This is a genomic window from Buchnera aphidicola str. APS (Acyrthosiphon pisum) (assembly GCF_000009605.1).
Classification (GTDB): domain Bacteria; phylum Pseudomonadota; class Gammaproteobacteria; order Enterobacterales; family Enterobacteriaceae; genus Buchnera; species Buchnera aphidicola_I.
In genome coordinates this window covers 576,713-634,383 of sequence record NC_002528.1, presented here as the reverse complement: position 1 = coordinate 634,383, position 57,671 = coordinate 576,713, and the positions used below count along the sequence as shown (strand labels likewise).

55 protein-coding genes, 7 tRNA genes and 1 pseudogene (2 of these 63 running past the window's edge) are annotated in these 57,671 nt (G+C 25.6%); 37 read left to right on the top strand and 26 right to left on the bottom strand.

The window, feature by feature from the left end; genetic code table 11:
- Positions 1–404 carry the beginning of an IscS subfamily cysteine desulfurase gene (locus BU_RS03125; RefSeq protein ID WP_009874549.1) on the bottom strand. Its footprint begins 811 nt before the window's first position, so 404 of the gene's 1,215 nt are visible here — the first part of the coding sequence; the start codon lies at positions 402–404; the stop codon falls past the left edge of the window.
- Between the two features lie 170 nt (positions 405–574).
- Between BU_RS03125 and BU_RS03120 the strand changes: the two genes are divergently transcribed.
- The 9 genes from BU_RS03120 (at position 575) to BU_RS03080 (ending at position 8,666) form a co-directional block, all read left to right on the top strand.
- Positions 575–648 (top strand) — tRNA-Trp (locus BU_RS03120).
- A 242-nt stretch (positions 649–890) separates the two neighbouring features.
- Positions 891–2,744: a dihydroxy-acid dehydratase gene (ilvD, locus tag BU_RS03115; RefSeq protein WP_009874548.1), complete on the top strand. Its 1,854-nt coding sequence runs from the start codon at positions 891–893 to the stop codon at positions 2,742–2,744.
- Between the two features lie 44 nt (positions 2,745–2,788).
- Positions 2,789–4,264 carry a ketol-acid reductoisomerase gene (ilvC, locus tag BU_RS03110; protein WP_029585629.1) on the top strand — a complete coding sequence of 492 codons (1,476 nt, stop codon included), beginning with the start codon at positions 2,789–2,791 and terminating at the stop codon, positions 4,262–4,264.
- Positions 4,265–4,333: 69 nt separating this feature from the next.
- Positions 4,334–6,271, top strand: a complete 1,938-nt coding sequence (gene rep, locus BU_RS03105; RefSeq protein WP_009874546.1) for a DNA helicase Rep — start codon at positions 4,334–4,336, stop codon at positions 6,269–6,271.
- Positions 6,272–6,472: 201 nt separating this feature from the next.
- Positions 6,473–6,799, top strand: a complete 327-nt coding sequence (gene trxA, locus BU_RS03100; protein WP_009874545.1) for a thioredoxin TrxA — start codon at positions 6,473–6,475, stop codon at positions 6,797–6,799.
- 129 nt (positions 6,800–6,928) lie between these two features.
- Positions 6,929–8,188: a transcription termination factor Rho gene (gene rho / locus BU_RS03095; protein ID WP_009874544.1), complete on the top strand. Its 1,260-nt coding sequence runs from the start codon at positions 6,929–6,931 to the stop codon at positions 8,186–8,188.
- Positions 8,189–8,374: 186 nt separating this feature from the next.
- Positions 8,375–8,448, top strand: a tRNA-Arg gene (locus tag BU_RS03090).
- A 29-nt stretch (positions 8,449–8,477) separates the two neighbouring features.
- A tRNA-His gene (locus BU_RS03085) sits at positions 8,478–8,553 on the top strand.
- A gap of 36 nt (positions 8,554–8,589) precedes the next feature.
- Positions 8,590–8,666: transfer RNA gene (locus BU_RS03080), tRNA-Pro, on the top strand.
- 5 nt (positions 8,667–8,671) lie between these two features.
- Here the strand turns inward: BU_RS03080 and BU_RS03075 are convergent.
- From BU_RS03075 to cyaY, 4 genes are all read right to left on the bottom strand, one after another.
- On the bottom strand, positions 8,672–9,085 hold the full coding sequence (locus BU_RS03075) for a uroporphyrinogen-III synthase (protein WP_014498803.1): 414 nt from the start codon (positions 9,083–9,085) through the stop codon (positions 8,672–8,674).
- Positions 9,082–9,429, bottom strand: a complete 348-nt coding sequence (locus tag BU_RS03070; protein ID WP_009874542.1) for a uroporphyrinogen-III synthase — start codon at positions 9,427–9,429, stop codon at positions 9,082–9,084. Before BU_RS03070 ends, BU_RS03075 begins: the two co-directional genes overlap by 4 nt.
- On the bottom strand, positions 9,426–10,370 hold the full coding sequence (gene hemC, locus BU_RS03065; protein WP_009874541.1) for a hydroxymethylbilane synthase: 945 nt from the start codon (positions 10,368–10,370) through the stop codon (positions 9,426–9,428). The genes BU_RS03070 and hemC overlap by 4 nt, the downstream gene beginning before the upstream one ends.
- Before the next feature lie 128 nt (positions 10,371–10,498).
- Positions 10,499–10,849, bottom strand: a complete 351-nt coding sequence (gene cyaY, locus BU_RS03060) for an iron donor protein CyaY (protein ID WP_010896181.1) — start codon at positions 10,847–10,849, stop codon at positions 10,499–10,501.
- A 217-nt stretch (positions 10,850–11,066) separates the two neighbouring features.
- Here cyaY and dapF point away from each other — a divergent pair, with 217 nt between their 5' ends.
- The 3 genes from dapF to BU_RS03045 all read left to right on the top strand — a co-directional run bounded on the left by dapF (position 11,067) and on the right by BU_RS03045 (position 14,780).
- On the top strand, positions 11,067–11,891 hold the full coding sequence (gene dapF / locus BU_RS03055; protein ID WP_197524185.1) for a diaminopimelate epimerase: 825 nt from the start codon (positions 11,067–11,069) through the stop codon (positions 11,889–11,891).
- A gap of 33 nt (positions 11,892–11,924) precedes the next feature.
- Entirely contained in the window at positions 11,925–13,157 is a 1,233-nt protein-coding gene (locus BU_RS03050) for an MFS transporter (protein WP_010896179.1), read from the top strand.
- A 150-nt stretch (positions 13,158–13,307) separates the two neighbouring features.
- On the top strand, positions 13,308–14,780 hold the full coding sequence (locus BU_RS03045) for an inorganic phosphate transporter (RefSeq protein WP_010896178.1): 1,473 nt from the start codon (positions 13,308–13,310) through the stop codon (positions 14,778–14,780).
- Positions 14,781–14,862: 82 nt separating this feature from the next.
- Here the strand turns inward: BU_RS03045 and BU_RS03040 are convergent, their stop codons facing one another.
- Positions 14,863–15,603, bottom strand: a complete 741-nt coding sequence (locus tag BU_RS03040; protein WP_010896177.1) for a class I SAM-dependent methyltransferase — start codon at positions 15,601–15,603, stop codon at positions 14,863–14,865.
- A 154-nt stretch (positions 15,604–15,757) separates the two neighbouring features.
- On the opposite strand from BU_RS03040, the gene BU_RS03035 reads away from it, so the two are divergent.
- Both BU_RS03035 and BU_RS03175 read left to right on the top strand, forming a co-directional pair.
- The gene (locus BU_RS03035; RefSeq protein WP_010896176.1) at positions 15,758–16,096 is read left to right on the top strand and encodes a hypothetical protein; all 339 of its coding nucleotides are present in this window, start codon (positions 15,758–15,760) and stop codon (positions 16,094–16,096) included.
- The gene (locus BU_RS03175) at positions 16,089–17,192 is read left to right on the top strand and encodes a hypothetical protein (protein WP_010896175.1); all 1,104 of its coding nucleotides are present in this window, start codon (positions 16,089–16,091) and stop codon (positions 17,190–17,192) included. Before BU_RS03035 ends, BU_RS03175 begins: the two co-directional genes overlap by 8 nt.
- An 86-nt stretch (positions 17,193–17,278) precedes the next feature.
- On the opposite strand, the gene coaD is transcribed toward BU_RS03175, so the two are convergent.
- Positions 17,279–17,776 carry a pantetheine-phosphate adenylyltransferase gene (coaD, locus tag BU_RS03025; RefSeq protein ID WP_010896174.1) on the bottom strand — a complete coding sequence of 166 codons (498 nt, stop codon included), beginning with the start codon at positions 17,774–17,776 and terminating at the stop codon, positions 17,279–17,281.
- A gap of 71 nt (positions 17,777–17,847) precedes the next feature.
- Between coaD and epmA the strand changes: the two genes are divergently transcribed.
- Positions 17,848–18,822 carry an elongation factor P--(R)-beta-lysine ligase gene (gene epmA / locus BU_RS03020; protein WP_010896173.1) on the top strand — a complete coding sequence of 325 codons (975 nt, stop codon included), beginning with the start codon at positions 17,848–17,850 and terminating at the stop codon, positions 18,820–18,822.
- Between the two features lie 17 nt (positions 18,823–18,839).
- Here the strand turns inward: epmA and BU_RS03015 are convergent, their stop codons facing one another.
- From BU_RS03015 to BU_RS03165, 5 genes are all read right to left on the bottom strand, one after another.
- Entirely contained in the window at positions 18,840–19,598 is a 759-nt protein-coding gene (locus tag BU_RS03015) for a ferredoxin--NADP(+) reductase (RefSeq protein WP_009874531.1), read from the bottom strand.
- A 76-nt stretch (positions 19,599–19,674) separates the two neighbouring features.
- Entirely contained in the window at positions 19,675–20,148 is a 474-nt protein-coding gene (locus BU_RS03010) for an Hsp20 family protein (RefSeq protein ID WP_009874530.1), read from the bottom strand.
- Positions 20,149–20,354: 206 nt separating this feature from the next.
- Positions 20,355–21,686, bottom strand: a complete 1,332-nt coding sequence (gene hslU / locus BU_RS03005) for an HslU--HslV peptidase ATPase subunit (RefSeq protein WP_010896172.1) — start codon at positions 21,684–21,686, stop codon at positions 20,355–20,357.
- A 12-nt stretch (positions 21,687–21,698) separates the two neighbouring features.
- The gene (gene hslV / locus BU_RS03000; RefSeq protein WP_010896171.1) at positions 21,699–22,229 is read right to left on the bottom strand and encodes an ATP-dependent protease subunit HslV; all 531 of its coding nucleotides are present in this window, start codon (positions 22,227–22,229) and stop codon (positions 21,699–21,701) included.
- A gap of 218 nt (positions 22,230–22,447) precedes the next feature.
- Positions 22,448–22,606, bottom strand: a complete 159-nt coding sequence (locus BU_RS03165) for a hypothetical protein (protein ID WP_009874527.1) — start codon at positions 22,604–22,606, stop codon at positions 22,448–22,450.
- A gap of 210 nt (positions 22,607–22,816) precedes the next feature.
- Between BU_RS03165 and rpmE the strand changes: the two genes are divergently transcribed.
- Positions 22,817–23,035, top strand: a complete 219-nt coding sequence (gene rpmE, locus BU_RS02995) for a 50S ribosomal protein L31 (RefSeq protein ID WP_009874525.1) — start codon at positions 22,817–22,819, stop codon at positions 23,033–23,035.
- Positions 23,036–23,142: 107 nt separating this feature from the next.
- Here rpmE and BU_RS02990 read toward each other — a convergent pair whose 3' ends face one another.
- From BU_RS02990 to orn, 3 genes are all read right to left on the bottom strand, one after another.
- Positions 23,143–23,856 carry an N-acetylmuramoyl-L-alanine amidase gene (locus BU_RS02990; protein ID WP_009874524.1) on the bottom strand — a complete coding sequence of 238 codons (714 nt, stop codon included), beginning with the start codon at positions 23,854–23,856 and terminating at the stop codon, positions 23,143–23,145.
- A 288-nt stretch (positions 23,857–24,144) separates the two neighbouring features.
- Positions 24,145–24,220: transfer RNA gene (locus BU_RS02985), tRNA-Gly, on the bottom strand.
- A gap of 87 nt (positions 24,221–24,307) precedes the next feature.
- Positions 24,308–24,862: an oligoribonuclease gene (gene orn / locus BU_RS02980; RefSeq protein ID WP_010896170.1), complete on the bottom strand. Its 555-nt coding sequence runs from the start codon at positions 24,860–24,862 to the stop codon at positions 24,308–24,310.
- Between the two features lie 313 nt (positions 24,863–25,175).
- Here orn and pgi point away from each other — a divergent pair, with 313 nt between their 5' ends.
- From pgi to dut, 14 genes are all read left to right on the top strand, one after another.
- Positions 25,176–26,825, top strand: coding sequence for a glucose-6-phosphate isomerase (gene pgi, locus BU_RS02975; protein WP_010896169.1), 1,650 nt, complete (start codon positions 25,176–25,178; stop codon positions 26,823–26,825).
- Between the two features lie 174 nt (positions 26,826–26,999).
- Complete coding sequence (locus BU_RS02970; RefSeq protein ID WP_009874520.1) at positions 27,000–28,898, top strand: PTS mannitol transporter subunit IICBA; 1,899 nt, start codon at positions 27,000–27,002, stop codon at positions 28,896–28,898.
- Positions 28,899–28,939: 41 nt separating this feature from the next.
- The gene (locus tag BU_RS02965; protein ID WP_010896168.1) at positions 28,940–30,097 is read left to right on the top strand and encodes a mannitol-1-phosphate 5-dehydrogenase; all 1,158 of its coding nucleotides are present in this window, start codon (positions 28,940–28,942) and stop codon (positions 30,095–30,097) included.
- A gap of 99 nt (positions 30,098–30,196) precedes the next feature.
- On the top strand, positions 30,197–31,951 hold the full coding sequence (mutL, locus tag BU_RS02960; RefSeq protein WP_010896167.1) for a DNA mismatch repair endonuclease MutL: 1,755 nt from the start codon (positions 30,197–30,199) through the stop codon (positions 31,949–31,951).
- Positions 31,952–31,988: 37 nt separating this feature from the next.
- Positions 31,989–32,897 (top strand): tRNA (adenosine(37)-N6)-dimethylallyltransferase MiaA, encoded by a 909-nt coding sequence (gene miaA, locus BU_RS02955; RefSeq protein WP_010896166.1) that lies wholly within the window; start codon positions 31,989–31,991, stop codon positions 32,895–32,897.
- A gap of 156 nt (positions 32,898–33,053) precedes the next feature.
- Positions 33,054–34,274, top strand: coding sequence for an FtsH protease activity modulator HflK (hflK, locus tag BU_RS02950; RefSeq protein ID WP_010896165.1), 1,221 nt, complete (start codon positions 33,054–33,056; stop codon positions 34,272–34,274).
- Between the two features lie 2 nt (positions 34,275–34,276).
- Positions 34,277–35,209: a protease modulator HflC gene (gene hflC, locus BU_RS02945; RefSeq protein WP_010896164.1), complete on the top strand. Its 933-nt coding sequence runs from the start codon at positions 34,277–34,279 to the stop codon at positions 35,207–35,209.
- Positions 35,210–35,258: 49 nt separating this feature from the next.
- Complete coding sequence (locus BU_RS02940; protein ID WP_009874514.1) at positions 35,259–36,560, top strand: adenylosuccinate synthase; 1,302 nt, start codon at positions 35,259–35,261, stop codon at positions 36,558–36,560.
- Between the two features lie 129 nt (positions 36,561–36,689).
- The gene (gene rnr, locus BU_RS02935) at positions 36,690–38,885 is read left to right on the top strand and encodes a ribonuclease R (RefSeq protein ID WP_014498791.1); all 2,196 of its coding nucleotides are present in this window, start codon (positions 36,690–36,692) and stop codon (positions 38,883–38,885) included.
- Between the two features lie 165 nt (positions 38,886–39,050).
- Complete coding sequence (rpsF, locus tag BU_RS02930) at positions 39,051–39,392, top strand: 30S ribosomal protein S6 (RefSeq protein WP_009874512.1); 342 nt, start codon at positions 39,051–39,053, stop codon at positions 39,390–39,392.
- A 125-nt stretch (positions 39,393–39,517) separates the two neighbouring features.
- Positions 39,518–39,745: a 30S ribosomal protein S18 gene (gene rpsR / locus BU_RS02925; RefSeq protein WP_009874511.1), complete on the top strand. Its 228-nt coding sequence runs from the start codon at positions 39,518–39,520 to the stop codon at positions 39,743–39,745.
- A gap of 48 nt (positions 39,746–39,793) precedes the next feature.
- On the top strand, positions 39,794–40,246 hold the full coding sequence (gene rplI / locus BU_RS02920) for a 50S ribosomal protein L9 (RefSeq protein WP_009874510.1): 453 nt from the start codon (positions 39,794–39,796) through the stop codon (positions 40,244–40,246).
- A 34-nt stretch (positions 40,247–40,280) separates the two neighbouring features.
- Positions 40,281–41,030: a 3'(2'),5'-bisphosphate nucleotidase CysQ gene (gene cysQ, locus BU_RS02915; protein ID WP_029585623.1), complete on the top strand. Its 750-nt coding sequence runs from the start codon at positions 40,281–40,283 to the stop codon at positions 41,028–41,030.
- Positions 41,031–41,073: 43 nt separating this feature from the next.
- Positions 41,074–41,538, top strand: coding sequence for a dUTP diphosphatase (dut, locus tag BU_RS02910; RefSeq protein WP_009874508.1), 465 nt, complete (start codon positions 41,074–41,076; stop codon positions 41,536–41,538).
- 11 nt (positions 41,539–41,549) lie between these two features.
- On the opposite strand, the gene pyrE is transcribed toward dut, so the two are convergent.
- Complete coding sequence (gene pyrE / locus BU_RS02905) at positions 41,550–42,191, bottom strand: orotate phosphoribosyltransferase (RefSeq protein ID WP_009874507.1); 642 nt, start codon at positions 42,189–42,191, stop codon at positions 41,550–41,552.
- 93 nt (positions 42,192–42,284) lie between these two features.
- Positions 42,285–42,357, bottom strand: a tRNA-Ile gene (locus BU_RS02900).
- Positions 42,358–42,491: 134 nt separating this feature from the next.
- On the opposite strand from BU_RS02900, the gene BU_RS02895 reads away from it, so the two are divergent.
- Positions 42,492–42,564, top strand: a tRNA-Asn gene (locus BU_RS02895).
- Positions 42,565–42,572: 8 nt separating this feature from the next.
- On the opposite strand, the gene BU_RS02890 is transcribed toward BU_RS02895, so the two are convergent.
- Positions 42,573–42,881, bottom strand: a complete 309-nt coding sequence (locus BU_RS02890; RefSeq protein WP_009874506.1) for a DUF496 family protein — start codon at positions 42,879–42,881, stop codon at positions 42,573–42,575.
- Here BU_RS02890 and sbcB point away from each other — a divergent pair.
- Positions 42,880–44,396, top strand: a pseudogene (gene sbcB, locus BU_RS02885) (exodeoxyribonuclease I). The gene BU_RS02890 and the pseudogene sbcB overlap by 2 nt on opposite strands.
- On the opposite strand, the gene murI reads toward sbcB, so the two are convergent.
- The 3 genes from murI to mutY form a co-directional block, all read right to left on the bottom strand.
- Entirely contained in the window at positions 44,393–45,181 is a 789-nt protein-coding gene (gene murI, locus BU_RS02880) for a glutamate racemase (protein WP_010896161.1), read from the bottom strand. The pseudogene sbcB and the gene murI overlap by 4 nt on opposite strands.
- 93 nt (positions 45,182–45,274) lie before the next feature.
- On the bottom strand, positions 45,275–45,508 hold the full coding sequence (locus BU_RS02875) for an oxidative damage protection protein (protein ID WP_029585621.1): 234 nt from the start codon (positions 45,506–45,508) through the stop codon (positions 45,275–45,277).
- A 19-nt stretch (positions 45,509–45,527) separates the two neighbouring features.
- The gene (gene mutY, locus BU_RS02870; RefSeq protein ID WP_010896160.1) at positions 45,528–46,580 is read right to left on the bottom strand and encodes an A/G-specific adenine glycosylase; all 1,053 of its coding nucleotides are present in this window, start codon (positions 46,578–46,580) and stop codon (positions 45,528–45,530) included.
- Between the two features lie 97 nt (positions 46,581–46,677).
- Between mutY and trmB the strand changes: the two genes are divergently transcribed.
- Positions 46,678–47,397, top strand: a complete 720-nt coding sequence (trmB, locus tag BU_RS02865; protein WP_009874501.1) for a tRNA (guanosine(46)-N7)-methyltransferase TrmB — start codon at positions 46,678–46,680, stop codon at positions 47,395–47,397.
- Between the two features lie 6 nt (positions 47,398–47,403).
- On the opposite strand, the gene hemW is transcribed toward trmB, so the two are convergent.
- The 5 genes from hemW to dnaB all read right to left on the bottom strand — a co-directional run bounded on the left by hemW (position 47,404) and on the right by dnaB (position 52,321).
- On the bottom strand, positions 47,404–48,534 hold the full coding sequence (gene hemW, locus BU_RS02860; protein WP_009874500.1) for a radical SAM family heme chaperone HemW: 1,131 nt from the start codon (positions 48,532–48,534) through the stop codon (positions 47,404–47,406).
- Positions 48,535–48,576: 42 nt separating this feature from the next.
- Positions 48,577–49,179 (bottom strand): YggS family pyridoxal phosphate-dependent enzyme, encoded by a 603-nt coding sequence (locus BU_RS02855; RefSeq protein ID WP_009874499.1) that lies wholly within the window; start codon positions 49,177–49,179, stop codon positions 48,577–48,579.
- Between the two features lie 117 nt (positions 49,180–49,296).
- Complete coding sequence (gene ruvX / locus BU_RS02850; protein WP_010896159.1) at positions 49,297–49,704, bottom strand: Holliday junction resolvase RuvX; 408 nt, start codon at positions 49,702–49,704, stop codon at positions 49,297–49,299.
- Between the two features lie 10 nt (positions 49,705–49,714).
- Positions 49,715–50,677 carry a glutathione synthase gene (gshB, locus tag BU_RS02845; RefSeq protein ID WP_010896158.1) on the bottom strand — a complete coding sequence of 321 codons (963 nt, stop codon included), beginning with the start codon at positions 50,675–50,677 and terminating at the stop codon, positions 49,715–49,717.
- Between the two features lie 246 nt (positions 50,678–50,923).
- Positions 50,924–52,321, bottom strand: a complete 1,398-nt coding sequence (gene dnaB / locus BU_RS02840) for a replicative DNA helicase (RefSeq protein ID WP_009874496.1) — start codon at positions 52,319–52,321, stop codon at positions 50,924–50,926.
- A gap of 669 nt (positions 52,322–52,990) precedes the next feature.
- Here dnaB and BU_RS02835 point away from each other — a divergent pair.
- The 4 genes from BU_RS02835 to BU_RS02820 all read left to right on the top strand — a co-directional run.
- On the top strand, positions 52,991–53,506 hold the full coding sequence (locus tag BU_RS02835; protein WP_009874495.1) for a single-stranded DNA-binding protein: 516 nt from the start codon (positions 52,991–52,993) through the stop codon (positions 53,504–53,506).
- A gap of 612 nt (positions 53,507–54,118) precedes the next feature.
- On the top strand, positions 54,119–54,697 hold the full coding sequence (locus BU_RS02830) for an NfuA family Fe-S biogenesis protein (RefSeq protein WP_010896157.1): 579 nt from the start codon (positions 54,119–54,121) through the stop codon (positions 54,695–54,697).
- A 1,110-nt stretch (positions 54,698–55,807) separates the two neighbouring features.
- Positions 55,808–57,388, top strand: a complete 1,581-nt coding sequence (locus BU_RS02825; RefSeq protein WP_010896156.1) for a peptide chain release factor 3 — start codon at positions 55,808–55,810, stop codon at positions 57,386–57,388.
- 57 nt (positions 57,389–57,445) lie between these two features.
- Positions 57,446–57,671 carry the start of a phosphopentomutase gene (locus BU_RS02820; protein ID WP_010896155.1) on the top strand. The gene runs 998 nt beyond the window's last position, so 226 of the gene's 1,224 nt are visible here — the first part of the coding sequence; its start codon is at positions 57,446–57,448; the stop codon falls past the right edge of the window.

Below are 57,671 nucleotides of genomic sequence, written 5' to 3'. Positions count from 1 at the left end.
TTTAAATCAATAATACCATTATTTTTGGGTGTAAGATAAGTTACAGTAAATCCTTTATTTTCCAAATACCTGCAGGTATCTAAAACAGATTTATGTTCTGTTTTACTAGTAACAATATGCTTTCCTTTATTCTGGTGAAAGCTAGCTATACCTTTTATAGCTAAATTATTAGATTCAGTGGCACCGGAAGTAAAAACAATTTCACGTGAATCTGCTCCAATTAATTCAGATATTTGATTGCGTGCAATATCAACAACTTCTTCCGCCTTCCAACCAAATTTATGAGAACGTGATGCTGAATTTCCAAATACTCCATCGATTGTTAAATAATTCATCATCTTTTTTGCAACTTCAAACTCTACTGGTGTAGTTGCTGCGTAATCTAAATAAATAGGAGTTTTCATAATAAAAATTTACCTTTCAATAATATTTTAAAAGATATATTCTAACATTTTAATAAAATTTTAGTTCTAAAAATTACTAAAATTTAATTTTTTTAGAAATTTTAAAATACACACTAGACTTTTATTTATATTAATAATATAATCATAATTGATAATAATTTATAATTATTAGGGGTGTAGTTCAATTTGGTAGAGCATCGGTCTCCAAAACCGAAAGTTGTAGGTTCAAATCCTTCCACCCCTGAAAAAATTCACCAATTGAAAATTTTTTAATAATCATTATTATTACAAAATAAATCAATATCACTATTATATAAATAATATAATTCCTACTTCTTCTTAATGCTAATTTCTAAAAAAATATATATTTCCAATAAAAATTTTCTATTACAATAAAAATAAAAAATTTATTCAAATACAAACTTTTTATAATATCATTCATATTAAATAGTTTTTGTAAAATTTTTATTTTTGGAGTTCTCTAAAATGCCTAAATATCGTTCTTTCACAACTACTCAGGGTAGAAATATGTCTGGAGCAAGATCACTATGGCGTGCTACAGGTATGACTGAGAAAGATTTTACAAAACCAATTATTGCAGTAGTAAATTCGTTTTCTCAATTTGTTCCAGGACATATTCACTTACAGGAAGTTGGTAAACTTATTTGCGGGGAAATTCAAAAATCAGGCGGAGTTGCAAAAGAATTTAATACTATTGCAATAGATGATGGAATAGCTATGGGACACTCTGGAATGTTATATTCCTTGCCATCACGTGAATTAATTGCTGATTCTATAGAATATGTAGTTAATGCACATTGTGCTGATGCAATGATTTGTATTTCAAATTGTGATAAAATAACACCCGGGATGCTAATGGCGTCTTTGCGTTTAAATATACCATCAGTTTTTATTTCTGGTGGACCAATGGAAGCTGGTAAAATACAAAAAAATAATAAAACAATAAAAATTGATTTAGTTGATGCTATTATTAATGGAGGAAAATCTCATATATCAGATGATTTTATCAAAGATATTGAGGCTTCAGCTTGTCCTACATGCGGATCGTGTTCAGGTATGTTCACAGCTAATTCTATGAATTGCTTAACAGAAGCAATAGGTTTGGCTCTACCTGGAAACGGCACACTATTAGCTACTCATATTGATCGCAAAAATTTATTTATCAAATCAGCTCAAATTATAGTAAAAATTACCGAAGATTACTATAAAAAAAATAATACAAATGTTTTACCAAGAAATATTGCTAATAAAGAGTCTTTCGAAAATGCAATGATGTTGGACATTGCAATGGGAGGTTCAACTAACACTATTCTTCATTTATTAGCAGCAGCTCAAGAAGCAAAAGTTGACTTTAAAATGTCTAATATCAATAAGTTATCTAAAAAGATACCTCATATCTGTAAAGTTGCACCAAGTACTTCACTTTATCATGTAGAAGATGTTCATCGTGCAGGAGGTGTTATGGGTATTCTAGGAGAATTGAATCGTTTTAATTTGCTTCATAAAAATACAAGAAACATACTACAATTAAATTTAGAAGAAACATTAGATGAATACGATATTTTTTCTACAAATAATCCTGATGTTATAAATATGTTTCAAGCAGGACCTGGTGGTATTCGTACAACAAAAGCATATTCTCAGAATTTTAGATGGACAAGATTAGATTATGATCGAAAAAACGGTTGTATTCGATCTTGTAAACATGCTTACAGTCAAGATGGAGGGTTAGCTATTTTATATGGAAATTTAGCGAAAAATGGCTGTATAATTAAAACTGCTGGAATAGATGCAAAGAATTATATTTTTTCTGGAGTTGCTAAAGTATATGAAAGTCAAGAAGAAGCAGCCAGTAGTATTTTAAATGGTGAAATAATTTCAGGTGATATTATTGTCATTCGTTACGAAGGTCCGAAAGGGGGACCAGGAATGCAAGAAATGTTATATCCAACTACATATTTAAAATCTATGAATTTAGATAAAACATGTGCATTAATTACTGATGGTAGATTTTCCGGAGGTACATCAGGTATTTCTATAGGACACATTTCACCTGAAGCTGCAAATAAAGGAATAATTGCCTTGGTAAAAAATGGTGATATTATTAATATAAATATTCCTGAAAGAACCATCCATTTAAACATAACAGAAAAAGAACTCTCTCATCGTATTCTTCAAGAAGAATCAAAGGGACCTTTATCTTATAAACCCCATAGTCGTAAAAGATATATTTCTTCTGCTTTAAAAGCATATGCTTTCTTTTCAACTAGTGCTGATCAAGGAGCAGTTAGAGATTACAAAAAAATATCTAATATTTAATATATTACTAGTTTAAAATATATTTTTAAAACATAGGAATTTTTATTATGAATTATTTTAATACACTAAATTTTACTCAAAAAATTAATCAAATAAATAAATGTCGTTTCATGAAAAAAGAAGAATTTAACAAAAAAAATGATATATTAAAAAATAAGAATATAGTTATTGTTGGTTGTGGTGCTCAAGGTTTAAATCAAGGACTAAATATGAGAGACGCTGGATTAAATATTTCCTATGCGTTAAAAAAAAATAGTATTGCCAATAAAAATCAATCTTGGATTAATGCTATTGAGAATAATTTTAAAGTAGACGACTATGATGCATTAATACCCGATGCTGATTTAGTAATTAATTTAACTCCGGATAAACAACATCATAGTGTCATTAAAAAATTACAAAAATTAATGAAAAAAAACGCTGTTTTAGGATATTCTCATGGTTTTAATATTGTAGAATTTGGAGAAAAAATACGAAAAGATATCACTGTTATTATGGTAGCGCCAAAATGTCCAGGAACAGAAGTACGAGAAGAATATAAAAGAGGATTTGGAGTACCCACATTAATTGCCGTTCACCATGAAAACGATATTAATAAAATAGGATTAGAAGTTGCAAAAGCTTGGGCTTTTTCTACTGGAGGGCATCGCGCAGGTGTGCTCGAATCGTCATTTATAGCTGAAGTAAAATCAGATTTAATGGGTGAACAAACAATTTTATGTGGTATGCTTCAAACAGCATCATTATTATGCTATGAAAAGTTGATTACAGAAAAATGTAATCCAGCATATTCGGCAAAATTAATACAAAATGGATGGGAAACTATTACGGAGTCTCTTAAACATGGAGGTATCACCTTAATGATGGATAGATTATCTAATTCCTCAAAAATAAGAGCCTATAAACTTTCTAAAGAAATTAAAAAAATACTATCTCCACTCTTTCAAAAACACATGGATGATATTATTTCTGGAGAATTTTCTAATGAAATGATGAAAGATTGGGAAAATCAGGATTTAAAGTTATTGAATTGGCGATATAAAACTAAAAATACATCTTTTGAAACTGCTCCTGTTTATAATGAAAAAATACCAGAACAAGAATATTATGATCACGGTATACTCATGATCGCAATATTAAAATCTGGTATCGAATTATCTTTTGAAAAAATGATTGAAACGGGTATCAAAGAAGAATCAGCTTATTATGAATCCTTACATGAACTTCCATTGATTGCCAATACTATTGCAAGAAAAAAATTATATGAGATGAATAAAGTTATTTCAGATACTGCTGAATATGGTAGCTATCTTTTTTCTGAATCTGCATATCCTATTTTAAAAGAATTTATATCTACTCTCAACAAAAGTGATCTTGGTTGCGCATTATCTCATCAATCAGTAAATAATATTGAACTTTATAGGATAAATCAAAAAATACAGAATCATCCTATAGAAATTATCGGATGCACATTAAGAAACTATATGAAAAAAATGAAAGCAATAACAGTTGCAAAATAAAAATTAAAATATATAAGTTTCTATTTATAAATTAAACAATACAATTCATCTATTAAATATTAATATTTTATGTCTCTAAATTTTTCTCAAAAAAATGCTGTTGAACTCACTAATGGGCCCTGTCTAATACTAGCAGGGGCCGGTTCTGGAAAAACAAAAGTTATTATTAATAAAATTATTTATTTAATTAATCATTGCCAATATGAACCTGATAATATTGCCGCAGTAACTTTTACTAATAAAGCTGCCTATGAAATGAGAATACGTCTTTCGAAATATTTAAATATTCCAGAAATAAAAAAAATAATTATTTCTACTTTTCACTCATTAGGACTTGAAATTATTAAAAAAGAAATTGATGCGTTAGAATTAAACAACAATTTCACTTTATTAGATGAAAAAGATCAAATACTTTTATTAAAAAAAATATGTAAAAAAGAAATCAAAAACAATATTCAATTATTAAAAAAATTAAATTTTATGATTTCTTATTGGAAAAATAAATTTCTTACTCCTTTACAAGTTCAATTATTAGCAAAATCTAGTCAAGAAAAAGATTTTGCATATGTTTATGAACAATATACTAATTATCTTTATAAAGCTAATATATTAGATTTCGATGATTTGATTTGCATGCCAACATTATTATTAAAAAACAACAAAAAAATAAAAATACGTTGGCAAAAAAAGATCTCTTATTTATTAGTGGATGAATATCAAGACACAAACAATAGTCAATACGAACTTATTAAAATGCTTGCTAATAAAAATTCTGATTTTACTTTAGTCGGTGATGATGATCAGTCTATTTATTCATGGAGAGGAGCAAATCCTCAAAATATTTTTTTATTAAAAAAAGATTTTCCTAATTTAAAAATTATCAAAATGGAACATAATTATCGATCTTCAGGAAGAATATTAAAAGCTGCGAATAGTCTTATTGCAAATAATATACATTATTTAGAAAAAAAACTATTTTCACAACTTAAATATGGAAATTTAATAAAAGTATTAATAGGTAAAAATGAAGAAAATGAAGCTCAAAAAATAGTTAAAAAAATTATATCTCAATATGCTAAAAAAAAAATAAAATACCGAGATTTTGCTATTTTATATCGTGGAAATTATCAATCTAGAATTCTTGAAAAAGCTTTAATAAAAGAAAATATACCATATAATATTTCTGAAAAATCCTCATTTTTTTCACGTCCTGAAATCAAAGATTTATTAAGTTATCTTCGTGTTGTTATTAATCGAGACGACAATCACGCATTTATGAGAATTGTAAATATCCCTTCACGTCAAATAGGAAAAACAACATTAAAAAAATTAGAAGAATGGGCTAATAAAAAACATGTAAGTCTTTTTCAAGCTAGTAATAATATAGAAATAAAAAAATTTTTAAATGAAAATACTATAAAAAAAATTAAAAATTTTATCTCTAAAATAGAAAAATTCACTGCGTGGTCTTGTTTGAAACCATCTAATATTATAGATGATATTGTTGATGATCTTGAGTATGAAAAATGGTTATCTAAATTTTTAAAAGATCCTAATAAAATTAAAAATAGTATAAATAATGTTCATACATTATCACAATGGTTTAAAAATATGATTAAAGGAGATGATTTTGAAAAACCAATGACTTTATTTCAAATTGTTACACGGATGACAATCCGTGATATTTTAGATGATAATATTATAAAAGAACAACAAGATCGAGTACAATTAATGACTTTACATGCTTCTAAAGGATTGGAATTTCCTGCAGTATTTATCATTGGCATGTGTGAGGGAATTTTACCTAATCAAAAAAGTATCGATAATGATAATATCGAAGAAGAACGAAGATTAACTTATGTTGGAATTACTCGAGCAAAAAAACAATTGTTTTTTACTTATTGTTACAAACGCACTCAATATGGTCAAATTTTAGATATGCTTCCTAGTAGATTTTTATTTGAACTACCTCAAGAAGATTTAAAATGGGAGAAAAAAATTTTTTAGATTCATCTAAAAAAAAGAAGATATAAAATTGAAAATATATAATTTAAAACAAATATTAAAAAAATAATTTTAAATAAAATTTTTTTAAATTTAGTTTTAAAAAATTATTAAAAATGATATTATCTTGGAATACACTTTTAAATTACAAAAATTTAAATTTTATTTATTTAACATTTCTTACGATCGAGCAAATACATTAAAATGAATAAAATAATCGAACTAACTGACCAAAATTTTGAAGAACAAGTTTTAAACTCAAAAAGTTTTTTTTTAGTTGATTTTTGGGCTCAATGGTGCAATCCTTGTAAAATTTTAGCGCCTATTTTAGAAGAAATATCAAAAGAATATTCTAATAAAGTTATTGTTGGAAAATTAAATATTGAAGAGAATCCAAATACTGCTCCAGTATATTCTATTAGAAGTATCCCCACACTATTGTTATTTAATAATAGCGAAGTACTTGCAACTAAAGTAGGTGCAGTTTCCAAACTAGAACTTAAAGAATTTTTAGATGAAAATATTAACTGAAAATCATTGAAATCAGTTAATTAGATACATCAAAAATTTCATTTTATTTAAAATTTTTCAATAAATTTTAAAATTATATCATAATTTTTATTTTGAGATATACCCCGATTTTACTAAGAACCCACCATTATGAATCTTACCGCACTTAAAAATATGCCAGTGTCTGAATTAATTACTCTTGGTGAAAAAATGGGGTTGGAAAATTTAGCGCGTATGCGTAAACAAGATATTATTTTTGCCATCCTTAAACAACATGCAAAAAGTGGAGAAGATATATTTGGCGACGGTGTTTTAGAAATACTACAAGATGGATTTGGCTTTCTACGTTCTGCAGATAGCTCTTATTTAGCTGGTCCTGATGATATTTATGTTTCACCGAGTCAGATTCGTAGATTTAATCTACGTACAGGTGATACTATTGCTGGAAAAATAAGACCCCCTAAAGAAGGCGAAAGATATTTTGCTCTACTTAAAGTAAACGAAGTAAATTATGATAAACCTGAAAATGCAAGAAGCAAAATATTATTTGAAAATTTAACACCATTACATGCCAATTCTAGACTACGAATGGAACGTGGAAACGGATCAACCGAAGATTTAACCGCAAGAGTATTAGATTTAGCATCACCAATCGGACGTGGACAAAGAGGATTAATTGTAGCTCCGCCAAAGGCAGGAAAAACAATATTACTGCAAAATATAGCACAAAGTATTGCTTATAATCATCCAGATTGCGTTTTAATGGTATTATTGATTGATGAAAGACCAGAAGAAGTTACTGAAATGCAAAGATTAGTTAAAGGAGAAGTAGTTGCCTCTACTTTTGACGAACCTGCATCAAGACATGTTCAAGTGGCTGAAATGGTTATTGAAAAAGCAAAAAGATTAGTAGAACATAAAAAAGATGTAATAATTTTACTTGATTCTATTACTCGTTTAGCAAGAGCCTATAATACAGTAGTACCTGCATCAGGAAAAGTATTAACTGGAGGAGTAGATGCAAATGCTTTACATAGACCCAAGCGATTTTTTGGTGCTGCGCGTAATGTGGAAGAAGGAGGAAGTTTGACAATCATTGCAACTGCATTAGTTGATACTGGTTCTAAAATGGATGAGGTAATATACGAAGAGTTTAAAGGAACAGGCAATATGGAGCTTCCATTATCTAGGAAAATTGCAGAAAAGCGTGTTTTTCCAGCTATTGATTATAATCGATCTGGTACTAGAAAAGAAGAATTATTAACTTTGCCAGATGAACTACAAAAAATGTGGATTTTAAGAAAAATTATTCATCCTATGAGTGAAATAGATGCAATGGAATTTTTGCTTAATAAACTTGCAATGACCAAAACAAATGATGAATTTTTTGATATGATGAAACGCTCTTAAATTTTAAAAAATTTTCATATTTATATCTAATAAAAAATAATTTATTTTTTTAAGAAATATTTTATTTTAAAAAAATAAAGTGTTTCATAATAAAATGATGAATAATATTTATTATATATAAATTTCCTAAAAAAAGCTGGACAATTAGGATTATTAATTTTAAAATCTAATTTGTTTCATATTGATGCGCTCGTAGCTCAGTTGGATAGAGCGCTACCCTCCGAAGGTAGAGGTATCAGGTTCAAATCCTGTCGAGCGCATTTTTTATAAAAAAATTTTTAAATTATTGGTGGCTATAGCTCAGTTGGTAGAGTGCTGGATTGTGATTCCAGTGGTCATGGGTTCAAGTCCCATTAGCCACCCCAAAAAAAATAAGAAAATTATATTTTTTTATTTGAAAACGGCGAATAGCGCAGCTTGGTAGCGCAACTGGTTTGGGACCAGTAGGTCAGAGGTTCAAATCCTCTTTCGCCGACCAAAAAATTAATTTTTAAAATTCGTTTCTTTTATTTTTTTGATAAAAGAATCATTATTAGCATATTTTGAAACTATTACATCATTCCATCCTAATTTTTTTGCTATACGAAACAATCTTTTACCGACAACAAAAATCCTGCATCCGAATAACCATTGAATCTGATTAGTACTAGAAATAATATTTTTTAACTGATGTAAAGATTCGCTATTTGTTACTACTAAAGTATCTATTTTATATGAACGCCATTTTTTTACCTCCATATTAGTATCTAAAATTTTGAAGACTCTTTTATAACATTCAATTAGACAAATTTTAAATCCTTCTTTTTCTAATCTTCTTTTTATTAATTTTCGTCCATTTTCCCCTTGTAATAAAATTATTCTATTATTTTTTATTTTGTCTTTATTGATTATTTTCAATAAATTCTCACTGTTTTCTTTTTTTTTAGGAAAAATAATTTTTTTTTAATATAATTAAAAAGAAAAAGAGCAGTGCTTTTTCCAATTGCATAATATTTTGCATGAAGAGGCCATTGTAAATTATTACTTTTTAAATATAAATTTGTATAATAGATAGCCTTTTTAGAAAAAACGAGAATAACTTTGGATTGATATAGTTCATTAATTTTTTTTGATAAACTAATTGGACTAAAACTTGGATAAAAATCAAATAAAGAAAAATGCCAAGAAGATATACCAATTTTATTTAAATTATATACTAATTCCTCTCCTGTAGGAGAAGGTCGTATTACTAGTATTTTCATATACAATAAGATTGTTTAATATGAAGATTATTAAGAATATTTTTAGCTCCATTTTTAAGCAGCTCATCTGCTAATGAATACCCCATTTTTTCTCCTGTATTATAACAACCTATTCGTTCTCCTTTTAATATAATCTTGCCATTAGGTGATCCCACCAATCCTCTTAACCAAATTTTATTTTTTTTCAAAATAGCATAACTTCCAATGGGAATCTGACATCCTGATTCTAGTTTTCTACAAAAAGCTCTTTCTGCATTTATTTCAATAAAAGTATTTATATGATTAAGACGAGACAAAAAAAATAATACTTTTTTATCATGCAATCTGGATTGAATTCCAATTGCACCTTGTCCACATGAAGGAAGAGATAATTCGGCAGGTATGATCTGAGTAATTCTATTTTTTAATCTTAATCTGTTTAATCCTTCAGTAGCTAAAATAATTGCATCATATTTTCCTTGATCTAATTTTGCTATCCTAGTTTCTATATTACCTCTTAAAGGAGAAATAATTAAATCTGGTCGATAAGTAATTAATTGACATTGTCTTCTTAAACTAGACGTACCGACTATAGCACCTTTGGGCAGCTGATTAATTGATTGATAATTATTAGATACTAGTGAATCTAAGGCATTTCCTCTTTTGCATATACTAACTAAACATAATTCTTTTGTAATTTTTACCGGAAGATCTTTCATTGAATGAATAGCAATATCTGCTTTATTTTCAAGTAAAGCAAGTTCTAGTTCTTTAATAAATAAGCCTTTTCCTCCAATTTTTGAAAGAGATTTATTTAAAATATTATCTCCATGAGTAACAATAGGAACTAATTTGATATTTAAGTCTGGATATAAAGATAGTATTTTTTTTTGAACGTATTTAGTTTGTTTCAAAGCTAAAGGACTTTTTCTGGTAGCAATTCTCAATGTTTTATTGTACATATTGGGATTCGTATTAATATAGATGCATTTTTTATAATTTTATTAAATAAAAATATTTTTTATTTTTAAAAGACACAAAAAATTATCTTTTTTGATGTTTATATATATTTTTTTGGATTTAATATATATTATTTTTTACAAAAAATTAAATCTTTATTTGATTGAATAGAACATGCGTTTTCAAATATCTCCCAAAAATTTTTATTACTACGATTACAAATCCATTGATTATTTTTATAATCAAAATGATACCCATTTTGCATTGTTGCTAGCCAAATTTGCTGTAATGGTTCTTGTTTGTTAATTATAATTAAAGTTTTATTTGAAAAAGTAATCGTCATGACATAGTCTTGAATTTCATAATCAATATCGATTTCATTTTCATACAAATTTAAATTATCTTCTATTTTTAAAAACAAATCATTTACTAATATATAAAAGTTGTTATTCTCTTTTTTGGTGTTTAATTTTTTTTTCATGAAACGAGTCCTTGATTTAATTTTTAATTATAACAAATTATAAAAAATAAAAATAATCAAATTTATATAAAAAATATCATCTTATTATTTTAATTAAATTAAAATATGAGATTTCATTATTAAAATGTTAGTATTTACGAATAAATATTTTCAAAAAAAACAATCTAATTATTATTTTGAGGAAAAAATGGATTCATACTATAAAAATAAAAAAAAAATCAATTTTTCTAAGATGCATGGATTGAAGAATGATTTTATGGTTATCAATTGCATTAAAAAAAATGTCTTTTTAACATCACATATAATAAAAAAATTATCTAATCGATATACCGGCATTGGTTTTGATCAATTATTACTTGTAGAAAAATCAAATTCTCTTCTAACTGATTTTCATTATCGAATTTTTAATGCAAATGGCAATGAAGTTGAACAGTGTGGAAATGGTGCTCGGTGCTTTGGTCTATTTCTATTGCTTAAAGGTTTGACTAATAAAAAGAAAATTTTAATTAGTACTAAAAAAAAACCTTTAACTATTGAATTTTTAACTGAAAATATGATCAAAGTAAACATGAATGAACCTGATTTTAAATTTTATAATTTATCTTCATTACAAAATGTTTTAGATAATAATTTTTCAATAAAACTTATGAATGAAAATTTGATCTGTAATCTAGTATCTATTGGAAATCCTCATTGTATTATTAAAGTACAATCTGTTAAAAATGCTCCTGTTAATATTATCGGCGATAGTATAGAAAAAAATCCTATATTTCCAGAAGGTGTTAACGTAAGTTTTATGGAAATTTTAAATAAAAAACATATTAAATTGAGAGTGTATGAACGTAATGTGGGTGAAACAAAAGCTTGTGGTAGTGCGGCTTGTGCTGCAGTTGCAGTAGGTATTGCGCAAAAATTACTTTCTGACACTGTTCATGTCGAATTATTGGGTGGAAAGCTGATTATAATTTGGAAAGGTTTTGGAACTCCTCTTTATATGGTAGGACCTGCAAAACATGTCTATGATGGTTATATATATATATAAAAACTATTTTTTTACTTACAAAGAGGCTATATTTTGACTTTATTAAAAAATAAAAAACAATTATTAGAAAAACAATATATAAAAAAAAACACAAAAAAATTTAATCAAGTAATTTTAGCTCTTTTTTCTGGTGGTTTTGCTACTTTTTCGATCTTATATTGTGTACAATCAATTTTACCAATGTTTTCCAAACAATTTTATTTGACTCCGGCAGAAAGTAGTTTAGCTCTGTCCGCTGCGACTATAACCATGTCTTTAGGCATGCTATTTACAGGACCATTATCTGATATAATTGGTAGAAAATCAATTATGTCTACTTCTTTATTTATAGCAGCAATGTTAACTATGATATGTTCAATGATGACTAGTTGGATAAGTATTGTTTTACTACGAGCATTGACAGGTTTAGCACTAAGTGGTGTTGTTGCTGTTGCTATGACCTATATTAGTGAAGAAATACACCCTAATTCTTTGTCTTTTTGTATGGGTTTGTATATTAGTGGAAATACAATAGGTGGTTTTTTAGGAAGACTCTTAAGTAGTATTTTAGCCGAAAAATTCTCTTGGAGCATTTCCTTAATGGTAATTGGTTTATTTTCTTTTATATCATCTTGTTTTTTTTTATATTTTTTACCCCCTTCTAAAAATTTTTTATCTGTTTCTATTAATTTTCATAAATGTTTACATCGTTTTTATTTACAATTAAAAAATAGAGTACTATTTTTTTTGTTTATCATAGGTTTTATATTAATGGGCAGTTTTGTTACTATTTTTAATTATATTGGTTATCGTTTGATGTTAGAACCATTTTTTCTTTGTCAATCCAGCATAGGATTGCTATCTACTATTTATTTAACTGGAGTATATAGTTCACCTAAAGCTGGTGTTCTGATTAATAAATATAATCGCAATAATATTCTTATTGTGTCATTAATGTTGATGATAATAGGTTTGTTTATTACACAGTATAATCAACTATTTATAATAATCTTAGGATTAATAATATTTTCAGGTGGTTTTTTTGCATCGCATTCTACAGCTAGTAGTTGGGTTGGTTCATATTCGAATATTGCTAAAATTCAAGCTACATCTTTATATCTATTTTTTTATTATCTTGGTTCCAGTGTATTTGGTACATTTGGTGGTTTTTTTTGGTTTCATATGCAGTGGCTTGGAATTTCTGTTTTTATTATAACAATGTTATTTTTTGGAGTTTTTTTATCTTTTAAATTAAAACAAAAAAATTTTAAAAATAAATATTTTTAATTTTTTTATAAAAATACTATTACGACTAAAATCGATACATTTATATTCTATAAAGTTTTATGTAAAATAAATTTGATATTTTACTTTCCTCAAACATAGTTTCTCACAGATAATAAACTTAGTTCAATTCATCAAAATGGCTTAAAGATTATGCTACATTTATTTTCTTATTCTGATTTGAATCATAGTTTATTAGTTTTTTTAGCTCTATTTTTTGTGTTATTTTATGAAGCCATCAATGGTTTTCATGATACAGCAAATGCGGTATCAACTTTAATATATACTCGAGCAATGTCTGCACATGTTGCAGTTATCATGTCAGGTATATTTAATTTTTTAGGTGTTTTACTAGGTGGTTTAACTGTTGCTTATACCATTGTACATTTATTACCAAATGATTTATTGTTAAATGCTACTTCAAAAAATGCCCTTGCTATGGTATTTTCAATGTTATTAGCAGCTATAATTTGGAATCTATCTACATGGTATTTTTGTTTACCTGCTTCAAGTTCACATTCCCTTATTGGAGCAATTATCGGAATAGGTTTAACTAATGCCTTCGTTACAGATTCGTCTTTAGTAGATGCATTCAACATTCCTAAAATGACAAGTGTTTTTTTATCGCTTGTTTTTTCTCCTATTATTGGGCTCATAATAGCTGGTAGTTTAATATTTTTACTACGATATTATCTAAATAATAATAAAATTTTTTATCGCATTCATATGACACCATTAGAGCGTAAAGAAAAAGATGGTAAAAAAATACCACCATTTCTAATTAGAATGGCATTAATTCTTTCATCTATTGGTGTAAGTTATGCTCATGGTGCAAATGATGGGCAAAAAGGCATTGGATTAATAATGCTTGTACTAATAGGAATTGTACCCTCTTCTTTCTTAGTAAATTTAAATACTAATAAATATGAAATAAACTGTACAAAACATACACTTAATCATTTAGAAAAATATTTTTTAGAAAAAAATATAAAAAAATCAAATATTATAAAAAATAAAGAGGAAATCAATAATTTAGTTGTAAGATCTCAATCTTACAATTCTATAAAAAATATTAAAAATACTAAATTATTATTAAAAAATATATCTAACTATAACGATTTAAGCATTAAAAAAAGATTTCAATTGCGTCATTATTTATTATGTATTTCTGATTCAATTGATAAAAAAGTAAATTCTTCTGATATCTGTTCCAAAGATAAACGTTTTCTGATACACAGTAAAAAAGTAATACTTAAAACAATTGAGTACGCGCCTATGTGGATTATATTAATCGTTGCGCTATCTTTATCAATAGGAACAATGATAGGTTGGAAACGTATAGTTGTTACTATTGGTGAAAAAATAGGAAAAAAAAGAATGACATATGCACAAGCTATGTCAGCTCAAATAACAGCTTCTTTTTCTATTGGAATTGCAAGTTATACAGGTATACCAGTTTCTACTACACATATTCTTTCATCTTCTGTAGCAGGAACTATGTTAATCGATGGTGATGGAATTCAAACAAAAACTATTAAAAATATTGCTTTAGCATGGATATTAACTTTACCGGTTTCTATGCTATTATCTAGCTTTTTGTACTGGATTGCATTATTTTTAATATAAAAATATTGATTTTTAGTATTTTTTTGTAAAATTATTTGATTAGATAGGAGTACGTGTTAAAGAAATGTACTCCTATTATTTTTTAAAAAGGTTGATATATATCAAAACGATGATTTCTTGTGGTAACAATATGATTCACTTTATCTTCAGATAAAGGTTTTGCATAATAAGGTCGTTTTACGATAATCCTATTTTTTGCTAATTTCCGAGAAACTTCTAATAATTTTTTAGAATCATAATTATGACCTATAAGTTGTCTAAAAAATTGCATATCTTTTTTAGGTAAAGATTTTTTATGATGAAAAGGATACATAGGATCTAAATAAATTACATCTGGTTGCAAAATAGGGATTTCTAACATTTTTAAACTATCATTGACAATTAAATGCAATCTTGTTTGTAACCAATGACCTATTTTTTTATCTTGATATCCCCTCTGTAATCCATCTTTTAATAAAGCTGCAACTATTGGATGACGTTCTATCATTATAACTTTACATCCTAAAAAAGAAAATATGAAAGCATCGTTCCCTAAACCGGCAGTAGCATCTAATATGGTAGGAAAATAAGAATTTTTTATTCCTGAAACTCTATATAAAACTTCATTTTTTCTACGAAAATGATGACAACGATAATGATTTTTTTTCGAAGTAAAATCAACTTTTATAGGTTTTTGATTTACATTGTCACGATTATATAACTCTAATGAGTTATGATTTATCAACAAACCCATCGAACAGTTTTGATCATGTTCTAATTTAAATAACTGAAGTAATTTACATATTCTTTTATTGTAAGATTTGAATTTTAAATATATTTTCATGTTTTCTATTTTTTTTATTTTTGAAAATTAATAATTGACTTTTAAAAAAAACTAATTAATAATTTACATTGACAATTTTTTTATATATTTTAAGTTCAAAAAAATATTTTATAAAAATATACTAAAAAATAATTTACAATAGGATCAAAATATTATGTTACACAATTTATTATTAAATCCCAATCAATCAAATAAAACACATCCTAATACGATAGATATTTACACAGATGCCATAAAAACAATGTTTGAAACAAACAAGAATCAAACTGTATCTAAAAAAAACGATCAAAATACTTATGATTTGGAAGATGAAAATAAATTGATAGATCTGGAAAATTCATACAAAAAATCCTTAATTTTATTAAATATACTTCAAAAAAAAATAGAACAGAACATTCTTGAAAAATATAATTTAGAAAAAAATAATAACAATATTACTGATAATAGTGATAATGAAATTATTCAAAATACACTTATAAAAAAAAATTCCTGAACAACACCATTCAAATTTTTTTGATAATGAAATAGAATTATCTAGTAAAAAATCTTTAGATTTTGACTTTTCAGAAATTGCAGAAAATATTATTAAAACAATCACTAATACTGTTATAACCACCTATCAAACTTTCAAAACAGAAACTATAAATCTTTTCAATGGTACAACATTCAAAAAAATATTTTTTTCATCAGACGAGAATAGAGCGAAAATAGATTCGAATTCTGAAGCGACTATTTCTTTATCTGAACATATCGAACAACTTAAAAGAGTTATTGAATCTTCGAAAGTTTATCTTAGAGCTATTATAGAAAGAATCAGATATCAAGGAAAAATCAAGATTGTTAATAAATTAAATAATAATCCACGGCATCCTGAATATCAAAGTTCATTTCCTGAAATTACCAATCCTATACCTGAACCTGAAGATGAAAATGATTTTTATCCTTTTAAAAGACTAGATGAGAATTTTGATTTGGAAGGCAGAAAAAGTATATTAAAAATGGATCAAAATTTTCGACAAAGAATGAATAAAAATATTCAAGAATCTTATGCTAATGATTTCATTGATGAAAGTACATGGACAGTTTCAGATCAATTAAATTCATTTAATAATATTCAATCTACAATTAAACACTTTCAAAAAAAATATGAATTTTTAAAATCATCTAATGATTTAGATAACGATTTTATGAACGATACTAATCCGTTTCTTTTTGTTGTAAACAATGCCTTAATTTCTGTTAACAATCGAAATAAAATGCTAAAAGATTTTAAGACAATAGTACCAAATGTCGAATTCCGACAATTGATTTCTACATATGCAAATCAAAAATTTCTGCGTCAGTCTTATCTTCAATTAATTTCTGAACATCCGGAAATTGATCAGTATCAAATTAAACATTCTCGGAATATTTATAAGATAAATTTTCTAGATGATGGTTCTGTTAAATTAGTTGCGACTAATTTATCTGATTTAGATGTAAAAAATGATAATTATATACAGAAATATAAATCTTTTGGTATACGTGCAACTATCATTCTTCCTCCAAATGCATCACCAATAATGAAATATTCATATTTTATGAAATAAATATTATATATTTGAAATAGACATATAATGTTAAAAATAAATAGTAGGGTATATAACATACCCTACTATATTTGATAAAAAAATCACTACTTAATCGAATCGTTATTTAGTTTTCTTAATAATGCAGAATGGGCTTCTTTTGGAAGATACGGTTTTATATCGCCTTTATATTTTGCTATTTCTTTAACAAAAGATGAAGATATAAAAGAAACTTCTTTAGAAGAAAGTAAAAATATACTATCTAAATCTGGATAAATTTGTTTATTTATAGCCGCTAATTTTATTTCATAATCAAAATCAAATATTGTTCTGACTCCTCTAATTAAAATATTAGCCTTCTCTTTTTTTGCTAAATTAGCAAGTAAATCGTTAAAACCAAGTATTTTTTTTACATTTTTTAAATGAAGTGTAACTTTTCGAGTTAATTCTATTCGTTCTTTTAAATTAAAAATGGGTTTTTTTGTAAAATTATTAGAAATTGCGATAGTTATACTATCAAATATTTTTGTTGCACGTGTTATAATATCTAAATGTCCGTATGTAATCGGATCAAATGTACCTGGATATATTGCGGTTTTGTTCATATTTTTTATTTTTTTTTGTTCTACTAGTAATTAATTTTATCAATTCGAATAAATTTTTAAAGAAAATTAAAATGAAAAAAAAAATCTGGAAATCAAGCGCTTCCATCGAGGATTTAATCAAAAGATCAAATATTATTTCTAATATTCGTTTATTTTTTTCTAAAAAAAATATACTTGAAGTTGAAACACCAATTTTATCACGTTCAACAGTTACAGATGTACATTTAACATCATTTGAAACAAATTATATTTCATCAGATAATATTGATGAGTTAAAATTATGGTTGACAACTAGTCCAGAATATCATATGAAGCGTTTATTAGCATCAGAAAGCGGATCTATATATCAAATTTGTCATAGTTTTAGGAATAAAGAAATAGGTCGTTATCATAATCCAGAATTTACTATGTTAGAATGGTATCAACCTTTTTGTTCGATGAAAAAATTTATTAAAGAAATAGATATATTCCTTCAAATTATATTAAAATGTAATAAATCAGATAAAGTTTCTTATCAAGATTTATTTATAGATTTTTTAAAAATAGATCCCTTATGTACTAATTTATTAGAATTGCATCAAATATCTAAAAAATTAAAATTAGACCATTTAACTCATTCTGAAAATAATTTAAATAAATTGATACAATTGTTATTTACGCTAAAAATAGAACCTAATATAGGAAAAGAAAAACCTTTATTTGTTTATCATTTTCCTGCAGAACAAGCGTCTCTTGCTGCTATTAACTTAAAAGATCCTCGTATATCTGAAAGATTTGAAATTTTTTTTAAAGGAATAGAATTAGGAAATGGCTTTTACGAACTTATAGATGTAAATGAACAAAAAAAACGTTTTATTAGAGATAATAAAGAACGTCGTTCCATGAATCTTCCAACACGAAAAATCGATAATTTTTTTTTAAGTGCTTTGTCTTATGGCTTACCTCCTTGTTCAGGTGTAGCAATAGGTTTAGATAGATTAATTATGTTAATTTTGAATAAAAAAAGTATTCATGAAGTTATCGCTTTTCCGGTAGATCGTTGTTAGAATTTAGAAAAGGTATTTTACCAATAATTTTCCATGGTAATATGTCCTTTTTTTCGACGTAAATGCTTTTCCATATTTCTATTATTTTTTAAAAATAAAAACGTATCTTTTACCATAAAAGGATTTCCACATAACATAACATGTGAAGTCTGAGGGTTTATTGAAAAACCAACATGTTTTTCTAATATTTTATTTCTTAATAAAAAAGGAATTCTTCCATTTAAAGAATTTTTATGTTTTTCTCTACTAGTAATAGTTTGAATTTGTAATTTTCCATTATATTTCTGACGTAATTCTTTCATGAGTGGTAAATAAGTTAGTTCATTTTGATATCGTACTGCATGTGTTAAAATAATATGATTAAATCTATTAATATTTTTTCCTTCTTGTAAAATTGAACAATAGGGACCTATTCCAGTGCCTGTAGCGAACATCCATAGTATTTCGCAATCTGGTATTTCATCTATAATAAAAAAACCAAATGATTTTTTTTTGATAAAAATTTTATCGCCACTATGAAGATTATATAGTAGATTGCTTAGTTGTCCATTGAGCACACGAACAATATAAATTTCTAAGTTTTTTTCACTAGGAGCGTTAACATATGAGTATGCCCTCTGAATTTTATTTTTATTTAAAGGATTACTGTTATATAGAGCTAATTTATTAAATTGTCCTGCAAAAAAAGGTTCTATAGGAGCATTTAAAATAAGACTGAATAAATTTTTAGTCCATTTTTTTACCATCAAAACGTCTGCATTAATCCATGGATTCATTATTTATTCTCAATAATTTTTAGTTAGATCACTGTGCTTATTTTTATAAGCGCAGTGATTTTATATTTTTTTAATTTTATTTTTTATCAATTTTTTTAGTATCATTAGGTACATTAATAGAAATTTTTTTAGGTTTTTCCTCTTCCGGGATATTGCATTCAAAATCTAATTTCAATAGACCTAAAGATAACTCTGCTTTTTTTACTTTAATTTTATGGTCTAAATTAAAATTCAAAGAAAAATTATTAAACACTATACCTTTATGTAACCATTTATTACATTCTTGAGTATCACTATTTTCTTTTTTTCCTTGAATAGATAATTGGTTATTGTGAACAGATATATCTAATTCTTTTTCCTGGTATCCAGGAATACTTAGTGTTAATTGATATTCAATTTCATTTATTTGACATAGATTATATGTCGGTGTATCAGATATTGGTTTTTCTCCTGTAAGAGTACTAAACATTTTATCAATTTGATTGAATCTATTTGAAAAAACATTATGATCATTAAAATTTGGTATAAATGAGAGAGAACGATAAGACATAAAAAATCCTCTAATATTTTATGGTTTGAAAAATATTTATAATTTAAATATTTTTTACGTTATAAAAAATTAAAAATGTTTTATTTTAAGGTAAGGTCTTATTTTTTTTTTTCAATAGTAATTTGAGAATTAATTTAAATATTTTTTAAAAAAATATTCATCCATTTTAATAAAAAATAATAATGGATAAATATTTTGAATAAAAATTATAAAATAAAACGACCAAGATCTTCATTAGATGTTAATTGATCTAAATGTTCTTCTACATAGTTTGAATTGATTTCAATCGTATTACCTTTATTATCGCTAGCATTGAATGATATATCTTCCATTAATTTTTCTAATACAGTATGTAATCGACGAGCTCCAATATTTTCTATAGATTCATTAACTTTCCAAGCAGCTTCTGCAATATTACGTATCCCTTCCTTTGTAAAATTAATATAAACACCTTCTGTTTCCATAAGTGCTTTATACTGTGCTGTAATAGATGCTGTAGGTTCAGTTAAGATTTTTTCAAAATCATCGATGGTAAGTGCTTGCAATTCTACTTTTATTGGAAGACGTCCTTGTAGTTCAGGAATTAAATCAGAAGGCGTAGATGTTTGAAATGCTCCAGATGCTATAAATAAAATATGATCTGTTTTAACCATTCCATGTTTAGTAGATACAGTACATCCTTCAACTAATGGGAGTAGGTCTCTTTGAACACCTTCTCGAGAGATATCTGGACCTGAAGAATCACCTCGTCTGCATATTTTATCAATTTCATCAATAAAAACTATGCCGTTTTGTTCAACTGCATTAATTGCTTCTTTTTTAATCTCTTCTTGGTTAATTAATTTAGCAGCCTCTTCTTCTGTTAGCAATACAATAGCATCTTTAATTTTAAGACGTCTACTACTTTTTTTATGTCCTCCTAAATTTTGAAATAAAGATTGTAATTGATTAGTCAATTCTTCCATACCTGGTGGTGCCATTATTTCAACACCCATAGTAGTTGATAATATGTTTATTTCTATTTCTTTCTCGTCTAAAACACCCTCTCGCAATTTTTTTCGAAATGTTTGAATTGTTTTTGCAAGACTTTCATTTTTTTCACTTTCTGTCCAGTTTTTTTTAGGTGTAGGCACAAGAACATCTAATATTTTTTCCTCTACTATTTCTTCTACTCGAACTTTATTTTTTTTAATATTTTTAATTCGAATCATTTTGATTGCAGCATCAGTTAAATCACGAATAATTGAGTCTACTTCTTTCCCAACATATCCTACTTCCGTAAATTTAGTTGCTTCTACTTTAATAAATGGAGAATCTGCTAGTTTAGCTAAACGTCTTGCTATTTCTGTTTTACCTACTCCTGTAGGACCAATCATTAAAATATTTTTAGGGGTCACTTCATAACGAAGTTCACTGTTTAACTGCATACGACGCCAACGATTTCTTAATGCAATAGACACGGCTCTTTTTGCTTTTTCTTGACCAATAATGAATTTGTCGAGTTCAGAAACAATTTGAGGAGGAGTCATTTCAGACATAGAGAATAATCCTTATTTTTCTGAAAATAGTTCTTTTATAGTGAAATTATGATTTGTATATATACAAATATTAGCTGCAATATTTAATGATTTTCTTACAATTTGATTTGCGTCTAAATGCGTGTTTTCTATTAATGCTCGAGCAGAAGATTGAGCATAAGAACCACCTGATCCTATAGCTATTAAGTCGTCTTCAGGTTGTATAACATCGCCGTTTCCTGTAATAATCAAGGAGGTTTTTTTGTCAGCAACTGCTAATAATGCTTCGAGTTTTCTTAACATTCTATCAGATCGCCAATCTTTTGCTAATTCAATAGCTGCTCGTTGTAATTGGCCTTGATACATAGCTAATTTTTTGTCAAACATTTCAAATAAAGTAAATGCATCTGCAGTTCCTCCTGCAAAACCAGCAATAACTTTTTCGTGATATAAAGATCTAATTTTTTTTACATTACTTTTCATGATTGTATTGCCTAAAGTTGCTTGTCCATCACCTCCAATTACTACTTTATTTTTTAATCTCACACTTAATATTGTGGTCACAAGAAAAGCCTCTTTAAAATAATATTTTTGTTTCTTATATATTCTTGCTAATACAAAAATACTTTATATAAGATGTAATTATCTATTTTATTAAAATAGCATATGATTTTTACTTATATTATTTTTTTAAAATATTTTTCTCAATACTTTTTCAAATAATTTATTTCATCATATAAAATGTTACTCATTAAACCTAATAAATTTTTTAAAAATATGTTTTATGAATTTTCTAATTTTTCAATATATTTCCATTTTTCTTTTGGTTTAGGAGGTAATACATCATTATTTTTGCTTTTTTTTATAAAATTTTTATCTTTTATTTCAGAAGGTTTTTTTAAGTTTATATTTAAATAAACAATAAAAATTAATGTAGACATTAAAATAAAACATATACATGTTAATTTATTTTTTTTTTTTATTTTTTTTGTTTTTTTATTAAAATACGCAGAATTGATTTTATATTTATCATTATACATATATTTTCTTCATGTCTTTTTTTATAAATAAAAATTGATAATTTTCTAATATTCATATATTAATAGTTGTATCCGAATGTAGATACTCTAAATTAATTTGAGAATACTTTTATGAAAAAAAAAATTCACCCTCGTTATTCCAAGATAACAGCTACTTGCTCTTGTGGAAATATAATTGAAATTTTTTCTACTATCAATCACAATCTAAATTTAGATATATGTGCAAAATGTCATCCATTCTATACAGGTAAACAAAGAGTCATTGATACTGGAGGTCGTGTTGAAAGATTTAAAAAACGCTTTAAGTTTACTAAGCAAGAATTAAATTAAAAACTATCTTGTATTTTTTAATTGATTTTTTTAAGATTTAAGCATCTTGATTTTCTGATATGTTTAGATGCTTAATAATAATACAATTAATATTTTTTAAAAAACTTTTATTTTTTTAATATATAAGACGATTTTGTAAAATAATTTTTGAGACCTAGATAAATAGAATTAGCAATTTTGTTTTGGTAATTAGTAGTTTTTAATTTTTTCCCTTCTAAAATATTTGTAATAAAACCGGTTTCTATTAATATGGAAGGTGTGTTAATAGAGCTTAATATGCCTAGACTAGCATAATTTGGATATTTTTTATTTAATTTTGTATTTTTTTCAAGTTGTTTTAGTATTTCTTTAGATAGATCTAACTCTATTTTTTGAAAATTATTAGATTGTAAATCTAGAATAGTTTTTTTTAAAAAAAAATCGTTTTTATTTTGCTTAAATATGTTTTCAATTTTTTTAGAAAAAAGAAGAGTGGATTTGTTTTTTAAATAATTATTAATTTCACGATTTATTCTAGTCTTTGAAACTATCCAAATAGATGCTCCGGATACATTTTGTTTTCTGGAAGAATCAGCATGAATTGATATTAAAAAATTCACCTGGTTTTTTTTAAGTAACTGCTTTCTTTTTTTCAATGAAAGATAAGAATCATTGTGTCGTGTGAGGATTGTACAAAACATCTTGTCATGATTGAGTAATTTTTCAAGTTTTAGTGCTATTTCGATATTAATATTTTTTTCTTTTAATCCTCGAATTCCAATAGCTCCTGGATCATATCCGCCATGTCCTGCATCTATTAATATCGTAATTTTTTTTGACAATATATTATTATTTTTTTGATTTTCAGACAGTTCTTTTTTATAATAAAAATTATTTTTTTTAAAAAATTTTTTTTTCTGATATAATATTTTATTACTTTTTTTTAAATAGTCGGTATTAAAAAAAAATTTTGTATTTTTTTGGGATTATTTTTTTTAACGAAAATACTATTAGCTTTGATGTGAAATGAAATTAAAAATATAAAAAATATTATCCATTTGCAGGAATTAAAAATCATAAATTTTCCTTTATATCAATTATTTTTAAACAATATTTTTGGATAATATGATTGGAGCGGGAAACGAGACTTGAACTCGCGACCCCAACCTTGGCAAGGTTGTGCTCTACCAACTGAGCTATTCCCGCAATAATAAATATATATAATAGTTTTTTATACTATAAATTTATTTTATATATATAAAATAAATTTTTCAAGTTTTCTTTTGTAAAAAATTATTTTTTCTTAAATTTTAAAAAGTTTTTTTTATAAAAATTCAATTCTACTACAGATTCACGGATATCTTCTAATGCTTTATGATAATGATTTTTTTTAAACTTATCTAGTATTGATGGGTTCCATCGATAAGCTAATTCTTTAATCGTACTAACATCTATATACCGATAATGAAAATAATTTTCTAAATGTGGCATATATTGAAATAAAAACCTTCTATCTTGCGCAATACTGTTTCCACACATTGGAGACACTTGAATGGGTACCCATTTTTTTAAAAAAAGAATAGTTTCATGTTCGGCTTTTTGTTCGTTATAAAGACTTTTTTCAACACGTTTTATCAATCCATTGTTTTCATGGATTCTCTTATTCCATTCATCCATGACTAAAATATGTTCCTTCTTCTGATATATAGGAATTACCGGACCCTCTGCAATTATATTTAAATTAGTATCTGTTATTAAAGTAGCAATTTCAATAATACGATGTACTTTAGGATTCAGTCCAGTCATTTCTAAATCTATCCAGATTAAATTTTTTTTATTGATTTTCATATTTTTTCATAATTATTAAATATTTTTTTATTAACATTAAACTTGATTTTAATAAGATAAAAATAGAATTTTTTTAATTATTAATTAATGATTTTTTTTATTTAATTTCTATATTATATATGTTAATTATATATAAAAATTTTTTGATTAGAATATATTATTCTAGAAAAATTTAAAATATTTTATATACACATTAAAAATAAAATAATTTTAAATTTTTAAAATATTTAAAAATATATTTTTATTTTTTAGATATATAACAATTTCTTTATAAGAAAATTTTTTATACATTTTACGAGAGATAAATTCGTTAATGAAAAACATCAATTTTAATAACACTCAATCTTATCAAGATTTAAAAAATCATTTTAGAAAAATAAAAAATATTCACTTAAGGGATCTATTTGCATCTGATTTGAATCGATTTAAAAAATTTTCAATAATTTTTGAAAATGAAATGTTAATTGATTTTTCAAAAAATCGAATTACTGATGAAACTTTAATTTATTTATTAAATCTAGCTAAAGAGACTGATGTAAAATCTGGAATAAAATTAATGTTTTCTGGAGCTAAAATTAATAAAACAGAGAATCGTTCTGTTTTACATATAGCACTACGAAATCGAACTAATCGTCCTATCATATTAAATAATTGTAATATTATGTTAGAAGTTAATGCGTTGTTGGAAAAAATGAAAAATTTTTCAAAAATGGTTATTCATGGAGAATGGAAAGGTTATACGGGAAAATCTATTTCTAATGTTGTAAATATTGGAATTGGTGGATCTGATTTAGGACCATATATGGTTACTGAAGCATTACGTCCATATAAGAATCATTTAAATATGTATTATGTTTCAAATATAGATGGTACGCATTTGACTGAAGTTTTAAAAAAAATAAATCCTGAAAACACTATTTTTTTAATCGCTTCTAAAACATTTACAACGGACGAGACTATAACTAATGCACACAGTGCTAAAAAATGGTTTTTACATTATTCACAAGATCAAAGTGCTTTAGATAAGCACTTTTTTGCTTTATCAGCTAATATAAAAAACGCTTTAAATTTTGGTATTAATATTAATAATATTTTTAAGTTTTGGGACTGGGTAGGTGGACGTTTTTCATTATGGTCTTCAGCAGGATTGTCGATTATGTTATCGATTGGATTTGACAATTTTGAGAAATTTTTAGATGGAGCTCATGCTATGGATAATCATTTTTATCATACAAATTATAAAGAAAATATTCCGATATTATTAGCCTTAATTAGTATTTGGTATACTAATTTTTTTGGTTCTGAAACAGAAGCAATATTTCCATATGATCAATATATGCATCGTTTTTCTGCATACTTTCAACAGTCTAATATGGAATCTAATGGCAAGTCAATTAATCGAAATGGTCAAAGAATAAATTATCAAACAGGTCCTATTATATGGGGTGAGCCCGGTACTAACGGTCAACATGCATTTTATCAATTGATACATCAGGGTACCAGATTGATTCCTTGTGATTTTATTGCTCCAGTTTTTTCACACAACGATTTAAATAATCATCATATGAAATTAATATCTAATTTTTTTGCTCAAACACAAGCATTAGCTTTTGGCCAATCTCGAGATTCTATTTTACACCGATTAATTCTATCTAAAAAAAATCAAGATGATATTAAAAGAATTTTACCTTTTAAAATATGTAAAGGCAACCAACCTACTAATTCAATTTTAATTCGAAAAATTACGCCTTATAATTTAGGAGCGTTAATTGCTTTATATGAGCATAAAATTTTTGTTCAAGGTTATATATTAAATATTTTTAGTTTTGATCAATGGGGTGTTGAATTGGGAAAAGAATTATCTCAAAATATTTATAATTATTTAAATATTAACGTCAAAAATAAATCTTACGATGCTTCTACTGAAGGTTTAATTAATTTTTATAAATCTTTTATGATCTAACAATTTTTTTTAAAACATTACAACTAAAAAATACATTGAAATCTTCTTCAAAATACGTATATTTTAATCAAAATATTTATTTTTTAAAAAATTAAAATAATAATTTAATTATTAATATTTAATTTGAAGATTATTTTAAAAACTGTATTTTTTTAAAGAATATGAGTGGTTATTATGTTGACATTAATTAAATTAAAAATACAAAATTTTGGTCGATTTTTAAGTAATATGATAATGCCTAATATAAGTATTTTTATTGCATGGGGAATGATGAATGCTTTATTTATGCCATTAGGATGGCAACCTAACAAAACTTTAGAACAATTAATATCACCTATGATTTTTTATCTTTTACCTATTTTAATTGGATATACTGGAGGTAGTTTGATTTCGGGTTCTAGAGGAGGCTTGATCGGCAGTATAACTACTATAGGTGTTATTACTAGTACTAACATACCAATGTTATTAGGAGCTATGATTTCAGGACCTTTGGGCGGATGGACCATAAAATATTTTGATAAAAAGATAGAAAATAAAGTAAAAAATGGTTTTGAAATGTTAGTAAATAACTTTTCTCTTGCTATACTAGGCATATTATTGGCAATAATTTCATTTTTTACAATTGGTCCATTTATTGAATGGGTCTCTTATTTTTTAGGAACATTAATACAAATTATTTTATCTTATAATTTGTTACCCCTTACATCTATTATTATAGAGCCGGCTAAAATATTTTTTTTAAATAATGTTATTAATCATGGAATTTTTTCTCCTTTGGGAATTCAAGACGCATTAGATAAAAATCATTCTATATTTTTTTTAATTGAATCTAATCCAGGTCCAGGATTAGGCTTATTAATAGCATGGTTTTTTTTTGGAAAAGGCGAATTATCTAAATCTTCTGGAGGGGCGGCATTAATTGAATTTTTCGGAGGTATTCATGAGATCTACTTTCCTTATGTTTTAATCAAACCAAAATTAATTATCCCCCTTATTTTAGGAGGTATGAGCGGTATTTTTATTCTTGTTTTACTGCACGGTGGTTTAATTTCTACAGCATCACCGGGTTCGATTTTATCTATTTTAGCCATGACACCGAAGGGTTTATATTTTTCTAATATTATTTCTGTTGCTTGTTCTTTTTTAGTTTCTTTTATAAGTTCTTCTATATTATTGAAATACGATTTTAATACGATTCAAAAAGATAGTAACTATACTGTAAAGCAAGGTAAAAATTCTTTTAATTCAAAAACATCAAGAGAAGATTTTAATAATTTCAATTTTAGTAAAATTAAAACAATTATCGTGGCTTGTGATGCAGGGATGGGGTCTAGTGCAATGGGTGCAAGTATTCTTCGTAAAAAAATAAAAAATGCTAATTTAAATCATATTTCTGTTTTAAATATGGCTATTAATGCATTACCTCAAGACGCAGATTTAATAATTACACATCAAAACTTAACAAATCGAGCTAAAGATAATGCACCATTTTCTCAGCATATATCTTTAAAAAACTTCCTAAATAACCATTTTTATGATAATTTAGTAAAAAAATTAGTAGAAAATATGGTTTTTTTATACGACAATCACACTGATTCTGTAAACAAATATACCCAACAAAAAAAAGATGCTCTGTTTCAGTTGAACGAAGAAAACATTATTCTTAATCAATATGCAAGTAATAAAGAAGAAGCAATTAATATTGTCGGTAAGCATTTAGTAAAACAGGGTTATGTAAAGTTTGATTATATTGATTCAATGTTAGAAAGAGAAAAAATGGCCTCGACTTGGTTAGGAGAATCAATAGCATTACCGCATGGAACTATTGAAGCAAAAGATTCTGTTTTAAAAACTGGAATAATTTTTTGTCAATTTCCAAAAGGTGTTCGTTTTGGAGAAGATGTAGACGATATCGCATATCTCGTAATTGGTATTGCAGCTAAAAATAATGAACATATTATGGTGGTTAGCAATATTACTAATGCATTAGATAAAAAAGATACCATTCAAAGATTATCTCATACTACTAGTATAAAAGAAGCACTATCACTTTTAACGATGGAAAAAATTTAATTTATTATTAATTTTAATATAAATTTGAATTGGACTTAATCATGAAAGCACTACAATTTGGAGCTGGCAATATTGGTCGTGGTTTTATTGGAAAAACACTATCAGAATCAGGTTTTAGTGTTATTTTTTCTGATGTTAATCAAAATATAGTAGATGCTATTAATTATAATAGAGAATATTTTGTTAAAATAATAGGTTCTAATCAAAATAAAACCGTCAATATCAAAAGAGTCAGTGCTATAAATTCAAACGATTCAAATATAAAAAAAATAATTTCTTCAGTTGATTTAATTACAACTGCCGTAGGTCCCACTGCATTAGAAAAAATTGCTTTGATTATTACGCAAGGAATAATATTCAAAATTAAAAATCAATTTACAAAACCACTCAATATTATTGCTTGTGAAAACAAGATTAAATCAAGTTCTTTTTTAAAACAAGTAGTTCTCAAAAATTTACCTATAAAATATCATGATTATTTAAATAAATATATCGGCTTCATAGATTGCAGTATTGATACAATTATACCTGCAATTAATAATAAAGATGATTTGTTTTTAACTGTTGAGGAATTTAAAGAATGGATTGTAAATATTAATCAATTTAAAGGAGCAGTCCCAAAAATAGTTGATATGAAATTCAGTAATAATTTAGATGCTTTTATAGAGAGAAAATTATTTACATTGAATACAGGACATGCTATAGCGGCTTATCTTGGTTTAATAAAAAACTATAAAACTATACAGGATGCTATATCAGACAAAAAAATACGTGTTATCGTAAGATCTGCCATGGAAGAAAGTGGATCAGTGTTAATAAAACGTTATAATTTCAACAAAAATGATCATTTAGATTATATTGAAAAAATTTTTTTGCGTTTTGAAAACCCTTTTTTATCAGATAAACTTGAACGTATAGGAAGAAATCCATTACAAAAATTAAGAAGAGAAGATCGCTTAATTAAACCTTTTTTGGGTGCCTTTGAGTACAATCTCCCTTATTCTAATTTAGCAAAAGGTATTGCAGCAGCATTTTATTACCATAATAAAAATGATTTGGAATCAATAGAGCTTTCATCTTCAATAAAAAAACAAGGTTTAGAAAGTACTATAATTAAAATTTGTGATTTACCTGTAAATAGCAAAGAAGTCTATTCTATTATTTTAGAATATAATTTAATTAAAAAAATAATTAGATGAATTTTAAAATTATTTATAAAACTTATTTTTTACAAAATTTGAAAGAATGCTATTCTTTTTTTATAAACAGCATTTTAAATAAATTTAGAGAACAAGGTAATGCCTATTCGTATATTACCATCTGATTTATCTAGTCAAATTTCTGCTGGAGAAATTATCGAACGTCCTGCTTCAGTGGTTAAAGAAATTATAGAAAATAGCATAGATGCTGGATCGAAAAATATTAATATCATAGTAGAAAATAGCGGATTTCAATCTATTATATTAAAAGATGACGGTTGTGGTATTGATAAAAAAGATTTATTATTAGCAGTTTGTCATCATGCTACTAGTAAAATTAACTCATTATCAGATTTAGATAAACTGACCACTTTTGGTTTTCGAGGAGAGGCTCTAGCTAGTATTAGAGCCGTTTCAAGATTAACTTTAATTTCTTGTACTCGATTCAACGATGTTGCTGCAAAGATATATTTAGAAGGATTTTGTAGTAAAAATATCATTTTGCAACCAATCGCTCATCCAGAAGGAACGACTATTATAGTAGATAATTTATTTTATAATATACCAGTTCGTCTTAAATTTTTAAAAAACAAAAAATTAGAATTTTCGAAGATCTGTGAAGTTGTAAAAAAAATAGCTTTATCTCATTTCTATATAAATTTTTCTCTTAAACATAATAATAAATTAATTACACAATACAATTCTATAAATAATAGAAAAAATAAAATTAATAGATTAAAAGATATATTTGACACACTTGATACGAGTGAATTTTTAGAAATAAAAGAAAAAAAATATAGAATGGTATTATTTGGCTGGATATCTCATCCTTATAATTTTAAAAAAATAAAAAATATTCAGTATTGTTATGTTAATAATAGATATCTTTATAATAATATTTTTGTTAATGCTGTTCGTGCTGCTTATTCTAAAATAGAACAAAAAAAAAATATATCATTTGTTTTATACCTAACTATTGAATCTTTTAATATTGATATTAATATTCATCCCACTAAGAATGAAATTAAATTTCATAATCCTGATGTAGTTTATACATTTATTTATGAAGCTGTTTTTTCTTATTTAAAAAAAATTAAAGAAAAATATTATTTTAATTTTTCATGCAAAAAACAAACACAGTTAAATAAAGAAAAAGAATTTTATTTTTATGATTCAGATCCTACTTTTTTAACATTGATATCTTCAATTTTTTTAAAAAAAAAACAGATTTGCAAAAATATAAAAAATAAAATAAAACATAATAATTTCATTTCAAAAAGCACTCCTTTAGAGAAATACGAATCTTCTATTGGGCGTTTGCTTATAATAATACACAAATATTATGGTTTAATTTATCATGATAATAATTTTTTATTACTTTCTTTTCCTGTAGCTAAGGGAATAGTGAGAAAACAAAAATTAAAAAACAATATTCAAAAAGAAAATATAATTGAGTATTTTTTAAGCAATATTAAAATTAATCTTACATCTCAAGAATACTTGATTTTATTTAATAAAAAAGAAATATTATCAAAATTTGGATTTCATTTAATTTTTAAAAAAAAATATGTTATTTTATCTTCTATTCCTGCTTTTTTAAAAAAATGCAATTTTCATATAATCATATCAAATTTTTTTGCTTTTTTATTTCTTAAAAAACAAGTCTTCATTTCAGACATAGTAGATTGGTTTTATATTAATGTTTTTATAGAATTAAAAAATTGGACTTATATTCGTGGAATTGAAGTGCTTTTAGAAATAGAATATTATTGTCCTTTATTACTAATAAATCCTCCATCAAAATTATTACAAAAAATAAATATTAATGCAGCATTATGTATTTTAAAAATATGAACTTTTATAAAAAAAAAAACCTGTTGTTATTTTTTTAATGGGACCAACAGCATGTGGAAAAAGTCAACTTGCTATTTGTCTTAGAAAATATTTGTCAATAGAATTAATTAGTGTAGATTCAGCATTAATTTATCGCGGAATGGATATTGGAACAGATAAGCCAAGCTTTTCTGATTTATATAATCATCCCCATCGTTTATTAAACATTAAAGATCCAGTTGAAAATTATTCAGCTGCAGAATTTCAAAAAGATGTTTTAAGAGAAATAGATGAAATTATTAAATTAGGAAAAATACCTTGTCTTGTTGGTGGGTCCATGTTTTATTATAATGTGTTATTACATGGATTATCTATTTTACCACCATCTAATATTAAACTTCGTGAATACTTGATACAAAAAAGCTATGAAAAAAATTATTTGTATAAAAAACTAAAATTAATAGATCCCATCTCTGCGAGTCGAATTCATAAAAATGATTTTCAAAGGTTAATAAGAGCTCTAGAAATTTTTTATCTTTCTGGAAAAAGTTTAACAGAATTAAAAAAAAAGAATAACTATAAATTACCATATAATATTTTTCAATTTGCAATTATACCTCCGAATAAAGAATGGTTAAACAATAAAATTGAACTTCGCATAAAAAAAATGTTGATGTTAGGTTTTCAAAAAGAAGTCGAAATATTATTTTTAAGAGGAGATTTACATAAAAATTTACCATCTATTCGATGTATAGGATATCGTCAAATGTGGGAATATCTTGAATATAAAAATAGTTATAAAGATATGTTCAATAAGATAATACATGCTACGAGAAAACTTGCTAAACATCAATTGACATGGTTAAAAAACTGGAAAAATATTAACAAAATAGAATACCATTCTACTTCTACTATTTTAGCAAAAAAAGTATTAGATGTACTTGAAAAGAACGATTTTTCTGTATAAATATTATCATATTTATAAAAAATTTATTTTTACTTATAAAAGTATAAGATGTTTTATTTTAATTATATCTTTTTTCAGATCTAATGATAAAAAAATATAACTTTTAAATTATTTTAAAATTTGTTTTAGTAAAAAAACTAATAAATGAGGTACACGATGGTTTGGAATAAACCAAATAATAATAAACCTGATTTTGATCCGTGGGGGAATAAGGACAGTAAAAGTAAAAACTGTTCAGATAACAAACATGAAAAAAAAACTACTGTATTAGATATAAAAAACTTTTTATATAATCTTAAAAATATTATTACTAAAAAAACTGATTCTTCAAATTCATCAAAAAAAATAACCTATCCCTTTTCAATAATAATATTTATAAGTTTTTTTATTTGGGGTGTTAGTGGTTTTTATACTATTACAGAAGCTGAACGTGGCGTTGTTACTAGTTTCGGTAAATTCAGTCATTTAGTACAACCAGGATTAAATTGGAGACCTGTTTTTTTTAATGAAGTTAAACCTGTAAATGTTGAAACTGTCCGTGAATTAGCTACGTCAGGTATCATGTTAACTGCTGATGAAAATGTAGTACGTGTTGAGATGAATGTACAATATAAAATAACTAATCCTGCTGATTATCTTTTTTCCGTTTGTTATCCAGATGATAGCTTGCGTCAAGCAACAGATAGTGCATTAAGAGGTGTAATTGGTCATTCAACTATGGATCGAGTACTAACAGAAGGTCGTACTTTAGTACGAAGTGATACTCAAAAAGAAATTGAAAACACAATTAAACCATATAAAATGGGAATTACAATATTAGATGTCAATTTTCAAACAGCAAGACCACCTGAAGAAGTAAAGGCTGCGTTTGATGATGCAATTGCAGCACGTGAAAATCGTGAGCAATATGTAAGAGAAGCTGAAGCGTACTCAAATGAAGTTAAACCTAAAGCTAATGGCAAAGCACAAAGAATTTTAGAAGAAGCTAAATCATATTCATCACGTATAATTCTACAAGCTCAAGGAGAAGTAGCTCGTTTTTCTAAAATCTTACCTGAGTATAGAATAGCTAAAAAAATAACATTAAAACGTCTTTATATAGAGTCTATGGAGAGATTATTAAGAAAAAATAAAAAAATATTTATTGATACAAATAATAACCCAATGTTTTTTTTCTCTTTAGACAATTTTTTTTCTAAAATAAAAATACCTAATAAAAATTTTAAAGATCATATAAAAATTAATAAAAATCATTCTCCTTTTAATAAAAAAGTAAAAAATACTAATTATTTTCCTTTTTTATCTCCTGATAACATTTCAGAACAACGCCGTATTAATTCTATTCGAAGCGATCTTAAGAAAATAGGAAGAGAATGAATATGAACAAAATTCTTATTTTTGCATCTAGTGTTTTATTCCTTATATTGTCTTCTTCTTTTTTTATTGTAAAAGAAGGAGAGCGTGGTATTGTTTTACAATTTGGAAAAGTTCTCCGTAATAATGAACTAAAGACAGTAGTATATAATCCTGGATTACATTTTAAATGGCCATTTTTAGAAACAGTGAAAATGTTAGATGCACGAATTCATACCATGGATAATCAAGCCGATCGTTTTGTTACGAAAGAAAAAAAAGATCTTATTGTAGATTCATATATAAAATGGCGTATTAATGATTTTAGTCGTTATTATCTGGCAACTGGAGGTGGAGATGTTTTCCAAGCTGAAGTATTACTAAAAAGAAAATTTAGTGATCGTTTACGTTCTGAAATAGGTCGTCTTAATGTTAAAGAAATTGTTACTGATTCAAGAGGTAGATTAACAACTGATGTTTTAAATTCATTAAATAAAGGTAGTATGAATTTAGAAAAGAGCTCTTTAATTAATGTTAACAGTATGAATGCACTAGGGATTCACGTCGTAGATGTACGTATTAAACAAATTAATCTACCTGTTGAAGTTTCTGATGCTATATACAATCGGATGCGAGCTGAAAGAGAAGCTGTAGCTAGAAGTCAACGTTCTCAAGGACAAGAGAAAGCGGAAAAATTACGTGCATCAGCAGATTATAAAGTATCTATAATATTATCAGAAGCACGAAAAGAAGCTTTAATAATAAAAGGTCAGGGAGAAGCAGAAGTAACTAAATTATTTGCAAAAAATTTTAATAAAGAACCAGATTTTTACTTTTTTATTCGTAGTTTGCGCGCGTATGAAAATAGTTTTAAAAATAATCGTAATATTATGTTAATTGATTCAGATAGTCAATTTTTTCGATATATTAAAAATATGATCAACATTAAAAATTTATAATTTCAATCATGATATTTAAAAATATTTAATAAATAGGCATTATACAAAAATGAATAAAAATATTGTAATATTAGGTACGCAATGGGGTGATGAAGGAAAAGGAAAAGTAGTAGATTGTTTAACCAAAGATAGTTCATATGTTGTAAGATACCAAGGAGGACACAATGCAGGTCATACTTTAGTAGTGAATGACAAAAAAATTATTCTTCATTTAATTCCATCTGGACTATTGCATAAAAATGTAATCGGAATTATTGCGAATGGCGTAGTAGTTTCTCCATTTGAGCTAATTAAAGAAATAAAAATGTTAGAAACACATAATATTTTTGTTCATAAACGTTTATTTATTTCTAATTCTTCTCCTTTAATTTTACAATACCATATCGAAATGGATATAGCTCGTGAAAAAAAATTAGGAATTAGTGCGCTAGGTACAACAGGTAGAGGTATTGGGCCTGCATATGAAGATAAAATCGCACGAAGAGCTTTGCGTATTGGAGATTTAAAAAATGAAAAAACTTTATCAATACGTTTAGAAAAAATAGTCAATTATTATAATCATCAATTAGTGTCTTTTTACAAACATAAACCTGTTGATTATAAAATTATTTTAAGAGACTTATTACCAACAATAGATTTAATTTATGATATGATTAAAGATACTACTAGTATTTTACACACAGCTATTCAGAGCAATAAAAAAATAATTTTTGAAGGAGCTCAAGGTAGTTTTTTAGATATTGATCATGGAACATATCCTTATGTCACCTCTTCTAATAGTACTATTGGTGGTGTTATTACAGGAACAGGAGTAGGCTCTAAAAGTTTAGATTACATACTTGGTGTAACAAAAGCGTACTCTACAAGAGTTGGTTATGGCCCTTTCCCTACTGAATTGTTTGATGATGTAGATAAACATTTTTCGAAAAAAGGTCATGAATTTGGCTCAACAACGGGTAGAAAAAGACGTACTGGTTGGTTAGATGCAGTCGCTTTATGTCGATCAGTCCGTATTAATTCTTTATCTGGTTTATGTATAACAAAATTAGATGTATTAGATGGATTACATGAAATAAAAATTTGTACAGCTTATAAAAATATTAATACTTTAGAAATTATATCTTTTCCTGATATAGATGAATGGAAAAATATAGAACCAATATATGAAACTTATCCCGGCTGGAATAAAAAAACTTTAGGTATTAAAAAACTTATAGATCTTCCTTATGAAGCACGTAATTATATAAATCGTATAGAAGAAATCACGCAAATTCCAGTTGATATTATTTCTACTGGACCAGATCGTTCTGATATTATTTTTGTTAGAGATATTTTTTTTATTAAAAAATGAAACTTTTACATCAAATATTGAATATTAATTCCTATTTTAGTTGCGTTCTCAATAAATATATAAGAAGAAATCGATTTAAATTTATTAGTGTATAATTATATTATAAACAATATACATGGAGAAGTAAATATGGTAGTAGATCCCTACCAAAAAAGAGAAGCTAAAAGATACAAAAATCCAATTCCAAGTCGAGAATATATCTCATCATGTCTGAGAACATCTCAAGATCTGATAAGTCAAAAAAATTTAGAAAAAAAATTCGGTATTAATAATCAAGAATCAAAAAAAGCATTACGTCGAAGATTAAGAGCAATGGAACGAGATGGTCAAGTAATATATACTAGTAATCGTTGTTATGTTGCTCCTGAAAGCCTCAAAATTGTCAAAGGAAAAGTTATAGGACACAGAGATGGTTATGGTTTTCTGAGAACAGAAACATTAAAAGAAGACTTATGGTTGTCATCAGAACAGATGAAGTCCTGTATTCATGGCGATATTATTCTTGCACATATAGTCGAAACTCATGGAAAAAGAAGGAGTTCAGCAAGATTTTTAAAGTTATTACAACCCAACAATATATTGATTGTTGGTAGATATTATATTGATGATAAAATTAAATTTGTAATTCCAGATGATACGCGTTTTAATTTTAAGATTTTTATTTTCTCAGCTATTAAAGACGATATTTCTATAGGATCTATCGTATCAGTAAAATTAAAACAACATCCTATAAGAAATAGCAGAGTACAAGGATTTATAGTAGAAATTCTTGGTAAAGAAATGGGTACTAATTTAGCTATAGAGATAGCACTGCGTACACACTTAATTCCTTCTTTATGGTCAAAAGAAGTAAAGAAACAAGTATACGAAATTAGTAGAAAAATAAATCAATATGATTTTAAAAATCGTACAGATTTACGACATTTCCCTTTTTTTACAATTGATGATGAAGATGCTCGCGATTTTGATGATGCTGTTTTTTGTAAAAGAAAAGCAAATCCAGAAGAAGGTTGGATTTTATGGGTAGCTATTGCAGATGTGAGCTGTTATGTCCAACCTAATACTCCTTTAGATAAAGCAGCATTAGAAAGAGGAACATCTGTATATTTTCCTTCATTAGTGATTCCGATGTTGCCAGAAAAAATTTCTACTGATTTATGTTCTTTAAAACCTAATGTAGAACGTTTATGTTTAATATGTGAAATGAGCTTATCAAAACAAGGAGAACTAATTAGTTATAAACACTATGAAGGGATTATATGTTCTCATGGAAGATTTACGTATAATGAGATTTTTAAAATCTGGAATGGCGATATTTTTCTACGTTCTAAATATAAAAAATTTTTAAAAGATATTGAAAATTTATCATGTTTACAGAACATTTTTAATAAAGATAATATTTCTAAAAAAGGTATTTATTTTGAAAATATAGAACCTAAATTTGTTTTAGATTCTAACCTTCGAATTAAAAGTATTTATCAAAATATTAGAAATGATGCACATAAATTTATTGAATCATGTATGATTTTAGCAAATGTAGCTTCAGCTCGCTTTGTTGAGAAATATAAATATCCTGTTTTATTTCGTAATCATGATCGTCCTAAAAAAGATAATGTTGTTAGTTTGCGTTTATTTTTAAATGAATTAGGTTTTACATTGTTAGGAGGGGATTCCCCTGAATCTGTCCACTATTCAAATTTATTAAAAAATGTTTCTGATCGTCCTGAATATGAAATGATACAAACTGTATTATTACGTTCTATGACGCAAGCTGTATACTCTCCAGATAATCGTGGACATTTTGGTTTATCTCTATCTAGTTATGTTCATTTTACTTCACCTATTAGACGTTATCCCGATCTTATATTACACAGAGTTATCAAATATTTGTTATTTAAAGATAAAAATACATCAAAAAGTAATTATAATTTTTATAGTGCTCATTTATATAGTACGGGTGAAATAAAAAAAATAGGAGCACACTGTTCTATAACTGAAAGACGTGCAGATGAAGCAAATAGAGATGTCATTGATTGGTTGAAATGTGATTTTATGTATAAAAAAATCGGTTGTATACTAAATGGTGTTATTTCTAACGTAACTACATTTGGTTTTTTTGTCCGCTTAAATCAGTTTTTTATTGATGGACTAGTTCATATCAATTCTTTAAATGATGATTATTATTATTTTGACTCTTTAGGATTAAAATTAATCGGTAAATCTACCAAGAATACTTATTGTCTTGGCGATGCTCTAAAAGTAAAAGTAATTTCTGTTAATCTGAATGAAAAGAAAATAGAATTGTCTTTATATAAATCTAGTTGATTTTCGTTTTTAAATTTATCAAAAATTATTGATTTTTTTAAAAAATTAAAATAGTATAAAATATTCATCTGTAATTTTAAAAAAGTTCCTTGTTTCCTTGAAAATTTGCATAAAATTACATTTCATATTATGAGGAAGCTAAATAAAACCAAAAGGAGCATTTTAATGCGTCATTATGAAATAATATTTATGGTTCATCCTGATCAAAGCGACAAAATACCACTGCTTATAGAAAAATATAAAAAAATTATTAATGATAACAATGGCATCATACATAGATTAGAAGATTGGGGGAGACGTCAGCTATCTTATTCAATTAATAAATTACAAAAAGCACATTATATTTTAATGAACATAGAAGTTTTTCCTAAAACTATCACACTTCTAGAAACAGATTTTCGTTTCAATAACATCATCCTTCGTAATATGATCATGTCTGTGAAAAAAGCAATAGTCGAACTATCACCTATTTTAAAATTAAAAGATGATAAAAAAGAGAAAAAATAGTTTCATATACCAGCCTTTTGTTAAAAAATATAAAACATATTAATAAAATTAAAAATTTACAATATGAATAATTAGAAAATAGTACAAAAATTTCATTATTCTAAATAATTTTAGAGGAAAAATAAATGGCTCGTTATTTTCGTCGTAGAAAATTTTGTCGTTTTACTGCAGAAGGTGTTCAAGAGATAGATTATAAAGATATTGCTGTTTTAAAAAATTATATTACAGAAAGTGGTAAAATTGTTCCAAGTCGTATTACTGGCACTAGAGCAAAATATCAAAGACAATTATCTAGAGCTATTAAACGAGCACGTTATCTAGCTTTACTTCCTTATACTGATCAACATCGTTAAAGATAATATTTTAAAATTATTACATTATAAAACAAGGGATAATAAATTATGGAAGTAATTCTTTTATCTAAAATAAAAAAACTAGGTGATTCAGGTGCAGTCATCAATGTCAAATCTGGTTATGCAAGAAATTTCTTAATTCCCAAAGGTAAAGCAATTTTAGCGAATAAAAAAAATATTGAATCTTTTGAAGCTCAACGTATAGCATTAGAAAAAGAAAAGATTAACGAGCTTCTTATAGCACAGTCAAGAGCGGAAAAATTAAAAAAAATAAATTCTATAACAATTTTATCTAAAGTTGGAAAGGAAGGTAAGATATTTGGTTCAGTAGGAGTCAGAAACATCATTAAAGAGATCATATTGTTAGGTATTAAAATTAATAAAAAAGAAATACGATTACCTAACGGTTTACTACGTCAAGTTGGTGAGCATATAGTTGTTTTTCAGCCGCACAGTAAAGTCTCTATTAATTTCATTGTGAAAATAATTGCAAAAAATTAATTTTTTTGATACTATTAATAATATATGGCGTAAAATGTTAGATAAAATTTGTCAATTAGCACGTTCTGCAGGTCATTGTATTATGAAACTTTATAATTCTCAAAAATTTATAAATGTTTCATATAAACCAGATAACACTCCCATCACCGATGTTGATTATGCAGCCAATAATATCATCAAAAAAGGACTTTCATTAATTTCTCCTCAAATTCCAATTATTTCTGAAGAAGAATCATATAATTTTGAAATATGTCGTAATTGGAATAGTTATTGGTTAGTTGATCCGTTAGATGGAACTAAAGAATTTTTAAAAAAAAATGGTGAATTTACAGTTAATATTAGTTTGATCGAATACGGTGTCCCTATACTCGGTGTAATATACGCTCCCTTTTTTGATGTTCTATATTCTGCTTTTTATGACAACGCGTGGAAAGAAGAAAAATTTGGATCAAAGAAAAAGATTAATGTTGCTCAAGCAGAAGCACCATTATTAGTGATTAGCCGTTCACATCCTAATGAAACCTTGAAAAATTATTTAGAAAAAATAAAATGTTGTAAAATAAAAAAAATGGGTTCATCACTAAAATTTTGCTTAATAGCAGAAGGAACTGCTCAAATTTATCCCAGATTTGGTGATACTCATATATGGGATACTGCCGCTGGTCATGCTATTGTTATAGCGGCTGGTGGAAAAGTACAAACATGGACAGGCGGCAATTTAAATTATTCATTGTCTTCACGTGTTTCTTTTATTAATTCTGGTTTTTATGCGTCCGCATTATAATTTTAATTTAACAATTTAATTTGAAGAAAGATATAATTTTATTATGAGCAATATTGAAATAAAAATTTTAGATTCACGTATGAAAAATAATTTTTCTTTACCTTCATATGCAACTTTAGGATCATCTGGTTTAGATCTTAGAGCTTGTTTAGATGAAACAGTAAAACTAAAAGCCCATAAAACTATTTTAATTCCTACTGGTATAGCTATATATATTGCTAATCCTAATATTACAGCGTTAATTTTGCCTAGGTCTGGACTAGGTCATAAAAAAGGTATTGTACTAGGTAATTTAGTTGGTTTAATTGATTCTGACTATCAAGGTCAATTGATGATATCTCTCTGGAATCGTAGTGATCAAGATTTTTACGTTAACCCGCATGATAGAGTGGCGCAAATAATATTTGTCCCAATCATTAGGCCGTGTTTTTTATTAGTAAAAAATTTTAATGAAACTTCCCGTTCTAAAAAGGGATTTGGTCATTCTGGAGTATCCGGAGTAATTTAGTAAAAAAATTTTTATATGCCGTATTTTTCACGGTATTTTATTAATTGTGGTATATGTTCTTTTAATTTTTTATCTTCTAATACATATTCTATTAGATCGTCGATTGTAATAATTGAAATTATTTTATAACTTTTTTGATTTCTAAAATGGTTGATAGTAGATAACTTTCTTATTCCTTTTTCTTTGCGATCTAAAAGTACGAATATCGAAGAAATACTTGCTTCTTGTTTCTCAATTATTTTAATGGAATGATGTATTGCAGTTCCCGATGTAATTACATCATCTAAAATAATAACTCTTTTTTTGTATATTGTGCTTCCAATGAGATCGCCTTTTTCTCCATGTTCTTTATATTCTTTTCGATTAAAAGAGTATGGTACGTTTAAATTATAGTGATTTTTTAAGGCTATGGAAGTGGCTACAGCTATAGGGATTCCCTTATATGCCGGTCCAAATAAAACGTCGAATTTATTTTTCGAATCTATTATAGAGCGAGCATAAAATAAACCAATTTTAATAATATCTATCCCTGTAGATAGTAGTCCTGAATTAAAAAAATAGGGACTAATTCGTCCTGATTTTAATTGAAAAACTCCAAACTTTAGTACTTTTTTTTTAAAAGAAAAATCAATAAATTCTTTCTTCCAGTCCATAAAAATTGAATCCTAATTAATTTTAAACATTTCCCAGCAAATTTTATATATAAAAACTTAAATTAAAAATTAGAATAATTTTATTTTTATTTATGGCCCTTGCTGGATTTGAACCAGCGACCAAGCGATTATGAGTCGCCTGCTCTTACCACTGAGCTAAAGGGCCATATTTTTCAACCTTATTACTATAAATCAATTTTTTATAATAATCTAGAATTCTTTTAGAAATTTTATTTTTTTTTAAAAAAAAATTTTTATATATTTGACACACATAAAAATTTTTGGTATATATATTTTAATTCCTCTGTAGTTCAGTTGGTAGAACGGCGGACTGTTAATCCGTATGTCACTGGTTCGAATCCAGTCGGAGGAGAAAAATTTTTATTTAATAATAAACTTTAATTCTTTTGATAAATTTCTTTTTTCCTTAGATAGCTCGGCATTTTTAACAATATAATCATCTATTCGGTCTTCATAATCACTTTTCATCATAAAAATTATTTTTTTGATTTCTTCATAATTCATGTCCAACGTAATATATTGGATAAGATTATCTAGAAGTAATATTCTCTTTTGATTATCTCTTATTTTTTTTTCAATATCACTAATTTCTCTTTTAATTTTATTTTTTCTTCTAAACTTATGTACGAATTCTAATACGTTTTTAAATGATTTTTTTGTATCTGACATGTTGAGAAACCTTTTTTATCAATTGAATTTATTTTCTAAGGATTCAATATTTTATTTAATTATTTTATTGAAATTTAAAATGATACAATTCCAAAAAAAAACACCTAATTTTTTATTTTATGATTATGAAACTTTTGGGATACATACAGCTTTAGATAAACCCGCTCAATTTGCATGTATCAGAACAGACATAAATTTAAATATAATAGATGATCCGCAGTATTTTTACTGTTTTCCGTCAGATGATTATTTACCTGACCCCGGTTCTGTTTTAATTACTCATATCACCCCTCAATATACAGAAAAAAATGGAACTAATGAATATAATTTTTCTCAAAAAATATATGATATTTTAATGCAATCGAATACTTGTGTTGTTGGTTATAATAATATTAATTTTGATGATGAAATTACAAGAAATATATTTTATCGAAATTTTTTTGACCCTTATGAATGGAGTTGGAAAAACGGAAATTCTCGTTGGGATATATTGAATTTATTACGAGCTTGTTATGCGCTCAGACCCACTGGTATAAACTGGCCTAAAAACGAATTAGGATTAACAAGTTTTAAACTATCAGATTTAACAAAGACAAACAATATTGTTCATTTAAATGCACATAATGCTGTTTCAGATGTTTATGCGACTATTGAAATAGCAAAGCTTGTCAAGAAAAAACAACCTAGACTTTTTGACTTTTTTTTTAAAATAAGAAAAAAAAATGAATTATATAAATTAATTGATTTAAGGAATTTTCAACCAATAATTTATATTTCCGCTTATTTTGGCGCTATCTATCATAATATGAGTTGTATACTTCCTATAGCATGGCATGAAAACAATAGTAATATATTAATCGCTATTGATTTATTTAAAGATATTAAAACACTAATAAATATGTGCAAAAAAATATGTTTTGATAGTATTTTTATCAAAAATTTACTCGATTCAGGGGTAGTATTATTGCACTTAAATCGTTGTCCTATTTTGGCTCCAATTCAAGTAATTAGAAAAGAAGATTATAATCGATTGAACTTTCATAGATTTTCATTAAATAAAAAGATTGAATTAATTAAAAAAAATATGTTTTTTATTCAAAATATAAAGATTATTTTCTCTAAAAATAATAATACTAATCAATTTTTTAATGTTGATTTAGAAATATATAATGGTTTTTTTAATTCAAAAGATAAAAAAAAAATACAAATCATCAGAAATACTGATCCAGTTTTTTTAAAACATATTTTTTGTAATTTTCATGATTCTCGTTTAAAAAATTTATTTTTCCGTTATCGTGCTCGTAATTTTTTTATACATTAGATGATAATGAAAAAAAAATATGGTTAAAACATTGTATGAATGTTTTAAATCCAGTTTCTTTTCAAGAATATAAAAACAATATTCAATTTCTATTAAAAAAATATTCTAATAATACAGAAAAAGTAGTGTTATTAAAACAATTATTAGATTTTTCTTTTCAAAAGTATAAAAAATTGTTTTTTGAAAAATATTAATTCAAATTAATATGTTTTATTACTGTAAATTTATATTGTTTTAAAAACGATAATAGTTTCTTTAAATTATTATTGTTTTTTGAATATAAAAAAATATTTTTTTTTATTTTTTGATTAACATTTGATGTTTTTAAATAACTTTCAATCTGAAAAATCACTTTTTTTATTGAATCAATAAAGTAAACTGATCGCGTTTTATATAGAATATTTTTAATTTCTTTTTCTAATAATGAAAAATGAGTACATCCTAATATAATAGTATCGGGACATGTTGGAAGATTTATCCACGGTCTAAAAATATTTTTTAATTTTTTTTGCGAGACTGCTACTCCTCGAATTTTTTTTTCAGCTATTACAGCCAATTTATTTGTACCTATTATTTTTATAGTGTTAGAACAAGAATATTCATATATTATCTTTTGAGTATAACTAGAATTAATTGTTGCTTTGGTTGCTATCAAACCAATGATTTTATTTTTAGTTATTTTTTCTGCAGCTTTTATATGAGGGAATATTCCAAAAATAGGAATATCAAATTTTTTTCTTAAAATAGATAGAGCTACAGTGCTGATTGTATTACAAGCTATCACCACAACATTAATAGGGTAAATTTTTTTTATTGTATGAATTATTTTTATACTTCTCTGGATGATAAAAAATTCTGTTTTATTCCCATAAGGAAAGGATTCATTATCTAACATATAAATATAATGAATGTTTGGTAGAATTTTTTTTATATTTTTTAGTATAGATAATCCACCGACGCCAGAATCAAATATAAGCACTGTAAGAATTTTTTTGTAAAATAATTAATATTAGACATTGTTTATGTTAGAAAATGTTTTAAAAATTCAAAGAAATTATTTTCTATTTGCTTTTTATTTTTTAAATAAAAATAATTTCATATACTTTTCAATTTTTTTACGATGTTCTAAGTTAAACATATTAAGATTTTCTTCATTAATTAAGATAGTTTGTTTTTCTATCCATTTCTCCCATGCTTTTTTTGAGATTTGGTCATATATTTTTTTTCCCAATTTACCTGGGTAGGATTGAAAATCTTGACCTTCAGACTTTTTTTTAAAAAATGTGCAAAAAATAATTCGATTCATAATTTTAATACTCCTTTTTTTAAAAAATATTTTTTTTAAAATTTTCAAGTATTTTCTGTACCGGTCTCGGTAGTCCTATATGTTGAGGATTTTTTAAGTTATACCAGATTTTTTTATGGTTTTCTTTAAAAAACTCTGAAATATAAGGTAATCTAATTAAGATTGGATTAATATGCAAAATAAAATGACTAAATTTATGAAAAAATGATATCATATTTTCACATGTATTTATATTTATTTTTTTTTCTTTCAACCAAATTAAAGCTTCCTCTTTGTTCTTAAATTTTGGAAAACAAAATAATTCTTTCCAAATTTCTTGTTCTGTATTTTTTTTTAGCCAAAAATTATTTTCATGTTTGATGATAATAAACCAAGATATTTTTTGAGGAAGTGTTTTTTTTATATTTTTTAAAGGGTATTTTTCCCATTTTTTTTCTATTTGAGCAATACATTCTTTTTTTAATGGACAAATTGTACATTTTGGTTTTATCGATATACAAATTGATGCCCCTATATCCATCATGCCTTGATTGAATTTACCAGTGTTATGTATTGGGGTAATCGATTCAATTATATTCCATAACTTTTTTTCGATTTTTTTATCTTTTAATAAACCTGAGATTCCATAGTAGCGTACTAGAATTCTTTTTACATTTCCATCTAAAATAGGATAAAAAAAATTTAATGATAACGATAAAATAGCTCCTGCTGTAGATCGTCCGATCCCAGGCAATTGAATAATATTTGAAAATTGATCCGGAAATATTCCTTTATATTTTTTCTTAATAATTTGCGCCGATTTATAAATATTTTTAGCTCTATTATAGTATCCAAGACCACTCCATAAATATAAAACGTCGTCTAATTTGCTATCATTTAAAGATTTAATATTTGGAAAATTTAGTATGAATTTTTTGAAATAAGGAATGGCAGATTTTACTGTAGTTTGTTGCAACATTATTTCAGATATCCAAACTGTATATAATGTTTTATTTATTTGCCATGGCAAGTCTTTTCTGCCATTTTTGTGGTACCAGTTTAAAACTAGTTGTGAAAAAATATATTTTGTCATTATAATATAAGCCGTTTTTTTATAAATATTTGAGTATGTGTTTTTTAAAAAAATATTAATATGCTGCTATTATTTAAATTAAATTATTAGATAAAATATGAAAAATAATATTATAACTCCGAGATATAATCTTGAAGGTGTTTTTTTGCGTCAAATTCATAGTTTTGTATGTAGAAAAGGTCGTACAACGACATCTCAATTAAGTGCAATTAAAAAATATTGGTCTTTAATTGGTGTTGATTTCCAATTAAATGCATTAAATTTTTCATCTATATTCAAGCATCGTGCTCCAATAATATTAGAAATTGGTTTTGGTTCAGGAGAATCTTTAGTTAAAACTGCTATGAATTTTCCTGAGAAAAATTTTTTAGGAATAGAAGTATATAAATCAGGAATAGGATCTTGTTTGCACTATGCATCTTCTTATCAAATTCAAAACTTAAGAATTATTTATTATGATGCAACTGAAGTTATGTACAATATGATTCCAGACGATACTTTGTCTAAAGTACAAATTTTTTTTCCAGATCCTTGGCATAAAAAACGTCATCATAAGAGAAGACTTTTAAAAAATATTTTTTTAAAAATTATTACAAAAAAATTAATAATAGATGGTATATTACATATTGCTACAGATTCAGAATCATATGCTTTTTATATATTAGACGAAATAAAAGATATTAAAAATTATAAAAATTTATCTGAAAAAAATAATTTTGTAAAACGTCCCGTTTCTCGTATAATAACTAAATTTGAAAAAAAAGGATTGCTACAAGGTAAAAAAATTTTTGATTTGATGTTTCAACTAAAAAAATAGTATTTTTTATTTTAAAAATATTTCTAATAGCGAATTTAAAAAATTCTTTCCCTTTTTTGTTGTATGCCAACAATCTGATTGATTAATTAAGAATCCTTCTTGTATAGCGATTTGAATATTTTTTTCTATAAAACTTTCTTCTATATTAGTGTTTTCTCTGAAATGTTTTTTGAAAATAGGTTTATATAGTCTAAAAACGTTCATAAAATATTCGAATATTTTATCTCTTTTAGACACTTGATATACAGAATTGATATATTTTCCACTTAAAAAATCATTTATGTTTTTGTTTTTAATAGTTCTAATAATTTCCCCATTTTTTTGCGTAATTTTACCATGAGAACCGCAGCCTATTCCTATATAATCTCCAAAATTCCAATAATTTAGATTATGTTGACATTGATAGTTGAATTTCGAATATGATGATATTTCATATTTTTTATATCCAGCTTTTTTTAATAGCTTATCTCCTTCAATCAACATATTAAATACTACATCTTGATGAGGTGTTTGTATTTTTTTTGCATAAAATACAGTATTAGGTTCGATTGTTAGTTGGTACCATGATATATGAGATGGGTTGCATTGAATTGCGATCTGTAAATCTGATAATGCCTCTTCTAATGACTGACCAGGTAAACCATACATTAAATCTAAATTAATATTATCACTAATTTTTTTTGATTCTATGATTGCATTCATCGCATCTTTTGAATTATATGTACGTTCTATTTTTTTTAGCATTTTTGAATTAAATGTTTGAATACCTAAAGAAAAGCGATTAATACCTGAATTTTTATATTGAATAAAATTTTGATATTCTAGCGTTTTAGGATTAGCTTCTATACTAATTTCTATATTTTTAGAAATTATCTTTCTTTTTTTAATACCATTCAATAAATTTTTTATTGATGTATTTTTTAATAAACTAGGTGTTCCACCACCAATAAAAATAGTATTAATGTTTCTGTTATTAATTAGAGATAGGTCCCTTTCAAAGTCTCTTAATAAATGTTCTATATATTTATTTTCAGGAATGATTTCTTTACTAACATAGGAGTAAAAATCACAATATCCACATTTTTTTAGACACCACGGGATATGAATATACAGACTAATAGGAGGCAATGTAAACATAATAATTTCATCTTTTTATATTGATTTAAACAAATAAATTTTTTATATATTAAAAATATTACGTCCAATTCTTACCATATTACTTGTAGCAAGTAGTGATTCTTTTATATCAACACTCGTTCCTAATGATAGAGTATCTACTGATGAATATTGTCTTTTAAATCGATTAAATATAGTTTTTATTTTTTCGTATTGTAAATTGTTTTCAATAACATTTGTTTTTATTGAAGGAACGGCCATAATCCCTCTTAAATTTAGATTAGGCATTGATAAGATTAGTTGTGCTAATTCTTGGTATTGATCTATATATCTATTATTTTGTAATTCTTTAAGATTATTAATTTGTATCAACACATTTATTGGTGGTAAATTTTTGGGTCTAAATTTGTTTAATAAAACCGCGATTTTTTCTCGGTCAACTGTTTGACACCAAGAAAAATTTTGAGCTATTTTTTTAGTCTTGTTAGACTGTATTTTTCCAATAAAATGCCATGTAATATTTTTGTACTTTTTTAAATTTTCTATTTTAATAAGACTTTCTTGTAGGTAATTTTCTCCAAAATTATTAATTCCAGATCGTATTGCTTCTTCAATATTATTGATATTTCGATTCTTGCTTACTGCGATGATTGTTATTTTTTTCAAAGGAAGATTATTGTTTTTTATAATATCTTGTATTTTTTTTTTATAGATTTAAAATTAAGATGAATACTATTCATATTCTTCTCCTGTTAAAATAGTTTTTTATAATTACATTTTAAATTAATATTGATTGAACCAACTTTCTAATATAATGACGGCAGCACAAGAGTGAATTTTTTCTTCTTTTAATCCTTTAAAACCATTTTTTTTGAATATTATTGATTTTGCTTCCACAGTAGTTAAGCGTTCATCATGCATTTTAACAACAATATTGAATTTATATTTTAATAAATTAGCAAATTTTTCTGATTTATTAGTAATTTTTTGTTTTGTGCCATTTATATTTAAGGGTAAACCTACAACGATAAATTGAGGTTGCCAATATTGTATTAAATTTTTTACGAGTTGCCAATTTGGACATCCGTTTTGAGCATTTAAAACACTTAAAGGTCTTCCTTTTTTAGTTATATTTTCTCCTACAGCTACTCCAATTTTTTTTATACCAAAATCAAATGCAATTACTATCATTTTATGATCTCTACAAACATACTTTTTTTTCAATATAATCTAACAACATTCCGGTAATAGAAATATTTTTTTGCGATTCTATTTCACAAATACATGTTGGACTCGTAACATTTATTTCTGTTAGTTTATCACCTATTACATCTAATCCAACAAGAATTAATCCTCTTTTCTTTAAAGTGGGAGATAAATAATTTGCTATTTTCCAATCTGTCTCACTTAAGGACTGTATTTTTCCTTCCCCCCCCGCGGCTAAGTTAGCTCTCGTCTCTCCAATTCGTGCTATTCTAGCTACACACCAAGGTATAGGTTTGCCATTGATAATTAAAATTCTTTTGTCACCTAACTTGATTTCTGGTAAGTAATTTTGAACCATGCAGTATTTTCTTTCATAATTTGTCATGTTTTCAACAATAACTGAAAAATTAGGATCGTTTTTTTTTATTCGAAAGATATTAGCACCACCCATTGCGTCTAATGGTTTTATTATAATGTCTTGATATTTTTCCCAAAATTGACGTATCTGAAATATATTTCTTGTTACCAAAGTATCAGTAATTAGATCAGGAAACCATGATGTAAATATTTTTTCGTTGCAATCTCGCAAACTTTTCGGTTTATTAATTATCAAAACACCTGTTTCTTCTGCACGTTCTAAAATATATGTTGAATAAATAAATTCAGTATTAAACGGTGGATCTTTACGCATTAAAATAACATCTAACTCACTCAAAGAAATACTTTGTTGTTTAATAAATTGATACCATTTTTGTGTATTTTTTATTAATTTTATTAAACGAGTCCTTGCAAATGCTTGTTCTTTTCTTAAATAAAGATCATTCATTTCCATGTAGTGAATAATATGATTTCTTTTTTGTGCTTCTAGTAAAATAGCAAAACTTGAATCTTTTTTAATGTTAATTGATTCAATGGAATCCATTAATATTCCAATCTTTAAACTTATTTTTTTAGACATATATTTTATCTTTTTAATTGAACAATTTTTTAAAAATAGATAATATTATTTTAATTATTTTTTTAAAATATATTAATGTACTTATTTTCATAAAAATTTTAATTTTATAAAATTTAATGGTCTTTAATATTTAAACAATGTATTAATTAAAAATTAATTCTTAATTATTAAATAATTAAAAAAATATTTTTTGACAACTATAATTTTTATTTTTAAATCATGAAAATATTTTAAAAATATTCATATTTAATCATATTTTTGACCAGAATAGTTGTCAAATCGAGACCAATGTCCATTAAAAGTTAGACGAACTGTTCCAATTGGTCCATTCCTCTGTTTTCCTATTATAATTTCTGCTATCCCTTTCAAGTCACTATTTTCATTATAAATTTCATCGCGATATATAAACATTATTAAGTCTGCATCTTGTTCTAAAGATCCTGATTCACGTAAATCTGAATTTACTGGTCTTTTATCAGATCTTTGTTCTAAAGATCGGTTAAGTTGTGATAATGCTATTACTGGAACCTGTAGTTCTTTTGCCAATGCTTTCAATGTTCTAGATATTTCTGCAATTTCAAGAGTACGGTTTTCGGATAAAGAAGGGACTCTCATTAATTGTAAATAGTCCACCATAATTAAAGTTAATCCATTATTTTCACGATAAATACGACGAGCTCTTGAACGGACTTCACTTGGAGTTAATGCTGATGAGTCATCAATATAGATATTCTTTTTCTTAAGAAGAATATTAATAGTCCCAGAAATACGCGCCCAATCTTCGTTGTTTAATTGTCCAGTCCTAATTCGTGCTTGATTGACTCTAGATAAAGATGCTAACATACGCATCATAATTTGTTCTCCAGGCATTTCTAAACTAAATATTAATACAGGTTTATCATAAAGCATAGCAGCATTTTCACATAAATTCATTGCAAATGTTGTTTTTCCCATGGAGGGTCTTGCTGCAATAATGATAAGTTCAGAACGCTGTAATCCTGATGTTTTTTTATTTAAATCTTGATATCCTGTATTAATTCCCGTCACGCCGTCATGAGGTGATAGAAATAATTTTTCAATACTAGCAACAGTTTCATCAAGAATTTGTTCAACATTTTTTGGTCCTGAGTCTTTTTTGAAACGTTTTTCTGCAATTTTAAAGACACTTGATTCTGCGTAATCTAATAATTCTTCACTTTTTCGTCCTTGTGTATCATATCCAGCATTAGCTATTTTATTTGCTACTAATATCATTTCTCTTACTATTGCGCGCTCTCTTACTATATCAGCATATGCAGTAATATTTGCAGTGCTAGGAGTGTTTTTTGAAAGTTCAGCTAGATAAGAAAATCTTCCTACACTTTCTAATTTTCCTTTTTGTTCTAAAGATTCAGATAGAGTAATTAAATCTATTGGATATCCTAGATCGAGAAGTTTTTGCATTTCTTGGAAGATCAAGCGATGGGGTTTACTAAAAAAATCATCAGCAACTACATGTTCTGAAACGCTATCCCATTGTTCATTATCTAACATCAACCCACCTAATACCGATTGTTCTGCTTCTAAAGAATGTGGTGGGATTTTTAATCTGTTAATTTGATTTAAATATAATTTATCTTTAGCCATATTTATTGCATATACCATTATTTAGTGAATCTATGTGAAATTATATCGTAATATTGCAATAATACACCATCTATGGATTGATCTATTTGAGTCATTTTTTGAAAATTTTTTTATTTTTTTTTGTCTAAATTATAAAAATAAAAAATCATTAAATATATTTAATATGAACTGTTAGTACTTGTTTTAAATGATTTTTTCTTTTTTTATTATTAGACTATAATGTATACAAATAATAGATTTTTTTAAATATTATTTTAATCAGAAATAGCTATTTTTTTATATAATATTTTAATATTCATCTTTTAAAATATTATATTTATATTTTTGATTTATTTTAGAAAGGAATATAATTTTAAAAATTATTAAACTTATAATAATGTTATTATTTAAAAAATTATAAATGTTTTAACAAAATTTATAGGTAATTTTTTACATTGAAACATCGAATTATTTTCAATACGAATATTATTTTTCAAATGTACGATGTAAAAATTATAAAATTTTTTTATTTTAAATTAATGACGAGAAATAATAAGAAGTTAATATTTAATATATTTTAAAGTTTTCAAAGAATAATATAGCATTTTTATAGATTAAATTATACTAAATAAAATATTTAACATGTATAATTTCATTTTACATATTGAAATGTATTTTAGATGAAATTTAAAAAATGGAGTTTTTGTTATGGCAAGTAGAGGTGTAAATAAAGTTATTCTTATTGGTCATTTAGGTCAAGATCCCGAAGTTCGTTATATGCCTAATGGTAATGCAGTAGTAAATATGACTTTAGCTACTTCAGAGAACTGGAAAGATAAAAATACTGGTGAAAATAAAGAAAAAACAGAATGGCATAGAATAGTTTTATTTGGAAAATTAGCTGAAATTGCTGGTGAATATCTTCGAAAAGGTTCTCAAGTGTATATTGAAGGATCGTTGCAAACTAGAAAATGGCAAGATCAAAATGGACTAGAACGTTATACAACAGAAATTATTGTAAATATTGGTGGTACAATGCAAATGTTAGGCAATCGTAATTCTAACTTGCAGGCAATGACGGTAAATGACAAAAACAGTACCGGAATAAAAATAAAAAAAACAGATGCAGTAGAGTTTGATAAAAAGATAGAAACACATGAATCGAATAAAGATTTAACTCATTCTCCTTCGGAAATAGATTTTGATGATGAAATTCCTTTTTAATGAAAAATTTTAATAATCAAATCAATAAAAAGCCCCAATTTTTTGGGGCAACGCATTTTTTCATAATCCTTATGAACTATTTTTGAAGAGTAAATTATTTTTTCTTCTTAATGTTATTCAAATCAGCATTAAGTGCATTTTATATTTTATATATCAATGAATTGAAGACTCTTTTTTTAATTATTTTTTAATTATTTCCAATTAGGTTTAGATAAAAAAATAATATATTTTTTCTGATCTGTTTTTCAATGTAAAAATATTTTTATTTTCTTTTAATATTATTTTTTTCAATCAATAAACTTTTTAGATATATTCTACTATAACAATTTAATTGTTTTATCTATCTTTGATAAAGATAAATTTTTATTTTATTTGTATTAAGTAATTTTTTAACATATACAATGTTAAGTAAAAATTTCATATTTTTAATAATAAAAAAATCAAATTCTAGATTTTTTTATCAACTACATATAATGATATTGATTTTTTGTGTTTTTATTAACTAAAGTATTTTCTTTTAAAGAAAATATTTATTTATAACTTAAATGTCTTGTTTTTTTTAATAAATCAGTAGTATAATCTATGAAATAAAAACTTTTTTAAATAACTATTATGATTAATATCTCCAAAAAAGCACAAGAACATTTTACATCACTTTTATCAAATGAACCCGAAAATACTCAAATACGTGTTTTTATAGTCAATCCGGGTACACCTAATGCAGAATGCGGTGTTGCATTTTGTCCAGAAAATGAAATAGAACTATCTGATATTCAATTAAAATACGATGGATTTTTTGTGTACGTAAATAAAGACACAATTTCTTATTTAAAAAATTCAGTGATCGATCTTGTTACTGATAAAATTGGATCTCAATTAACATTAAAAGCTCCATATGCTAAAAATAATTTTTCTAAAAAAGTTTCATCATCACTGGAAGAAAAAGTAAAATGTTTTTTAAATTTAGAAATCAATCCTCAGTTATCAATGCACGGAGGAAGAGTTGAATTAATTAAAATAGATAAAAATGGAATTGCTGCAATACAATTTAGTGGAGGCTGTAATGGCTGCTCAATGATTGGATCAACTTTAAAAGAAACAGTCGAGAAGAAATTATTATCTTCTTTTTCTGAAATAAAAAAAGTTTATGATGAGACACATCATCTGCACGGACAACATTCATTTTATTAATTTGAAAAATATTGCTGATGCCACGAAATATGCGTGAATTCACTAATTAAATTATTTTTTACTGTAATATAAATTTTTTTAAGATGTTTTAACCGAAAAGCAATGCAATTTAGTTAAAGAAAATTCTTCTGTTAAATAAATCCCATCTACTAGTTTTTTCAACTTTTGTAAGATCCTTTTTTTATATATCGATTCATATTTACTCTTACAGATACAAATTGTGTCAAATTTATAAGCATAATAATGTTTTTTATGTCCAGAAAGATATTGTTCTTTCAAAAAACTTCTACTTTTAGGTGCGTTTCTTTTTCTTTATATATATGAAATCAATATTTTTACGGCTATAAAAGATTTTGAATTACCTTTCTGGAAACGCGCGGATAAATTGTGATTATGCTAATAAGTTAAGGTGCTATTTTATATTCTTTGATTTTGTTTTGCTTGTTATTTTACTTTTTATAAATGTAACTAATATTTACTTCTTCTAAGAGTGTTTTTCATAACAGAAAAAAGAATCAAAAATATAGGTAGACGATGTAGTTATTCTATTTTTTTATTTAATAGTTCTTAATGAAAAAATAAAGTTGCTGTATTAATAGGATAGTTTGAAACTATGAGAGAAATGGGTTCAACGCATTCTCACGACTATCAGATTATATTTCTGATAGAGAAATTTGTAAACTAGTTTATATATAATTACTAATTTTTTTAAGTTTTTTCTGTGTCATCTGAGATGATTTTTTCATTTTGCTCATGATATATCAGGAGAATTAATTAATAGTTAACATTCTTTTACAATAAAAATTAGTCTTTTTCTACTATAAAAATTCGGTTTTTTTAGGTTTTTTAAAATATTTAAGAAATAGAAAGACGCCTATATTTGTATTTTTTTTATACTGTTAGTTCGATCTGTATATGCAATATATATAAGTTTTTTATTTATTCATTAACTCTTATTTATGAGTATTATGTTCTCAAGATCATGAAAGTATTACATTTAATAAAATTAAAATTTAATTCTTAAGATTATTTCATTAGATAGATAATACTTTTTTATGTATTATATTTTATACGATGATTTAATATTAAGTGTTTTAAATGAGTATCTACATGTTTGATTCAAATCATGAACAGGAATTAAGTAAAAGAAGAACTTTTGCAATTATTTCTCATCCTGATGCTGGAAAAACTACTATTACTGAAAAAATGTTATTTTTTGGAAAAGTAATTCGTGTTCCTGGAACAATAAAAGGGAGAGGAAGTGGAAAATACGCTAAATCAGATTGGATGAATATTGAAAAAGAACGTGGAATTTCTATAACAACTTCAGTTATGCAATTTACATACAAAAATATTTTAATGAATTTATTAGACACCCCTGGTCATCAAGATTTTTCGGAAGATACATATCGTATTCTTACTGCCGTAGATTGCTGTTTAGTCGTAATTGATGCTGCTAAAGGTATAGAAGAACGAACTAGAAAACTAATGGATGTTGCGCGTATTCACAACACTCCCATTATTACTTTTATTAATAAATTAGATCGCGATAGTCGAGATCCAATAGAAATTCTTGATGAAATTGAGAAAGAATTAAAATTACACTGTATTCCTATTAGTTGGCCAATAAGTTGTGGAAAGAATTTTCGAGGAGTTTATCACATTTATGATAAAATAATTCATTTATATAAAAGTAAATTTAGAAAAAATTTTTTAACTTTAGATAGTTTTTTAGATGGTTCATTAAATGAATACTTAGGAGCCGACTTATCTATACATATTCGTCAAGAATTAGAATTAATCATGAATGTATATTCAAAATTTAATAAGGAAAAATTTTTAAAAGGTATTACTACTCCTATTTTTTTTGGTAGTGCTCTTGGTAATTTTGGTATTGATCATTTGTTAGATAGTTTAATAAAATGGGCCCCTTCTCCATTATATCGTCAAAGTAACAAAAGGATAATAAAACCTCAAGAAAGAAAGTTTACAGGTTTTATATTTAAAATTCAAGCTAATATGGATTTAAAACACCGTGATAGAATAGCATTTATGAGAATTGTTTCAGGACAGTATACAAAAGGAATGAAATTAACACATGTAAGAATAAAAAAAAATATAATCATTTCCGATGCTTTTTCTTTTTTAGCTGGAGAGAGAATATCAATAAATAAAGCTTATCCTGGTGATGTTATAGGTCTTCATAATCATGGTACAATTAAGATCGGAGATACTTTTACACAAGGGGAAGAAATAAAGTTTATTGGTATACCAAGTTTTGCACCAGAAATTTTTCGTCTTATTTATTTAAAAAATCCTCTCAAACAAAAACAATTAAAAAAAGGTTTAGTTCAATTGTCTGAAGAAGGCACTGTTCAAGTATTCCGTCCGATTCTTAATAATGATTTAATTTTAGGTGCTATTGGAATATTACAATTTGATGTTGTTATTGAACGTTTAAGAATAGAATATAATATTGATGCAGTATATAAAAAAGTAAATATTGTTCTTGCACGCTGGATTAATTATGGAAATCATCACAGCCTTTATAATTTAAAAAAAAGTTACAGTTCTTATTTAGCATATGATATTTCTAATAGTTTAATATATTTAGCACCTAGCTCTGCTAATTTAAATATAGTCATGAGTCAGAATTCTGATATTTCTTTTAATGCAACACGAGAGCAGTAGTATTTAAAAAATCAAAAAGATAGCTATTTTTTTTGATAAATTTTTGGAATTTTAATTATGAAGAGAGTTTTTTTAATTGTTTTGGATTCTTTTGGAATAGGATCGAGTCCTGATGCTGATAAGTTTAATGATGTTGGTTCAAATACATTTGGACATATAGTAGAAAAGTGTTTTTTAGGCGAAGCAAATGTAGGAAGAAAGGGTGTTTTATGTATTCCAAATTTAGTAAAATTAGGAATAATTAATGCAGCTAAAGAATCTACGGGACAATATCCTCTAGGAT

What these genes read in the sequence shown, in the direction of transcription:
- BU_RS02965 (WP_010896168.1), top strand. Translation starts at nt 28,940, where the DNA reads ATGAAAGCACTACAATTTGGAGCTGGCAATATTGGTCGTGGTTTTATT.
- rplI (WP_009874510.1), top strand. Translation starts at nt 39,794, where the DNA reads ATGGAAGTAATTCTTTTATCTAAAATAAAAAAACTAGGTGATTCAGGT.
- BU_RS02875 (WP_029585621.1), bottom strand. Translation starts at nt 45,508, where the DNA reads ATGAATCGAATTATTTTTTGCACATTTTTTAAAAAAAAGTCTGAAGGT.
- miaA (WP_010896166.1), top strand. Translation starts at nt 31,989, where the DNA reads ATGGGACCAACAGCATGTGGAAAAAGTCAACTTGCTATTTGTCTTAGA.
- hflK (WP_010896165.1), top strand. Translation starts at nt 33,054, where the DNA reads ATGGTTTGGAATAAACCAAATAATAATAAACCTGATTTTGATCCGTGG.
- dut (WP_009874508.1), top strand. Translation starts at nt 41,074, where the DNA reads ATGAGCAATATTGAAATAAAAATTTTAGATTCACGTATGAAAAATAAT.
- BU_RS03070 (WP_009874542.1), bottom strand. Translation starts at nt 9,429, where the DNA reads ATGAAAATACTAGTAATACGACCTTCTCCTACAGGAGAGGAATTAGTA.
- rnr (WP_014498791.1), top strand. Translation starts at nt 36,690, where the DNA reads ATGGTAGTAGATCCCTACCAAAAAAGAGAAGCTAAAAGATACAAAAAT.
- gshB (WP_010896158.1), bottom strand. Translation starts at nt 50,677, where the DNA reads ATGTCTAAAAAAATAAGTTTAAAGATTGGAATATTAATGGATTCCATT.
- epmA (WP_010896173.1), top strand. Translation starts at nt 17,848, where the DNA reads ATGAAAAAAAAAATCTGGAAATCAAGCGCTTCCATCGAGGATTTAATC.
- BU_RS03015 (WP_009874531.1), bottom strand. Translation starts at nt 19,598, where the DNA reads ATGAATCCATGGATTAATGCAGACGTTTTGATGGTAAAAAAATGGACT.
- BU_RS02890 (WP_009874506.1), bottom strand. Translation starts at nt 42,881, where the DNA reads ATGTCAGATACAAAAAAATCATTTAAAAACGTATTAGAATTCGTACAT.
- BU_RS02835 (WP_009874495.1), top strand. Translation starts at nt 52,991, where the DNA reads ATGGCAAGTAGAGGTGTAAATAAAGTTATTCTTATTGGTCATTTAGGT.
- hflC (WP_010896164.1), top strand. Translation starts at nt 34,277, where the DNA reads ATGAACAAAATTCTTATTTTTGCATCTAGTGTTTTATTCCTTATATTG.
- ilvD (WP_009874548.1), top strand. Translation starts at nt 891, where the DNA reads ATGCCTAAATATCGTTCTTTCACAACTACTCAGGGTAGAAATATGTCT.
- ruvX (WP_010896159.1), bottom strand. Translation starts at nt 49,704, where the DNA reads ATGATAGTAATTGCATTTGATTTTGGTATAAAAAAAATTGGAGTAGCT.
- hemW (WP_009874500.1), bottom strand. Translation starts at nt 48,534, where the DNA reads ATGTTTACATTGCCTCCTATTAGTCTGTATATTCATATCCCGTGGTGT.
- coaD (WP_010896174.1), bottom strand. Translation starts at nt 17,776, where the DNA reads ATGAACAAAACCGCAATATATCCAGGTACATTTGATCCGATTACATAC.
- orn (WP_010896170.1), bottom strand. Translation starts at nt 24,862, where the DNA reads ATGAAAATCAATAAAAAAAATTTAATCTGGATAGATTTAGAAATGACT.
- pgi (WP_010896169.1), top strand. Translation starts at nt 25,176, where the DNA reads ATGAAAAACATCAATTTTAATAACACTCAATCTTATCAAGATTTAAAA.
- BU_RS02830 (WP_010896157.1), top strand. Translation starts at nt 54,119, where the DNA reads ATGATTAATATCTCCAAAAAAGCACAAGAACATTTTACATCACTTTTA.
- dnaB (WP_009874496.1), bottom strand. Translation starts at nt 52,321, where the DNA reads ATGGTATATGCAATAAATATGGCTAAAGATAAATTATATTTAAATCAA.
- cyaY (WP_010896181.1), bottom strand. Translation starts at nt 10,849, where the DNA reads ATGAAAAAAAAATTAAACACCAAAAAAGAGAATAACAACTTTTATATA.
- rpsR (WP_009874511.1), top strand. Translation starts at nt 39,518, where the DNA reads ATGGCTCGTTATTTTCGTCGTAGAAAATTTTGTCGTTTTACTGCAGAA.
- hslU (WP_010896172.1), bottom strand. Translation starts at nt 21,686, where the DNA reads ATGTCTGAAATGACTCCTCCTCAAATTGTTTCTGAACTCGACAAATTC.
- BU_RS02825 (WP_010896156.1), top strand. Translation starts at nt 55,808, where the DNA reads ATGTTTGATTCAAATCATGAACAGGAATTAAGTAAAAGAAGAACTTTT.
- trxA (WP_009874545.1), top strand. Translation starts at nt 6,473, where the DNA reads ATGAATAAAATAATCGAACTAACTGACCAAAATTTTGAAGAACAAGTT.
- pyrE (WP_009874507.1), bottom strand. Translation starts at nt 42,191, where the DNA reads ATGGACTGGAAGAAAGAATTTATTGATTTTTCTTTTAAAAAAAAAGTA.
- mutL (WP_010896167.1), top strand. Translation starts at nt 30,197, where the DNA reads ATGCCTATTCGTATATTACCATCTGATTTATCTAGTCAAATTTCTGCT.
- BU_RS03010 (WP_009874530.1), bottom strand. Translation starts at nt 20,148, where the DNA reads ATGTCTTATCGTTCTCTCTCATTTATACCAAATTTTAATGATCATAAT.
- trmB (WP_009874501.1), top strand. Translation starts at nt 46,678, where the DNA reads ATGAAAAATAATATTATAACTCCGAGATATAATCTTGAAGGTGTTTTT.
- BU_RS03035 (WP_010896176.1), top strand. Translation starts at nt 15,758, where the DNA reads ATGTTACACAATTTATTATTAAATCCCAATCAATCAAATAAAACACAT.
- rpmE (WP_009874525.1), top strand. Translation starts at nt 22,817, where the DNA reads ATGAAAAAAAAAATTCACCCTCGTTATTCCAAGATAACAGCTACTTGC.
- rpsF (WP_009874512.1), top strand. Translation starts at nt 39,051, where the DNA reads ATGCGTCATTATGAAATAATATTTATGGTTCATCCTGATCAAAGCGAC.
- hemC (WP_009874541.1), bottom strand. Translation starts at nt 10,370, where the DNA reads ATGTACAATAAAACATTGAGAATTGCTACCAGAAAAAGTCCTTTAGCT.
- rho (WP_009874544.1), top strand. Translation starts at nt 6,929, where the DNA reads ATGAATCTTACCGCACTTAAAAATATGCCAGTGTCTGAATTAATTACT.
- BU_RS02970 (WP_009874520.1), top strand. Translation starts at nt 27,000, where the DNA reads ATGTTGACATTAATTAAATTAAAAATACAAAATTTTGGTCGATTTTTA.
- BU_RS02940 (WP_009874514.1), top strand. Translation starts at nt 35,259, where the DNA reads ATGAATAAAAATATTGTAATATTAGGTACGCAATGGGGTGATGAAGGA.
- BU_RS03040 (WP_010896177.1), bottom strand. Translation starts at nt 15,603, where the DNA reads ATGAAAATATATTTAAAATTCAAATCTTACAATAAAAGAATATGTAAA.
- BU_RS03165 (WP_009874527.1), bottom strand. Translation starts at nt 22,606, where the DNA reads ATGTCTACATTAATTTTTATTGTTTATTTAAATATAAACTTAAAAAAA.
- mutY (WP_010896160.1), bottom strand. Translation starts at nt 46,580, where the DNA reads ATGACAAAATATATTTTTTCACAACTAGTTTTAAACTGGTACCACAAA.
- BU_RS03045 (WP_010896178.1), top strand. Translation starts at nt 13,308, where the DNA reads ATGCTACATTTATTTTCTTATTCTGATTTGAATCATAGTTTATTAGTT.
- rep (WP_009874546.1), top strand. Translation starts at nt 4,334, where the DNA reads ATGTCTCTAAATTTTTCTCAAAAAAATGCTGTTGAACTCACTAATGGG.
- cysQ (WP_029585623.1), top strand. Translation starts at nt 40,281, where the DNA reads ATGTTAGATAAAATTTGTCAATTAGCACGTTCTGCAGGTCATTGTATT.